Source organism: Absiella sp. AM29-15 (assembly GCF_003434225.1).
Lineage (GTDB): Bacteria > Bacillota_I > Bacilli_A > Erysipelotrichales > Erysipelotrichaceae > Hoskinsella > Hoskinsella hominis.
The window spans coordinates 57672-115342 of sequence record NZ_QVFL01000004.1 but is presented as its reverse complement, the minus strand read 5'-3'; the positions used below and the strand labels follow the sequence as shown (position 1 = coordinate 115342).

The 57671-nt window shown below is 33.0% G+C and carries 53 protein-coding genes (2 of these 53 cut by a window edge); 8 read left to right on the top strand and 45 right to left on the bottom strand.

Going from position 1 to position 57671, the window contains the following annotated elements:
• The 5 genes from DW761_RS05675 to parE all read right to left on the bottom strand — a co-directional run.
• Positions 1-842: the 5' end (the start) of a MutS family DNA mismatch repair protein gene (locus DW761_RS05675; protein ID WP_117516744.1), read on the bottom strand. The gene continues 949 nt to the left of window position 1, outside the view; 842 of the gene's 1791 nt are visible here — the first part of the coding sequence; it begins with the start codon at positions 840-842; its stop codon lies off the left edge, out of view.
• Positions 843-853: 11 nt separating this feature from the next.
• On the bottom strand, positions 854-1591 hold the full coding sequence (locus DW761_RS05670) for an EcsC family protein (RefSeq protein ID WP_233513044.1): 738 nt from the start codon (positions 1589-1591) through the stop codon (positions 854-856).
• Between the two features lie 412 nt (positions 1592-2003).
• Positions 2004-2963: an Abi family protein gene (locus DW761_RS05665; RefSeq protein ID WP_117516740.1), complete on the bottom strand. Its 960-nt coding sequence runs from the start codon at positions 2961-2963 to the stop codon at positions 2004-2006.
• Positions 2964-3186: 223 nt separating this feature from the next.
• On the bottom strand, positions 3187-5688 hold the full coding sequence (gene parC, locus DW761_RS05660; RefSeq protein ID WP_117516738.1) for a DNA topoisomerase IV subunit A: 2502 nt from the start codon (positions 5686-5688) through the stop codon (positions 3187-3189).
• A gap of 3 nt (positions 5689-5691) precedes the next feature.
• The gene (gene parE, locus DW761_RS05655) at positions 5692-7620 is read right to left on the bottom strand and encodes a DNA topoisomerase IV subunit B (protein ID WP_117456029.1); all 1929 of its coding nucleotides are present in this window, start codon (positions 7618-7620) and stop codon (positions 5692-5694) included.
• 193 nt (positions 7621-7813) lie between these two features.
• On the opposite strand from parE, the gene plsY reads away from it, so the two are divergent.
• Positions 7814-8425, top strand: a complete 612-nt coding sequence (plsY, locus tag DW761_RS05650; RefSeq protein WP_117456027.1) for a glycerol-3-phosphate 1-O-acyltransferase PlsY — start codon at positions 7814-7816, stop codon at positions 8423-8425.
• Positions 8426-8572: 147 nt separating this feature from the next.
• On the top strand, positions 8573-10414 hold the full coding sequence (locus tag DW761_RS05645; protein ID WP_117516736.1) for an APC family permease: 1842 nt from the start codon (positions 8573-8575) through the stop codon (positions 10412-10414).
• Positions 10415-10525: 111 nt separating this feature from the next.
• On the opposite strand, the gene DW761_RS05640 is transcribed toward DW761_RS05645, so the two are convergent.
• The 5 genes from DW761_RS05640 to DW761_RS05620 all read right to left on the bottom strand — a co-directional run bounded on the left by DW761_RS05640 (position 10526) and on the right by DW761_RS05620 (position 17563).
• A complete protein-coding gene (locus tag DW761_RS05640; RefSeq protein ID WP_117516734.1) occupies positions 10526-11455 on the bottom strand; it encodes a hypothetical protein in 930 nt (309 codons plus the stop codon).
• Positions 11456-11519: 64 nt separating this feature from the next.
• Positions 11520-12059, bottom strand: a complete 540-nt coding sequence (locus DW761_RS05635; protein ID WP_117516732.1) for a hypothetical protein — start codon at positions 12057-12059, stop codon at positions 11520-11522.
• A gap of 206 nt (positions 12060-12265) precedes the next feature.
• Positions 12266-13819 carry an ABC-F family ATP-binding cassette domain-containing protein gene (locus tag DW761_RS05630; RefSeq protein ID WP_117516730.1) on the bottom strand — a complete coding sequence of 518 codons (1554 nt, stop codon included), beginning with the start codon at positions 13817-13819 and terminating at the stop codon, positions 12266-12268.
• 111 nt (positions 13820-13930) lie between these two features.
• Entirely contained in the window at positions 13931-15568 is a 1638-nt protein-coding gene (locus tag DW761_RS05625; protein ID WP_117516728.1) for an AAA family ATPase, read from the bottom strand.
• Between the two features lie 279 nt (positions 15569-15847).
• Positions 15848-17563, bottom strand: a complete 1716-nt coding sequence (locus DW761_RS05620; protein ID WP_117516725.1) for a peptidase M3 — start codon at positions 17561-17563, stop codon at positions 15848-15850.
• Between the two features lie 235 nt (positions 17564-17798).
• Between DW761_RS05620 and DW761_RS05615 the strand changes: the two genes are divergently transcribed.
• Positions 17799-20177 carry an HAD-IC family P-type ATPase gene (locus DW761_RS05615; RefSeq protein WP_233513035.1) on the top strand — a complete coding sequence of 793 codons (2379 nt, stop codon included), beginning with the start codon at positions 17799-17801 and terminating at the stop codon, positions 20175-20177.
• Between the two features lie 64 nt (positions 20178-20241).
• On the opposite strand, the gene tagD is transcribed toward DW761_RS05615, so the two are convergent.
• From tagD to DW761_RS05585, 6 genes are read right to left on the bottom strand one after another with little or no spacing between them, the layout of a single operon-like run.
• On the bottom strand, positions 20242-20637 hold the full coding sequence (tagD, locus tag DW761_RS05610; protein ID WP_117516721.1) for a glycerol-3-phosphate cytidylyltransferase: 396 nt from the start codon (positions 20635-20637) through the stop codon (positions 20242-20244).
• A complete protein-coding gene (locus DW761_RS05605; RefSeq protein ID WP_117516719.1) occupies positions 20634-22076 on the bottom strand; it encodes an LCP family protein in 1443 nt (480 codons plus the stop codon). The genes tagD and DW761_RS05605 overlap by 4 nt, the downstream gene beginning before the upstream one ends.
• Before the next feature lie 9 nt (positions 22077-22085).
• Positions 22086-22652: a hypothetical protein gene (locus DW761_RS05600; protein ID WP_117516717.1), complete on the bottom strand. Its 567-nt coding sequence runs from the start codon at positions 22650-22652 to the stop codon at positions 22086-22088.
• Positions 22653-22667: 15 nt separating this feature from the next.
• Complete coding sequence (locus tag DW761_RS05595; RefSeq protein ID WP_117516715.1) at positions 22668-23393, bottom strand: CpsD/CapB family tyrosine-protein kinase; 726 nt, start codon at positions 23391-23393, stop codon at positions 22668-22670.
• Between the two features lies 1 nt (position 23394).
• The gene (locus tag DW761_RS05590; protein ID WP_117516713.1) at positions 23395-24186 is read right to left on the bottom strand and encodes a tyrosine-protein phosphatase; all 792 of its coding nucleotides are present in this window, start codon (positions 24184-24186) and stop codon (positions 23395-23397) included.
• Positions 24187-24189: 3 nt separating this feature from the next.
• Positions 24190-24888 carry a YveK family protein gene (locus DW761_RS05585; protein WP_117516711.1) on the bottom strand — a complete coding sequence of 233 codons (699 nt, stop codon included), beginning with the start codon at positions 24886-24888 and terminating at the stop codon, positions 24190-24192.
• 340 nt (positions 24889-25228) lie between these two features.
• Between DW761_RS05585 and DW761_RS05580 the strand changes: the two genes are divergently transcribed.
• Positions 25229-26056: a transposase gene (locus tag DW761_RS05580; RefSeq protein ID WP_233513034.1), complete on the top strand. Its 828-nt coding sequence runs from the start codon at positions 25229-25231 to the stop codon at positions 26054-26056.
• Positions 26057-26145: 89 nt separating this feature from the next.
• Here DW761_RS05580 and glf read toward each other — a convergent pair whose 3' ends face one another.
• From glf to DW761_RS05505, 15 genes are all read right to left on the bottom strand, one after another.
• Complete coding sequence (gene glf / locus DW761_RS05575; RefSeq protein WP_117516709.1) at positions 26146-27258, bottom strand: UDP-galactopyranose mutase; 1113 nt, start codon at positions 27256-27258, stop codon at positions 26146-26148.
• A 15-nt stretch (positions 27259-27273) separates the two neighbouring features.
• Positions 27274-28173, bottom strand: coding sequence for a LicD family protein (locus DW761_RS05570; protein WP_117516707.1), 900 nt, complete (start codon positions 28171-28173; stop codon positions 27274-27276).
• Positions 28166-29641 carry a flippase gene (locus DW761_RS05565; RefSeq protein ID WP_117516705.1) on the bottom strand — a complete coding sequence of 492 codons (1476 nt, stop codon included), beginning with the start codon at positions 29639-29641 and terminating at the stop codon, positions 28166-28168. Before DW761_RS05565 ends, DW761_RS05570 begins: the two co-directional genes overlap by 8 nt.
• Complete coding sequence (locus DW761_RS05560) at positions 29638-31011, bottom strand: O-antigen polymerase (protein WP_117516703.1); 1374 nt, start codon at positions 31009-31011, stop codon at positions 29638-29640. Before DW761_RS05560 ends, DW761_RS05565 begins: the two co-directional genes overlap by 4 nt.
• A 3-nt stretch (positions 31012-31014) precedes the next feature.
• Positions 31015-32070: a sugar transferase gene (locus DW761_RS05555; RefSeq protein WP_117516701.1), complete on the bottom strand. Its 1056-nt coding sequence runs from the start codon at positions 32068-32070 to the stop codon at positions 31015-31017.
• 11 nt (positions 32071-32081) lie between these two features.
• Positions 32082-33158, bottom strand: coding sequence for a glycosyltransferase family 1 protein (locus DW761_RS05550; RefSeq protein WP_117516699.1), 1077 nt, complete (start codon positions 33156-33158; stop codon positions 32082-32084).
• 41 nt (positions 33159-33199) lie between these two features.
• Positions 33200-34189 carry a glycosyltransferase family 2 protein gene (locus DW761_RS05545; protein WP_117516697.1) on the bottom strand — a complete coding sequence of 330 codons (990 nt, stop codon included), beginning with the start codon at positions 34187-34189 and terminating at the stop codon, positions 33200-33202.
• Positions 34182-35234, bottom strand: coding sequence for an acyltransferase family protein (locus tag DW761_RS05540; protein ID WP_117516695.1), 1053 nt, complete (start codon positions 35232-35234; stop codon positions 34182-34184). Before DW761_RS05540 ends, DW761_RS05545 begins: the two co-directional genes overlap by 8 nt.
• Before the next feature lie 2 nt (positions 35235-35236).
• Positions 35237-36010 carry a DUF4422 domain-containing protein gene (locus DW761_RS05535; RefSeq protein ID WP_233513033.1) on the bottom strand — a complete coding sequence of 258 codons (774 nt, stop codon included), beginning with the start codon at positions 36008-36010 and terminating at the stop codon, positions 35237-35239.
• A 117-nt stretch (positions 36011-36127) separates the two neighbouring features.
• Positions 36128-36652 (bottom strand): antiterminator LoaP, encoded by a 525-nt coding sequence (gene loaP / locus DW761_RS05530; protein WP_117516691.1) that lies wholly within the window; start codon positions 36650-36652, stop codon positions 36128-36130.
• Complete coding sequence (locus tag DW761_RS05525) at positions 36652-37956, bottom strand: exopolysaccharide biosynthesis polyprenyl glycosylphosphotransferase (protein WP_233513032.1); 1305 nt, start codon at positions 37954-37956, stop codon at positions 36652-36654. Before DW761_RS05525 ends, loaP begins: the two co-directional genes overlap by 1 nt.
• Before the next feature lie 462 nt (positions 37957-38418).
• The gene (locus DW761_RS05520; protein ID WP_117516687.1) at positions 38419-39870 is read right to left on the bottom strand and encodes a glycoside hydrolase family 1 protein; all 1452 of its coding nucleotides are present in this window, start codon (positions 39868-39870) and stop codon (positions 38419-38421) included.
• Positions 39871-39985: 115 nt separating this feature from the next.
• Positions 39986-41191 carry an ABC transporter permease gene (locus DW761_RS05515; RefSeq protein ID WP_117516685.1) on the bottom strand — a complete coding sequence of 402 codons (1206 nt, stop codon included), beginning with the start codon at positions 41189-41191 and terminating at the stop codon, positions 39986-39988.
• The gene (locus tag DW761_RS05510; RefSeq protein ID WP_233513031.1) at positions 41192-42271 is read right to left on the bottom strand and encodes an ABC transporter permease; all 1080 of its coding nucleotides are present in this window, start codon (positions 42269-42271) and stop codon (positions 41192-41194) included.
• A gap of 65 nt (positions 42272-42336) precedes the next feature.
• Entirely contained in the window at positions 42337-43269 is a 933-nt protein-coding gene (locus DW761_RS05505; protein WP_117454561.1) for an ABC transporter ATP-binding protein, read from the bottom strand.
• A gap of 161 nt (positions 43270-43430) precedes the next feature.
• Here DW761_RS05505 and DW761_RS05500 point away from each other — a divergent pair, with 161 nt between their 5' ends.
• The gene (locus tag DW761_RS05500) at positions 43431-44489 is read left to right on the top strand and encodes a sensor histidine kinase (protein WP_117516681.1); all 1059 of its coding nucleotides are present in this window, start codon (positions 43431-43433) and stop codon (positions 44487-44489) included.
• Positions 44486-45103 carry a response regulator transcription factor gene (locus DW761_RS05495; protein ID WP_117516679.1) on the top strand — a complete coding sequence of 206 codons (618 nt, stop codon included), beginning with the start codon at positions 44486-44488 and terminating at the stop codon, positions 45101-45103. Before DW761_RS05500 ends, DW761_RS05495 begins: the two co-directional genes overlap by 4 nt.
• Positions 45104-45128: 25 nt before the next feature.
• Here the strand turns inward: DW761_RS05495 and DW761_RS05490 are convergent, their stop codons facing one another.
• From DW761_RS05490 to DW761_RS05440, 11 genes are all read right to left on the bottom strand, one after another.
• Complete coding sequence (locus tag DW761_RS05490; RefSeq protein ID WP_117516677.1) at positions 45129-46316, bottom strand: AAA family ATPase; 1188 nt, start codon at positions 46314-46316, stop codon at positions 45129-45131.
• A 352-nt stretch (positions 46317-46668) separates the two neighbouring features.
• On the bottom strand, positions 46669-47007 hold the full coding sequence (gene rbfA / locus DW761_RS05485; RefSeq protein WP_117454565.1) for a 30S ribosome-binding factor RbfA: 339 nt from the start codon (positions 47005-47007) through the stop codon (positions 46669-46671).
• Between the two features lie 14 nt (positions 47008-47021).
• The gene (gene infB, locus DW761_RS05480) at positions 47022-48875 is read right to left on the bottom strand and encodes a translation initiation factor IF-2 (protein ID WP_117454566.1); all 1854 of its coding nucleotides are present in this window, start codon (positions 48873-48875) and stop codon (positions 47022-47024) included.
• 8 nt (positions 48876-48883) lie between these two features.
• Positions 48884-49171: a L7Ae/L30e/S12e/Gadd45 family ribosomal protein gene (locus DW761_RS05475; RefSeq protein WP_117454567.1), complete on the bottom strand. Its 288-nt coding sequence runs from the start codon at positions 49169-49171 to the stop codon at positions 48884-48886.
• Positions 49164-49424, bottom strand: coding sequence for an RNase P modulator RnpM (gene rnpM, locus DW761_RS05470; protein ID WP_117454568.1), 261 nt, complete (start codon positions 49422-49424; stop codon positions 49164-49166). Before rnpM ends, DW761_RS05475 begins: the two co-directional genes overlap by 8 nt.
• A gap of 23 nt (positions 49425-49447) precedes the next feature.
• On the bottom strand, positions 49448-51133 hold the full coding sequence (nusA, locus tag DW761_RS05465) for a transcription termination factor NusA (protein ID WP_117516675.1): 1686 nt from the start codon (positions 51131-51133) through the stop codon (positions 49448-49450).
• Positions 51134-51149: 16 nt separating this feature from the next.
• A complete protein-coding gene (gene rimP / locus DW761_RS05460; protein ID WP_233511508.1) occupies positions 51150-51620 on the bottom strand; it encodes a ribosome maturation factor RimP in 471 nt (156 codons plus the stop codon).
• A 192-nt stretch (positions 51621-51812) separates the two neighbouring features.
• On the bottom strand, positions 51813-52418 hold the full coding sequence (locus tag DW761_RS05455) for a hypothetical protein (RefSeq protein ID WP_117516673.1): 606 nt from the start codon (positions 52416-52418) through the stop codon (positions 51813-51815).
• Between the two features lie 151 nt (positions 52419-52569).
• Positions 52570-52740: a 50S ribosomal protein L32 gene (gene rpmF, locus DW761_RS05450; RefSeq protein WP_117454572.1), complete on the bottom strand. Its 171-nt coding sequence runs from the start codon at positions 52738-52740 to the stop codon at positions 52570-52572.
• A 15-nt stretch (positions 52741-52755) separates the two neighbouring features.
• Positions 52756-53265: a YceD family protein gene (locus DW761_RS05445; protein WP_117454573.1), complete on the bottom strand. Its 510-nt coding sequence runs from the start codon at positions 53263-53265 to the stop codon at positions 52756-52758.
• A gap of 155 nt (positions 53266-53420) precedes the next feature.
• The gene (locus DW761_RS05440) at positions 53421-54350 is read right to left on the bottom strand and encodes an alpha/beta fold hydrolase (RefSeq protein ID WP_117516671.1); all 930 of its coding nucleotides are present in this window, start codon (positions 54348-54350) and stop codon (positions 53421-53423) included.
• 99 nt (positions 54351-54449) lie between these two features.
• Here DW761_RS05440 and DW761_RS05435 point away from each other — a divergent pair, with 99 nt between their 5' ends.
• Complete coding sequence (locus DW761_RS05435; protein WP_117516669.1) at positions 54450-55526, top strand: nucleotidyltransferase family protein; 1077 nt, start codon at positions 54450-54452, stop codon at positions 55524-55526.
• Positions 55523-56095 (top strand): YdcF family protein, encoded by a 573-nt coding sequence (locus tag DW761_RS05430; RefSeq protein ID WP_117516667.1) that lies wholly within the window; start codon positions 55523-55525, stop codon positions 56093-56095. The genes DW761_RS05435 and DW761_RS05430 overlap by 4 nt, the downstream gene beginning before the upstream one ends.
• A gap of 25 nt (positions 56096-56120) precedes the next feature.
• Here DW761_RS05430 and DW761_RS05425 read toward each other — a convergent pair whose 3' ends face one another.
• The 3 genes from DW761_RS05425 to DW761_RS05415 all read right to left on the bottom strand — a co-directional run.
• Positions 56121-56621 (bottom strand): helix-turn-helix domain-containing protein, encoded by a 501-nt coding sequence (locus tag DW761_RS05425; protein ID WP_117516894.1) that lies wholly within the window; start codon positions 56619-56621, stop codon positions 56121-56123.
• 110 nt (positions 56622-56731) lie between these two features.
• Positions 56732-57217 (bottom strand): GNAT family N-acetyltransferase, encoded by a 486-nt coding sequence (locus tag DW761_RS05420; RefSeq protein ID WP_117516665.1) that lies wholly within the window; start codon positions 57215-57217, stop codon positions 56732-56734.
• On the bottom strand, positions 57217-57671 hold the 3' portion of the coding sequence (locus DW761_RS05415; protein WP_117516664.1) for a RelA/SpoT family protein. 1747 nt of this gene lie beyond the right edge of the window; 455 of the gene's 2202 nt are visible here — the last part of the coding sequence; its start codon lies beyond the right edge, outside the window — the gene reads right to left on this strand; it ends in the stop codon at positions 57217-57219. Before DW761_RS05415 ends, DW761_RS05420 begins: the two co-directional genes overlap by 1 nt.

Below are 57671 nucleotides of genomic sequence, written 5' to 3'. Positions count from 1 at the left end.
AACATTCGTTCATAATCAATAATCAAATCATGCATACTTTCTACATAGGACAGTTGCGCACTATTTCCCATAAAAAAGATAAAAGCAAGGCATAAAGTTACGGTAAAGCATCCCATTGCGATTTCAATTTGAAGTTTTCCAATACCACATAAGATAAAGGATAGGATTACCATGACTGGCATAATATAAGATAATAGTTTTAATATCACAGCCTGTGATGCCATAGTTTCTTCCATATAAGTTAAAAAGCTGTCTAGCTTTTTCTTTTTTAATTTCTTGGCATGTTTAGAAAACAAACGTGACAGCATGTTCATTTCTAACGTAAAACTTTGTTTATCAATCAATTCTTTTACCGCATTTTGACGTTTTATAATATTATCTGGCTGTTGCTTTTTCACGGATAATAAGTGAGCAAGTGCTTCTCTTCCATGTAATGTACTTGCGACATTTAAATATTGAAACAGGCTTGCTTTTCCAAACACATCTAAGTCCATTTCCTGCGTCATATCTTCTTTTAAAAAGTCTATCCCTTGATCTTCAAAGTTTTTCCATTCTTCATTTTTACGTTTTACGATACCATCATACACTTCTATCATGGTTTCTTTATCTTCTAATTTGCTTTTTACCTGACGATGTAAATATGCAATATACAGAAAAACCACAACGAGTATAATGGATACCATATAAAAAATCCGATTACTTGATTCTGCCTGATAAATAAAAAATATAACACCAATCACTAATAAAAAGCGAATGGTAGAAAAGCGGGATGCTTTTTCTTTTAATGTTTTCATATCCTGATGTAATGCTTTCATCTGTGCTTCTATATTTGTTTGATTCATTGTCAACACTCCTATCTTCCTTGATGTAATAACCGTTTTTTATAAGACGTTCTTGCGAATGTAAGAATACGATTTTGCGTAGAGGTGCTCATAAAGGCACCAGCAATTCCTGCTATTGGAATCCCCTGTAGAAACTTTGCTTGAAGTTCACTATATGATAAAGCATGAGAAGCATATTCCATCAACTCGCTTATGGAATATTTTAATTTTTGTCCATGTTCCATAGCATCCATCATATTTTTCCATTCTTCACGTTTTTCTTCTTCATCATACATCGCACATATGAGTAATAGCACATATGCCTGTTCCTTTTCTTCATGAATGTCATAGCCATATATTGTTGCGATTTGATAAATACCAGATAATAAAGTCGCAAGATATAATGGAATATCTGGTATTCCTATGCCAAATAATCCCAAAACACTGCTTTTTACTTGTGTAAATGTCGCATGTTGATAACTCGTTTTTCTTGCATTTTGATCAAAACGCTTTAATTTCTGTTTATTTTGTTCACAATCAAAACTACTACGAAAATATTGGGCAAGTTCTTGTTTATCTTTGATATGTGTTGCCTTTTCTATCCATGGTGTACCTTTTTGAAAAATTACAACAAATGATTTTTCAAAAGCTGTTTCTAATGCCTGCATGGCTTTAACTGGAACATATGTTCTTATCTTTTTTTGAATTGGATCACTTAAAGATTGCTTGTGTAATAAACGTTCTTGTTTCTTATTTAATTTTTTTACAATTTTTTTTGTTTTCAGAATGAACTCCTCCGTTTTTCACGTGGTTACATTATAGCACGCAACTGCTATGAAATAAATCGAAAAGATATGGAACTGAAAAATATATTATAGTATATAAAACTAAACTTATATAAATTCATAGCATTATATGATTGACTTTTTCATAGTCATTAGTTACAATATAGATGCGAAGTTGCCAAGAGGCAGCAGGAGGGAAGCTCGGTTTAATTACTAGGCTTCTCATTTTTTATACAAAAATAAAAGCTATATACAAAAGTGTATAAAGCATTACTTTTGTGAATTTTTATCATTTTATGGTTGACTTTCTCACAGTCATCAGCTACAATATAGATGCGAAGTTGCCAAGAGGCAGCAGGAGGGAAACTCGTTCTATTTTGAAGGGGTTTCTCATTTTTTATATTATTTTAATTATTTTTTTTATATAGGAAATTGATAGTGCATTATTTTGGTGTGCATATATATCTACCACAGGTTTTTCAATTTTAGAACAATCATGTACTGTTGATTCATAATAATTTATTTTTAATAATTTTATAAGGGAAATCAATCTTTTCTGTTCTTCAAGACTTGATAGGTTTTTGATAAAAGGAATAATGGGTTCATAATGGTTGATATTGTTTCTTAAAAGCCGTATATAGTTTATCTTATTTGAAAAAGTACTAACAAATTGATTGTTCTTTCTTTGACGATACACATTATTAACGAACGCAACTCTATCTTTTAATTTTAAAAGATTAAAGATTGCTTGTAATTCCCCTAGTGTTAATTGATGTATTACAATCCATATAGGAATTGACGTATGATTTTTCTTATAGTGTTGATATAAATAATTATTCATATTTAATTTCTTTTGACCTAACATGATGATTTTCTCAACAACTTCCCGATTCTTTTGCACGACCAAATCATTTCCTTTAACAATCTTTGTATTTTGATATCGATGATATATATCCAGCATATCTAATTGATTCTTTTGATCACTCAACAGTTCTTGAAATAAAGAATAATCGTTACAATGCACATTTCCAAGTTTAAGCATTTTATTACTCATCGTTGTCGCAAGATAAGCTGTCAACGCTTGTTCGAAACATTTTATGTAAATGTTTAAACGTGTTGAGATGAAATCATCAATTTCAATGAATTTTTTAAAGTATTTAAAGTCAAGATTATTAGGATACACTCGATGCACATCACCTTTTTCCAAGCATAAGTAATCTTTATATGGGTTGATGATGGAAACATACGTGCGTTCTTTGAATATCTTTTCTTTTAGTGTATGTACATTGATATTCTTATCCTCTTTCAACATTTCTATTAAATCTGAAAATGGTACATATTGTTTCTCATAACTCATGTAATCGCCTCTTTCTATTTTTTAATTATGTTTGAATAGTGTAACTATAATCTGTTTGCCCATAGATGTCAACGACTTTTTTACATTGTTTTATAGAGCTATAAAAGTAATGTTTTATGAATTTTCACTTTATGTTAAATTTTTGGTGTATTTTTTGCGTTTTATTTGAATGTTTTAGGTAACATATATGAAAAAAAACTGCCTATTATTTGGCAGTTCTTCATTATTCAAATAAGCTTACTTCTTCAAAATCTTCTGTTTCTTCATCAAATGGATCATCACTTGTCATTTCCACCTGCTGTAGCTTTTTAAGTGGCTTCATTACATAGAAATCACCTGTATGTTTGAATGGTGTAGAGAATGTTGCATCTTTACTCATCAAAGAGATATCTTTCGCAAAGAAACGATGATACGTATCATTGCTGATGATGATTTCATCATTGATATCATAAATGCCGATGTATGCGATTTGATAAGGTTTAGATTTTACTTTCTTACATATCATATTGCCCTTTACAGGACGTCCTGTAATATCGATATCACTTAATTTTAAACGTTTCATCGCAAGTGTATTACTGAACACAACCAGTTGGTTGCCAGTTTCTCTATGTACAATCGCACTCGCAATATCATCATTAACAAGATTCATTGCCTTTACGCCCTTACTTCTTGGAGAAGTGATAGGAATTAAAGAAATCGGATAGCGTGTCACAAAGCCATTTCTACTAGCTAAAAGGATTTCATCTCCATCGTAAGCAACATAAGTGCCAATCACTTCATCGCCTTCTAACAGCTTCATATTACTCATGGTTTTGTTGTTACGGCTGACTTCATAATCAGATACTTTAGTACGTTTGATCAAACCTTTTTTGGTTACAGAAATCATATAGGCATTGGTTTTGAAATTTGAAACGACATAGGCATCTGTGATCTTTTCATCACTGGATATTTTTAAAGTATTATTTAAATGACTTCCAATATCTTTCCATTTGGCTTCTTCTACTTCATAAACCGGTGTATATCCATAGGTCCCCTGGTTTGTAAAGAAAATCACATGATCCAATGTATTAACTTCACCCCAGCCGACCAAACGATCTTCCTCTTTTAAACCTGTCATTGCATTATTGGCAGCACCATAGCTACGCATAGATACACGTTTAAAGTATCCATCTCTTGATACGGTAAACATCACCTGCTCACTATTGATCATGGCGACTTTATCAATAACGATTTCTTCAATTTCTTCTTCAATTTTTGTCAGACGTTCTACTGGAAACGCTTTTTTGACTTCTTTTAATTCAGAAATCATAACTTTTCTTAAAACTTTTGGATCATTCAGAATACTTTGCAGTTGGGCAATTTCTTTCAATAATGATGCATGTTCTTCCTGTAATTGACAGATATCTGTATTACTTAAACGGTATAAGCGCATCGTGACGATAGCTTCTGCCTGTTCCTCTGTAAAGTTGAAAGCTTCTATAATTCTGCGTTTAGAATCTGCTTTATCTTTGGATGAGCGAATGAGTGCGATAATTTCATCCAGAATGCTGATGGCTTTGATCAATCCCTCTAATATATGACAGCGCTGCTGTTTTTTGTCTAAATCATAGCGGCTGCGTTTCAAGATAACTTCATTACGATGTTCAATAAAGGCATCCAGCATTTGCGCCAGACCCATTTGTACTGGGCGCTTGTTGACAATTGCCACAACATTGTAGTTGTAAGATACCTGTAAATCAGTGTTTTTATATAAGTAGTTTAAAATCAGATTGGCATCCATATCTTTTTTGATATCCACAACCACGCGCAATCCTTTACGATCACTTTCATCACGAACATCTAAGATTCCATCGATTTTTTTATTTAAGCGAATATCGTCAATCTTCTTCACCATATTGCTTTTGACGACTTCATATGGTATTTCATGTACAACGATCTGTTGAACAGTCTTTGCTTGTTCAATACTAACTTTACTGCGCACCATGATTTTTCCACGTCCAGTTTTAAATGCTTCACGGATTCCATCAATTCCCTGTACGATTCCACCAGTTGGAAAATCTGGTCCTTTCACAAACTGCATCAAATCATCTAAAGAACAATCTGGATGCTGGATACGATAGATGGTCGCATCAATTGCTTCACATAAGTTATGTGGTGGAATATTGGTCGCATATCCTGCGGCAATACCTGTGATACCATTGACTAACAGATTGGGATAACGTGCTGGTAAAACAGTTGGTTCCCATGCCGTATCGTCAAAGTTAGGTGCCCATTGCACGGTATCTTTCTCAATATCCTTTAACAGATATTCACTGATTTTTCCAAGTCTTGCTTCGGTATAACGCATGGCAGCAGCAGGGTCATCATCGATAGATCCATTGTTTCCCTGCATATCGATTTGTGGAGAACGGATTTTCCATTCCTGGGACATACGTACCATGGCATCATATACGCTGGAATCTCCATGTGGATGATAATTACCAATGACCAAACCGACTGTCTTTGCGGATTTACGATAGCCTTTATCCCACAAGTTGCCATCTTCATACATGGCGTATAGAATTCTTCGCTGTACTGGTTTTAAACCATCTCGTGCATCTGGAAGGGCACGTTCTTGAATGATGTATTTTGAATATCGTCCAAATCGATCCCCCATGATTTCTTCAAGTGGTGAGGTAATCACGTTTGCATGTGTTTCGATTGGTTCTTCAATTTTCTTTTTCATGAATTATCTCACCTCCAGATTATAATCATCTTCTAATGTGAAGGATACATTTTCTTCAATCCAATCACGACGTAAATTGGCTTTATCTCCCATTAACACAGAAACACGTTTTTCTGCGATTACAGCATCATCAATGCTGACCTGAATCAGGGTTCTTGTTTCAGGACACATCGTGGTATCCCATAACTGATCGGCATTCATTTCACCCAAACCTTTGTAACGCTGTAAGTTGTAGCCTTTTGGGAATGTTTTACGCAAGTGGTCTAATTCTTCATCTGTCCAAGCATAAGCGATTTCTTTTCCCTTTTGTAATTTATATAAAGGTGGCAGTGCAATATATACCATGCCTTTTTCAATTAATTCACGCATATAGCGATAAAAGAATGTCAGTAATAAGATCTGAATATGGGCACCATCGGTATCGGCATCGGTCATGATAATGACTTTGTGATAATTGGAATCTTCCGCATGGAAGTTTGCGCCAACACCAGCACCGAGTGCATGGATGATTGTATTTAATTCTTCATTCTTTTCAATATTGGTAATACTTGCTTTTTCGGTATTTAACACCTTACCTCGAAGTGGCAATATCGCCTGATATTTACTATCTCGGCCCTGTTTTGCACTACCGCCGGCAGAATCCCCTTCGACAAGATACAATTCTTTTTTTCTGGCATCTTTTGATTGGGCACTGGCAAGTTTTCCAGATAAGATTTTTTCTGTTTTGCCTTTGCTTTTGCCTTTTCTGGCATCTTCTCTTGCTTTACGAGCTGCCTCACGTGCAGTACTTGCGCGCTGCATCTTTTTGATCAATGTCATTGCCAGTTCTTTATTTTCTTCTAAGAAGAAATTCAATTTTTCTGAAATCAATGCCTCTACGGCTGGTTTTGCTTCCGGAGTACCAAGTTTGCCTTTGGTCTGGCCTTCAAATTGAAGAAGGTGTTCAGGAATTCCAACTGATAAAATAATCGTTAGTCCTTCACGTACATCGCTTCCTTCAAAGTTCTTATCTTTATCTTTTAAGATACCATTTCTTCTTGCGTAATCATTAAATACTTTTGTGAATGCATTCTTTGCGCCCGTTTCATGTGTACCACCATCTTTGGTACGTACGATATTGACAAAGCTAAAAATATTTTCCTGATATTCATCCGTATACTGGAAACAACAATCTACCTTAATATCATTGGATACACCAGAAAACGATACTGGTTTATGGAATGTCTGTTTGTCTTCATGTAAATAATCCATGAATGCCACAAGACCTTCTTCATAATGATAGATTTCTTCCCGCTCTTTATCTTTACGTTCATCTTTTACACATAGTTTTAAACCTTTGATTAAGAAAGCATCTTCTCTTGCACGTTCCGCAATCTGATGAAAGGAAAACTTAGTCGTAGAAAACATAGTCTTATCTGGCATAAAACGCACCTTGCTGCCGGTCTTGTTTGTTTTTCCAATCACTTGCAGCTCGGATACACGTTTACCACCATCATGGAATGTCATCTGATAAATCTTATTATCACGATAAACACTTACTTCTACCCATTCACACAAAGCATTGACAACACTAGCACCAACCCCATGCAGACCACCGGAAGTTTTATATCCACCGGCTTCAGAGAATTTACCTCCTGCATGCAGTACAGTAAAGATAACCTGTAATGCTGGCACACCGCTGGCATGCATATCGACTGGCATTCCACGACCTTCATCTTCTACGCAGATACTTCCGCCTTCTTCAATCGTGATATGGATACAATTACCATGACCATTGAGTGCCTCATCAATAGAGTTATCAACGATCTCCCACACCAGGTGATGAAGTCCCCTTGCATCTGTACTTCCGATATACATACCCGGTCTTTTACGTACAGCATCAAGGCCTTCCAGAATCTGTATACTGCTTCCATCGTAAGCTTTTTCTGCCATACAATCACTCTCCTTACTTTTTATATTTACGTATATGAATCCTACGTATCATTTGACAACCCATAAATTATACCCTAGATTTTGAAAAAAGGAAGATTATTTTTTTAACTTTTTACTGTTTTCCCTCGATTTTCTTCCCTATTCGACAAAATAATGCTAAAATAATGGAGTTGATATATATGAGGTGAAGTGTATGGATGTAAATTGGATTTGGTATCTTGGACTTGGCTATCTACTAGGAAGTATTCCTTTTGCGTTAGTCATCGGAAAAGTCTTTTATAAAACAGATGTTAGAAATTTTGGCAGTGGCAACTTAGGCGGCACCAATGCTGGTCGTGTACTGGGGAAAAAAGCGGGTATTTCTGTCATTCTGTGTGATGTATTTAAAGTTGTACTTGCGGTAGCTATTGTTGCACAGTTTGATCGTGAAGCAAGCATATGGGCAGGACTTGCGGCTGCCATCGGACATTGTTATCCAGTATTTGCTGGCTTTCATGGAGGTAAGGCAGTAGCCACCATGTTTGGTTTTTTATTGAGTACTTCCATTTTTACATTTGGTAATTTATGGTATGTGCTTGTGCCTTTGATTTTCTTTCTGATTGTATTATATCTTGGAAAGATGGTATCTTTGGCAAGTATGGTTGCGGCTATTGTAAGCAGCATCTACATTACGATTATGCAATACAATATCAGTTTTGAAGTAATCCTTGCCAGTTGGCTGTTGACAGTGCTTGTTATCTATCGTCATCGTGGCAATATTGTAAAAATTAAAAATGGTACAGAGAATAAAATCAGCTGGCTGTAATAAAGTGATGTAATGAAAGCATCACTTTTTTTGTATCCGCTTTCTGTAAAGATTGTGTTAAGAGCAATTCCCCATTATTGACTTTACCTACAAAAAGACTAGAATGATATCCAATCGAAAGAGATAAGAAAAGAGAGGAAATTGCTTATGTTTCAGAAGATTAAACGTATTGTTTTAGGCAGATCACTCAAAAGTGATGAACTGGATCATGAAAAATTCAGTGTTTTATGGGGACTGCCGATATTATCCAGTGATGCGATATCAAGTGTATCTTATGCATGTGAGGAAATCTTAATGGTATTGATTCCCGTTCTTGGACTTGCTTCTTATCGTCCACTTATGGGAGTAGCTTTTGCTATTATCTGTTTACTGATGATTTTGGTATTCTCCTATCGTCAGACCATTTCCGCATATCCACAAGGGGGCGGTTCTTATATCGTCGCAAGTGAAAATTTAGGAAAGACTGCCGGACTTGTTGCGGCATCTTCTTTGGCAATTGATTATGTATTGACAGTCGCTGTTAGTATTTGTGCAGGTACAGCTGCCATTACCTCTGCCTTCCCTTCACTTTTACCATATAAGACATTAATTGCTTTCGTGATGGTCAGCTTACTTGCAATTGGTAATTTAAGAGGCATGCGTGAATCCAGTATCTTATTTGGATTACCAACGTATATGTTTATGATTTCTATCCTGATCATGATTATTACAGGTATCATCAAAGTATTGGTTCTAAAAGAAATACCACCTGTTTCTGCCGATTTACATCAGCCAACGCAGGATTTGACACTTGTATTATTTTTGAAAGCATTCTCCAGTGGCTGTACTGCTTTAACAGGTGTGGAAGCTGTCAGTGATGGAATTCCTAATTTTAAAGCACCTGCCCAAAAGAATGCCAAACGCGTATTGACACTATTAGCGTGTATTGTATTTATGATCTTTGTGGGCGTATGTTTTCTTGCGACTATGTATCATGTGGTTCCTAATGAAAATGTAACAGCGATTGCACAGATATCTTCCCATGTCTTTGGAAATGATACCCTAATGTTTTATATTGTACAGGCCACAACAGCCATTATCTTAACAATGGCTGCCAATACTGCTTTTGCAGATCTGCCATTGTTATTTTCTATTCTGGCAAAAGATGGCTATGTGCCTCGTCAGTTTATGGCAAGAGGTTCACGTTTAAGCTTTTCTAACGGTATCATCATGTTATTTTTGTTATCAGCTTCCTTGGTTATGATTTTTCATGCCAATACTCACCACTTAATGCCTTTATATGCAGTCGGTGTCTTTTTATCTTTTACTTTATCACAGGCTGGTATGTTTGTTCGCTGGTTAAAAACCAAAGAAGGAAAATGGAAACACAAAGCTTTTATCAATGGCTTAGGCACAATTATTACTGCTATTACCTGTATGATTATTGCGGCAAGTAAATTCTTTCATGGTGCTTGGATCGTCTTGTTGTGTATTCCTGTTTTCGTTTTCGTTATGAGAAAGATCCACCAGCATTATGAACAGGTAAAACATGATTTAGATATCACAGAAATTAATGATTCGCTGATTCGAAAACAACCTATTCCTACAAGAATCATCTTACCAGTTGATTCCATTAACCGTTCCTTCATTAAAGCTGTCAATTATGCATATACCCTACATTGTGATAATATGGAAATCTATCATGTGGATGTGGATGCATATGCCACACAAAAGCTGCAGCATAAATATGGATGTTTACAACTCGATATTCCTTTATGTTGTGAACAGGCACCTTATCGTAACATCAATGAAACCTTGTTACATCATATTGAGGAAGAAGCAAAGCATTTATTGCCACAACAGACACTCACCATCATTATCCCACAGTTTGTTGTGACCCATGTACAGAAAAATATTCTGCATAATCAAACATCGCTGTTATTGAAACACAAGTTATCTTATATGCGAAATGTATCCATCATCAGTGTTCCCTATGTTCTTCATGAATGAGTATCAACTTGACAGTAAAAAGGCTACCATAGCCTTTTTTTGGATATGTGTAAATATCAGGTTTCACTTTTTGCTTGATGGCATCTCAAAATAAGAAATCTGTATTACTATTTACCCTGCCTGCTCTATCGGATATCCCACGATTTCTAATCCTGCATGCATAAAGGTATCTTCATAGATGACATTCTTTCCAATAGAAAATATGACATGTCCTACACTATTTAAACTTTCGCCTATTTTGATATGCATATCCCCTTCATAAGGTGCATGCAGTTCACAGATATCTTTTTGAATCAAATGAAGTTTCAGGCATAATTGTCTTTGTTTAATTATGATATCCACATGTACTTCATCTTTTTGTATGAATTTCATCTGTTGGATATGTGCACCCAGATAACTAGCAAAACGATATTGTTTATCATTTACATATAAAACCGCAATGATCCCAGTAAATGATATTGGCTTAAGTGGAATATCCGCAATGGATAAAAACAGCCCTGTATTCCTGTCTGTATGATTTGCCTGAAACCATATATATTTAGAAGGAAAGGAAGTTCCCCGATCTTTTTCAATATAACCAATGCCATTGATATCATAAGACTTCTCCCTCATGGTCAATCTGCCACTGATCTGATGATGAAGTGATATGACTGCATGATAACATTGCATAGGCAGATACGCAAACGGACCCATGATTGTTGGCATATATCGACTAGAAGTCAGCGCTGTTTTCTCATCGAATACAAGATCAGCCTGCATACTTTCCATACAAAGATGTAAACTGTCTTCAGTAAGTATTGTATCTTTCAGTTTTAACATGAATGGATTAGATTGTACGTATAATTGTGGTTCTTCATACACCTCATATACAGATGTTTGATGTATTGTATCCATAAACTGAATAAATGCTAATGTTTGTGAGCTTTGATATTGTATCCCGATAATGATGGAAAAGATGATATCCTCTTGCATACCTTTGATATACCATCCTTCAAAATAAGGATGCTTTGATTCCTTGTGTAATCCAAATTCATTTTGCATAAGTATTACCCTCCAGAATAAGTATATGCGTTAGAAAAAAAGATATATCTAACAAGACATATCTTTACGCAATTTGTTCAATTCTGCATTTCTGACAGAGTGGATGATGCTTCACAAACACCTGAATCTGTTTTCTCATATTATAGAAAGAAGATCCATAGAAATATAATGCAGTTTCCATAGGCCCTTCCCAATAACTGTAGAAAGATCCAACATTTTCGATTCTGATATTGATATCTGAGATAACCTGATTGATATCACATTGATCATAGACATTATCTGGTAAATCCACACCATTTAAATAAATTGCCATTCCCTCTAAATCACCAACTGGCAGGTATACCTCATCATTATACAATAAGGATCCTTTTGGTACACCAATTTCTTTTAAAATCTTTTGTATGGTATCTAATGCTGTATAAGAATCCTCAATGGAAACATTGACGTCACAATATTCAATTTCCCCACTTGCTAACTGCATGGTTCCTCCACCAATGCATTCCCCGATACCCTCTTTTTTTAAATACTCATCTAACCTGTTTTCGTATAAGTCCCCTCGATCGTTAGGACGTAGTCGTGCGTTCAGTTGTAACGTTAAGTCCATTGTTTATCGCCTCGTATCTAGTAATATTGTATCATAAGAATGTAAAGAAAGCATTGTAAAATGTGATTATCTTTATTTACCAATGCAAAATATCTCTTTTTGAGGAGAACTTTTACCATCATATGTAAAAATGGCAGATAAAATACCTGCCATTTACTTAAAAATTGATATATTCATATTTATATGAATCGTGTAACTACCATATTTTATAAAACTTTTGTGGTGTAATCTTCCAGATTGATGACTTCATCTACAATATCCATATAGAAATCAGGATCGTGGGATACTAGAATAATCGTTCCATGGTATGCTTTTAATGCACGCTGTAATTCTTCTTTCGCATCCACATCCAGGTGGTTGGTTGGCTCATCTAGAACCAGAACATTACAAGGTTTATTCATGATGAGTGCCAAACGTACTTTTGCCTGTTCCCCACCACTTAATACACACATGCCTGATTCGATATGATCCGTTGTCAATCCACATTTTGCCAGAGCAGCTCGTACTTCTCCATTGGTAAGTCCTGGAAAGTGATCCCAGAAATGTTGAAGCGCTGTTTTGGTATTGCCGTGTTCTTCTTGTTCAAAGAATCCAATTTCCACAAATGGATCGACTTCAACATGACCGGATAATGATGGAATCATACCAAGCAGTGTTTTTAATAATGTTGTCTTACCCAGACCATTAACCCCTTTGATTGCAATCTTTTTATTACGTTGTAATTCCATATGAAAAGGTGTTGTTAAGGGATCATCATATCCAATAACCAGATCCTTTACTTCAAAGATCACACGGCCCGGCGTTCTTGCTTCCATAAATTCAAATACTGGTTTGATTTTGGTTTTAGGTTTACTGATGAGATCCATTTTATCCAGTTTTTTCTGCCTGGAATGAGCCATGTTTCGCGTTGCTACACGAGCCTTATTGCGGGCAATGAAATCTTCTAAATCTTCAATTTCTTTTTGCTGTTTGTTATAGGCTGCTTCCTGCTGACGCTTTTTCATTGCATATTGTTCCTCAAAATAATGATAGTCCCCCGCATAACGTGTTAAGATACAGTTTTCCACATGATAAATCACGTTGGTAACAGCGTTTAAGAATGGAATATCATGGGATACTAGAATAAATGCATTTTGATATTCACTTAAAAATGTTGTCAGCCAACGGATATGTTCTTCATCCAAATAGTTAGTAGGCTCATCCAAAATCAAAATCATTGGATTTTCCAACAACAGCTTACTTAACAATACTTTAGAACGCTGTCCTCCAGATAATTGTGTCACATCTTTATCTAAACCAATATCTAACAGACCTAATCCTTTTGCGACTTCATTGATTTTTGCATCAATCATATAGAAACCATTGTGATCTAAGATATCCTGAATCTCTCCAACTTCTTTCATCAGATGATCCATTTCTTCCTCACTACAATTGCCCATCTTTTCATACATATCCATCATTTCTTTTTCTAAATCAAACAAGTGATGGAAAGCATCCTGTAATACTTCTTTAATGCTCTTGCCTTTTTCAAGAGAAGTATGCTGATCAAGATATCCAGTTGTAATACGATTACACCATTCTACCTTGCCTTCTTCAGGTGCTAATTTCCCTGTGATGATATTTAAAAAAGTAGACTTTCCCTCACCATTGGCACCAATCAATCCAACATGTTCTCCATTTAATAAACGAAAAGATACATTCTCTAATATTTGTCTTCCACCAAAGCTGTGTGATACGTTTTGTACATTTAAAATACTCATAAAAATCCCTCCAAGATTTGCATAGACAAGTATATCATACCCAATCTTTCAGCACAATTTGAAATGTGCAATTCCACAAAAAAAGACGCTTATTTCTAAACGTCTGAAACATTATGCTTTTGTTATGATGCATTGCTTCTTGAAAAATGATATGCCATAGCCAACACTTTTTTTATATTTTTGATACTTTGGATTTAAAAGATAGCGTTTATCCTTCATTTGTTTTGCGGCTTTTTGACTATCGCTCATCAATTCATCTAATGTAGCTGAATGTTTACATTCAATGATGATTACCGTTCCATCAAGTCTTCTAGGTAATATTTCAATATCAAATCTTCCATCCCCTGCCTCTTTATTCGAGGAAACATCTAGATCTTGAAACAATCCTAAAAGAAATCCATGGTAAAAGCTTTCATAATTATCATAATAACTAATACTTCTATCTAAGATATCATTTAACATAGATTGCGATTTTTCAACTTCCTCATCATCTAAAAGTTGGATGAATTCATTTACATATTGATGTTTAATTTCATTGAAATAATCCATAAAACTTTGATCATAAATTTTATAAACTTCTTTATTTGGAATCACCAATTCATAAACTTCATTAGTTTTTATTTCTTTATATATTTTTAAATATCCTGTCATCAATAGGAAACTATATATATTATTAATATTATTCATATCACGATACGTAAGTTCTGGTTTTATTTCTTTTACCAGTGTTTTTCCTTGCATCAATAATTCAAATTCATCATGCAAAGTTTGATTTCCATCCTTGATATAATTGATGACAATATCATTTCCACTTGTATTTGCCCAAAAAGAAATTGGCTTTAAACTTTCTTTTTGAAGTTTTCGATCAACATACATTAGGGAACTCCAAGGATTGAAAATATCAGTATCTCCAAACAAATAGCCATCATACCAATCCTTTACTTCTTGAATATATCGTTCAAAATTATAAAACTTTAATAAAGCTTCTATATCTTGATAAGTAAATCCAAAATAACAACTTGATTTAATATCTAAAATGGAATATGTTTTAAAATTATTCAATCCCGTGAAGATACTTTCTTTAGAGATTCTCAAACATCCTGTTAGTATCCCTTTTTCTAAAGCATCATTTGTCTTTAAGGCTGATGAGAAAACCGTTTTCAAAAAGTTTACCATTTCATCATAATATCCATTTTTATAGGCAGCGTGTAAAGGAACATCATATTCATCTATCAGAATAATAACTTTTTGATAATAATGTTGTTGTAGGCATTGTGATATACGATATAAAGATTCCTTCAAATCAATCATTTGACCTTTTCTATATTTAAGATTTCTTAAAATATCCTTATCTGCATCATCTATTTGTGTACTATCAAATAACTCTTTATTTTTTTTGACTATATCAGAAACTAATGATGCGTAACTATCCATTTGTGCTTCAAAGCTTGATTCGATCATATCTTTTAAAGATATGAAAATAACAGGATATTGATTTTGATGTTTCATGATTTCCTGTTCTTTATAAATTTCTAAATTATCAAATAGATAAGCATTATCTTTCTCTTTGTTAGAGAAAAAATAATACAACATACTCATGTTAAGTGTTTTACCAAAACGCCTTGGTCTTGTATATGATACTAGTTTTTCACTTAATACATCTTTTATCCACATTGTTTTGTCAACATAGTAATATCCTTTATCGATAAGTTCTTTAAAATTTTCTATACCAATCGGTAATTTTTTCATTCCTTACACACCACCTTTCAACGTTTGTATTGTAACATAATATCTACTTCATTCCTATCCTATCGATATTCTAAATTTCACTATCACTAGTTTTCAAAGCTTTACGGATAGATTGTATATATTGATGCTTTTTGTTATACTGAACATAGAAAAAGAGGTCCTGTACATGAACAAAATCATCAAACCCATACAACCTGTGAAGTTACATCCTCCAGTAAAACAAAAGCCACAACAAGATAAGCCAAAAGAAAATCCATCCAAATAAGCGGATGGATGTTTTTATAAAAATTGTTTTGTGAATTGATCCGCGATATTCATAATTAAATCGCTATCAAATGGATTACTTAATCCGGAAGCTTTTAATGGCTCCAAATATTGAGTGTTTAGCGTATATTGTGTAATATTACGATAAGCCTGTAATGCATCTTCTCGATCATGCATACTCATCATCCATATTTCAAGTGCTGAAGCAGCACTGGTGGCATAACTGATACAGTAGAACGGTGTTTCAAAATGATGATGAATGTCTACCCATTCATATTCAACTGGATATCCCATATATTTTTTATATAGTTCTGCGTGCAGTTGATTCATCTCTTCTAAACTCATATCTGGTTTTTTAAAGACTTCCTGCTGGAATTCATCCTCACATGCCCCCTGTAAAATACTGCTCAACATATTCATTAAATTTGATATTTCCATTAACTCTGCTTTTTCTCCATAGATGTCTTCATAATAAGCATACATCAATGTTTCTAAACCTTGTGAATGAACTTCCGCAAGATCCAGATTATTAGAATCATTCCAGATGGTATCCCCCATTAAAAAGAAATTATAATAATGTCCAAATTCATGAAACATGGTACCTGGATCTTTGTAATCAGAGGTATTGATAAACATAAACGGTTCATTTCCGATAATGGTTGTATATCCTGCATGCAACATATTTTTTTGATCATCATACACATATAAGCCATGCTGTTTCATATATGCAAATGCATCTTGCATAGCTTTTGGAAATTCAGATTGAAGTGCTTTTTCAAGATAAGGCATGCCCCCTGCAACATCTACCTGTCCATCATGTATTGCATGTATTTTATCACTATATTCACTATTCAGTTTCTGATATAACGGTGCAATATATTTTAATACTTTTTCTTCAAATTTTGCGGCATCTTCTTTACTGTAATCACGTTTTAATACCTCGTATGCATAATCACTATAATTTTCATATCCGAGTTTTTTCGCTATTTCTACTCTTGTTTTCACAAGTTCTTGATAAATACCTCCCAGTTCCTTATTACGTTTTTCATAGATTTCATAATAGGCTGGAATATCCGCAAAAGAGCTTAAATCAAGATCATCTATCGTAACTGTTTTACCATCTTTTATCGTTGTATAATCATTTGCTGCAGAACGCTTATTGTATTGATTGATAAGTTTGGTTTCTTTTTCTGATAATGCTTCAATTTCAGGTGAATTTAATTTGCGATTTACCTCGTAGCGATCAATAAACGCCTGTCCCATCTTTTTCACAAAAGCATCTTTATATTCTGATTCCATAATAATTTTGGTCATCTCATTCATACGATTATCCAATTTTACAAACTCATTGTCTAATAACTGATTTTCTTCTTCATAATATGTATCGGTTAAATCTAGATGATTATGAATACTGGCAATTACCTGCATTTGGTCATAGTTTTGTAAAGCTTTTAGGATTTGATCATATTGTGATAACACGCTGTCTTGTTGTTCTGATTGTTTTGCCTTATCTATTGTATCCTTGATTTTCGCATAGATTCCATCTATATCTGGACGTTCATATTTCATATCCTTAAAATCAATGTCATCATGTTGTGGTATTATTTCTTCTTTTGCCTGGGGTATTTCATACATCACATCTGATGATTTTGATGGATTGTTAGATGTACATCCACTTAATATTATTGTGATACTCAATAATCCAGCAAATAGTTTTTTCATATTTTTCATAAATGCAGCTCCTTTATTTATTAGCTTATTATAGCAAGTTTTATCCATAAAATACAATTATATCTCTCATTATCTAAATAGAAAGTATACCATAAATTTATTACTTTATTCTTATTTATCATATTTCTATGCGATACCTTCCATAAACTGTTTTGATATCTCACATATTTTAGATATCTTAAGAAAAAATAACAAAAGCGTAAGGTATTTCAAGGATATAATTGGTATAATATATATGAAGCAGACATGGGGTGACAACATGAATTTACAAACAGATACAGAAATAGACAGCAGCTATGGTTTAAGCGAGGAACAAGTCGCAGCCAGAGTGGAGCGGGGTCAAGTCAATAAACAAATTGATCGTATTTCAAAAAGCTATAAAGAAATTATTCATGATAATATATTTACACTATTCAACTTGATTAATGTGGTTTTAGCAGGCTTTATCATTTTCATCGGATCATGGCGAAACCTGTTGTTTATGGGAGTAATCTTATCCAATATCGTCATTGGTATTTTACAGGAAATCCGTGCCAAACGTGTACTAGATAAATTATCTTTGATTACACAATCCAGTGTGAAAGTAAGACGAAGTGGTGAATGGAAAGAAATACATATTGATGATGTGGTATTAGATGACATCATTTCCCTTTCTACCAGCAATCAGATCATTGCAGATGCAATTGTGATTGATGGCCGTTTAGAAGTCAATGAATCCCTTGTGACAGGTGAAAGTGACATCATCATCAAACAGCCTGGTGATGAACTATATTCTGGAAGTTTTGTAGTGAGTGGCAATGCTACATGTCAGGTATTACATGTTGGTGAAGATAATTATGCTTCTACCATCATGAAAGATGCCAAGGTATTTAAAAAACATAAATCTCAATTAAGAGATTCTATCAATTATATTATTAAAATCATTGGTTTTGTGATCATCCCAATGGGAATCGCATTGTTTGTGAAACAATACTTTATCAGCGGGTATCCTTTTGATAAAGCCATCATTGCCATGGTCGCTGCCCTTGTGGGTATGATACCGGAAGGACTGGTCTTATTGACAAGTGTTGCCCTTGCGGTTGGTACCATTAATTTAGCTCGTAAACAGACATTAGTTCAAGAGCTTTATTGTATAGAAACCCTAGCAAGAGTGGATACTCTTTGTTTAGATAAGACAGGTACTATTACAGAAGGAAATATGCAGGTGGAAGATATCCTGGTTTTGGAAGAAGGCTTAGATATCAAAGCATTACTGGCGAACTTTCAAGAAGCGATTCATGATGAAAATGCCACAGCCATGGCAATCAGAAACTTTGTAGGAAAGCCTGCACACATGGAAAAGCCTGTCCGTATCCTGCCTTTCTCCTCTGCACGTAAATGCAGTGCGGTGACCTTTGAAAGTGGTACATATGTTTTAGGTGCATATGAATTTGTATGTGATAAAAAAGATCCTGCGATTGTCGCAGAAATTGAGAAACAAGCCAATATGGGTAATCGTGTACTGGTTTTTATGCAAAATGATACTCCTATTAAATTTGATGATATAGAAAAAGATGGTCATATCCTTGCGCTGGTATTGTTAAGTGATCCGATTCGTAAAGAAGCCCCACAGACTTTAGATTATTTCTTATCACAGGGTGTAGATATCAAAGTCATTAGTGGTGATGATCCTAGAACCGTACATGCTATCGCAAAGAAAGCTAATCTAAAAAATCATGAACGTTATATCGATGTTAGTACCTTAAAAGATGAAGAAATTGATGCTGCAGTGAAACACTATACGATCTTTGGACGTGTATCTCCAAAACAGAAAAAATTGATGATTGCGGCATTAAAGAAACAAGGACATATTACCGCCATGATTGGTGATGGTGTCAATGATGTTATGGCTTTAAAAGAAGCCGATTGTAGTATCTCTGTTGCACAAGGCAGTGAAGCCGCAAAGAATATTGCCAATCTTGTCTTACTAGATAACAACTTTGCCCATATGCCTCATATCGTAGATGAAGGAAGACGTGTCATTAACAATATTCAACGTGCTGCCTCTTTATTCCTTGTAAAAACGACCTTTTCTACTATGTTGGCATTCTTAACATTATTCTTGATTCGCCGCTATCCCTTTGAACCAATTCAGTTAACGCTGATTTCATCACTAACGATTGGTATCCCATCTTTCTTCTTAGCTCTTGAACCAAACCATGCCAGAGTACAAGGCAATTTCTTATTAAATGTATTCTCTAAAGCCTTCCCTGGTGCCTTGTGTGTGGTATTAAGTGTTGTATTCGTACACTTCTTAGGTAATGTTCTACCAATCAATGAAGCACAAATGACAACGATGACTGTACTATTAACAGGTACTAGCTCCTTGATTGTCTTATATCGTGTATGTATACCATTCACAAGACTTCGTTTCATTGTCTTTGTGATCATGACAGCCCTATTCATTGCGGCTGTGGTCTTATTACCTAATTTGTTCGTATTGGTACGCTTAAGCTTCTATCAGGCTGTATGTACCCTTGGTGCTATGTTTATGATTCCAATTGTCATGGACTTCTTCTTTAGGTTTGGCAATAAGTTAAAGTTAAAGGAGCGTTTAGAACAGGTAGGAAAATAGAAATAGATGATAAAAATAATGCCCAACTCGGTTTAGTGAGTTGGGCATTTAATATATTCGCAATTCATTTCTTATTCAAATCTTTTTTTATTTGTGTTGTACTTATTTCTGGAGTTCGAGGTAAATATATTACATCCACACCTTCATTTTTTAAAAAGTCAAATTTTCCTTTCCAATCATCCCCCATTACAAAAGTATTGATATAATATTTATGTACATCGGTTTTTTTCTGATCCCAATTTGTCTCTGGAACTACTAAGTCTACATACCGTATTGCTTCAAGCATTTCTTTCCTTTGTTCATATGAAAAATAGCATTTTTTATTTTTTTCGTTCCAATTAAATTCATCTGTAGATAATACTACTATTAAATAATCTCCCAACGCTTTTGCACGTTTTAATAAATTCAAATGACCATAATGTAACAGGTCAAATGTTCCATAAGTTATAACTCTCTTCATTTTTCCTCCGTATTTATTATAAATTCTTTTGCTTCATCAATAGTACTTTGATTAGGTTTCATTACATATAGAGGTGTACTTCCATAAGAATAAGTTGGCACCATATCCCCTGTACCATCTACTAAAGTACTTTGAACATCCCATTTGGACATATCATTGATCTGCATTTGAATCAATGCTGTTATCTCATCTGTTTTCATATTTGTTTGAAACATACCTTGTACTGCATTTAATATTGATTCATAATTTTTAATAATATTAGTTGTTGTCAACTTTTTCACCATCGCACGAATAACTTCTTGCTGGTTTTCTCCACGATGACGATCTCCTGCTTCATAGCTATATCTTTCTCTTGCAAATGCTAAGGCACATTTTCCACCTACATGCTGTTTTCCTTCTGTAAAGTGACAACTTGAATCTGTATAAGCAGTCAAATCTTTATCAGAATAAATATCCACTCCTCCTAAAGCATCTACCATTGTTTTAACAGTATCAAAATTGATTCTAATATTGTAGTTGATATCTACTCCTAAGATATTTTCAATCGTTGCTTGACTTACTTCTACACCATACAGACCTGCATGTGTTAGCTTATCCATAGCTCCTGTTTCACAAACACCATCATGACATTGTAAAGGTACATAATAATCACGTGGTATAAAGACTAATCCAATCTTTTTCTTTACTGGATTCACTGCCATTAACATATTCACATCACTTCGACTTGTCGTTGTGATAGGTCCAGTTGTGTCAATGCCTGAAATATAAACAATAAAACTTTCTTTTGTTACTGAAGCTGATTTTAGATTTTCAATCGTTTTTTGTTTATCTAATGTATAAATCACCTTTGTATCAGATTCAAACTTTTTATCAATCAGATTGAAGCTATCACGAAATCCTTCATTCATGATAATGGCATCTGTTTTATCATCTAATAGATCTTGAAGCATTTCTTCACCATTTGCATATTCTGTTTTTGATACTTGGTTAGTGAATTGTTCATTCAAACGATTTAACATAAAATCAGTATTTTCACGATCAATAATTTTCATGATACCAAATCGTTTTCCATCTAAATCTTCAATCTTTTGGAATGCACTATCTTTCTTCACCAAGACAGAAACGGTCGTTGTTTGAATATTTCCATTCGATATCTTATTGATTGTTTCCTGAGCTTTATTGATCACTTTCACATTTACAAAAATCATTAACATACTTAAAACTATAGCTAATACTTTACTTCCTATTTTCACTGCTTTATTGGTTTTACTAGACAATTGCATAAATATTACTAAGCCTAATAAAACTGCTAATATCAATATAATGATTGCTAGGTATTTTAAAGGCAATAATTTATAAACACTATATGTTAAAACAAGACTTACAATTAACTGTATGATCCAGAAAATATGCTTTCCTATCTTCTTTATATTTTCCATGTAAGCCTCCTATTTCTTATCATCCTTGATCCAAGAATCTCTTACTTCTTTTACGATCTTGTAGTATGTAGATCGTTTCATTCCTAGTTGTGCTCGATAAGCATCATGACTAAGTTCTTTTCTCATAATCCTTTTGATGTTTTCTTCAAAATCATCTGGTACTTTTATTCTTGGTCTTCCAAAACGACCTTCTCCTTTGTATTTCTTTTCCAATGCCTTATTAATTCCCGCACGCTGAAGTTTTCTTGCTCTATTCTTTCTACTTACTTCAATAAAATCCATTAATTGAAGCATGACGTCCACATCTAAATCTTCATCCTCTAGTGTTAGTAAATGTGCATGAATATCCTTTAATGTTTGTAGCTTATCTTTTAGGCTAACTTCTTCTGATGACATACAACCAATGGAAGGAATTAGCAACTTATCGTTATCTTTAAGCTTCTTAATAAGGTCATTCCATTTGATATCATCATTTTCTGTATCATCGATATAGATTTGATTTTTCTTCAAATTTAATGAATTTAAAATATGTTCTTTATCATTTTTATTTGGTAGATATGCATAAAAATATTCCATTTCTATACACCTTCCTTAAGACTCGCTATTATAGTAATAACCATAATAGTGTTTTGCTTCTGCTTCTACTTTTGTAAGTACAGTTCCTAAGATATTGGCACCATTTCTTTGCAGCTGTGTGATAGCTGCTTTCGCATCATTCTTGTTTGTTTCTTTTGCTGATACTACATAGATTGTTCCATCTGTTACACAACTAACTGGAATGGCATCTGCTACTGCATCCACTGGTGGACAATCAATCACGATGAAATCAAATCTTGTTCTCAGTTTTTCTATTAAATGCTTAAACTTTTCACTAGAAAGTAATTCAAGTGGATTAGGTACTTTCATTCCACTAGTCAATAGATAAAGCTTTCCATCACTTGTGTTATCCTTGAATTTCTGGAAATATGTATCATCATTCACATCAAAGCTATCAAAGTTCTTCATTAGATTACTTAAACCTACTTTATTTGAAACATTAAAAATCTTATGTTGTACTGGTTTTCTTAAATCACAGTCCATTAATAAGACATTGTGATATTTTGCGATACTCACTGTCGCAAGATTACTCGCTACGGAGCTTTTTCCTTCTGCTGGATTCGTACTTGTTAAGTTAACTACTTGAATATCTCCTTCAAATTGTGAGTATTCAATATTAGTTCTCAACTGACGATATACTTCTGAAAAATCAAACTGCGATTGTTTGACTGTTTTCTTCTTTTTCTTATCATGTCGCTTTGGCGCAAGTTTTCTTTCCATCCTATCTTCCTTTCTTTCTTAATCTATCGAAGATAGATCTTTTCTTTATGACTTTCATTTCTTCTAAGGCTTCATTTTGAATAATATGTTTGGGATTAACTTGTAATAAAAGGATTGCATTTTCTTTTCCATAGTCTTTCTCAATTAAGGAATAAACATCTGATAGCTTTGCGATACGATGTCCTTCACTTCTATGTGTATCACTCGCAATCACATGAACCATTCCTTCTTTTAACAATTTCTCTGCATTCTTCTTACATGTGTCCCCATGGGTTCCTAAAAGACTTGTTCGATTAACTTGGATATAACAGCCTAATTCTATCCAGGACTGCACTCTGTCTAAATCAATACCCTTAGGAAAATAACGTTCTACATGTGCAATAATAGGACGATATCCTCGTACTTTTAATTCATACAAATAATCTTCTGCATAATCGTTATGATCCATGTTTCTTCTAACATCAAATTCCACTAATAGATATTTAGAATCTGCTAATGTATTAAATGCTTTGCTATCGATCATATCTAAATACTCATGGTTCAGAAAAACTTCTGCGCCACTGTATATTTCAATATCGTACGATTCTGCTAATTCTTTTAGATTTTCTATTCGATCTTTGATGATATCTATATTAGATATATCATGAAGTCCTGGCACAAAATGTGGTGTAGATATGATCTTTGTAATACCATCTTTTTTTGCTTGTTGTAATGCAATGATGGCATCTTCTTTAGATGGCATCCCATCATCGATCTCCCATGCAATGTGATTATGTATATCAATAAACTCCATACCTTAATCCTCAAACCAAGGAATTTCTCCTAATACTGGTACACCTAAGAAGCTTTCTGCTTCCGCTTTGTTTTTCAAGCGCTTATCAAATAAATATTGTAAGAATACGTATCCACATGAAAGCAATAGACCAGCCATAGCACCAACAGCTGTATTCATCTTTTTGCTAGGTGATACAGGTACATCATTTACTTTTGGCTGATCAGATATCGTCATATTTTTGATATCCAGTTTTTCCTGCATTTCCTTGAAGAAGATATCTACTGTTTTACTTACAATTGCCTGTGATTTTTTAGGATCATCTGTTGTTGCTTTTACATCTATAATTTCTGTTCCATTCACATTGGTTATAGATAAAGATTTTTTTACTTCATTCACATTTTCAATATTCAATTCATCTGCAACTTTAGATAAGATTGTTTCCCCCTGCATTAAGGAAACATAGTTATTGACCATCTTTGAATTTGAGTTTACCGCATTATAATCAGCATATCCTTGCTCTGTAACTTTTGGTATCAAATAAATTCTTGCGGAACTTGCATATTTCTTTGTCATAAAGAAATTGGTCACAAGGAATGCAATAACTGCACCTAATACAGTACAGATCACAATCATCTTGATATTCTTTTTTAAAAGCTTCATTAAAGCACTGATATCAATTTCAACTTCATCATTTGTTTGCTTTTCATTAATATCTTTCATATTAACCTCCATTCCGCCGCTCTCGCTTACGGCACAAATAGTAATGAAAGTAACGTGCGAGTTACGCTACTTAGTGCTATATTGGATTTGAGAAAATCATCACCTACAAAGCACGGCGAGGTGAGTCGTAGATTATTTCATGCTCAATTCCAAAACAGTATATTAACCAGTGTAAGCATCATCTTTCAAACATAAATAAGTGGTATTTTGAGTCCGCACACTAATCATTGTTTTTAACTTTTGTTAAAATTGTGTGATGATGCAGACAATGTTGATTTCCTCCTATCTTTTGAAAGGAGGTTTATCATGAAAGTTGTTTATCCTATTTGCTGTGGTGTCGATGTCCATAAAACTTTTCTCGTTGCTACAATCATCACCGCTGATGGTATCTAGCCACATTATCAAAAAAAACGTTTTTCCACTTTCAATGGTCAAATCCGTACCTTTAAACATTCCCATTGATTTAGATCATATCACTTCTTTACTTCAGAAATCTTTAATGAAGAAGGCTGATTCTGTGCTTGAACCCATTGATGGCTATGTTATGCAACAGGAACAGAAAGAACATATCCTTACTGTCAAGGAACACGTGCAATATATTGATTCCTGCATTCATAAACTTGATGCTATAATTGACAATTTTGTTGAATCCTTTGAATCACAGATTTCATTACTCTGCTCACTTCCATGTGTTAATCATGCCTCTACTATTACCATCATTTCAGAGATTGGCACTGATATGTCCCCAGTCAATAACGTCAAGTGTATATGCTGTTGTGCTGCTTTAACTCCTGGAAACAACAAATCTGCTGGTAAGAAGAGATCTGTTCGTATCACACGTGCTGGTGTCTACCTCAAACCTGCATTATTCCATGTAACTCACACTGCCGTGAAAGATTTAGAACAGCCTTACTACAAAATCAAATATGAGCGTATCATGAAACGATGTGAAAAGAAATTTGCTATCAATGCTATTGCTAGGATGATTCTTACTGCCATTAACTTCATGTATAAAAATGATGAAGTTTTCAATCCCAGTGATCTGTATAAATTTGATATGTCGATTGATCTTAAAGATAAGCAAGAAGATCGTACAATCAAACAAGCTACTAAACCTCTTCTTTCTAAAGGTATTACGCAGTTAACTTCATATCCTTTTCTTTATTAATTTTTAACTGCCATCTTCACACCTCTTTTTAGTGCGGCCTTTTTTCTTGTTTTTATTTGTTTCTGTCACACCAGTCTCTTTGGATAATCTTAATCAAGCACTTTTTTACAAACTAATAGTGCAGATTCAATTATAGAATCCATATCATAATACTTATACTCTCCTAATCTGCCTCCAAAAAAAACATTTTTTTCATTTTCTGCAAGCATCTTATATAGTTTGTATAAATCGCTATTCTTTTTATCATTTACGGGATAATATGGTTCATCACCTAATTTCCATTCAGAGCTGTATTCTTTACTGATTATTGTTTTAGGCAAATCATTTCCAGCTTCATCTTTACCAAATTCAAACCATTTATGTTCAATGATTCTTGTCCATGGTGTTTCTCTATCTGTGTAATTCACTGCTGCATTTCCTTGATAATTAGGTATATCTAAAACTTCGTTTTCAAATCGTACAGATCTATATTCTAAAGCTCCTAACTTATAATCAAAATAAGCATCAATTGGTCCTGTATATACAACTTTTTCAGCAAGCTTATCTAATTCTTCTTTATGTTCTAGATAGTCAATACCAAGTCTTATTTCTATACCATCTAACATATTTTCAACCATTTTTGTATATCCTCCAATAGGAATACCCTGGTATAATGCATCGAAATAGTTATTGTCAAAAGTAAGTCTAACTGGTAATCTTTTAATGATGAATGCAGGGAGTTCTTTACAATCACGTCCCCATTGTTTTTCTGTATACCCTTTTACAAGTTTTTCATATATATCTCTACCAATCAAAGAAATAGCTTGCTCCTCTAAATTTTGTGGCTCACCAGTTATTTCTTTTTTCTGTTCTTCGATTTTAGCCTTTGCTTCTTCTGGTGTAACTACACCCCACATTTTATTAAATGTGTACATATTAAAAGGCATAGAATACAATTCACCTTTATAATTTGCAACAGGTGAATTCGTAAATCTATTGAATGTTGCAAACTGGTTTACATATTTCCATACTTCTTTATTGTTTGTATGAAATATATGAGCACCATATTTATGAAAATTTATACCTTCAATTTTCTCAGTATAAATATTTCCAGCTATATTATTTCTTTTATCAATTACTAAAACTTTTTTTCCTCTTTTTTTTGCTTCATGCGCAAAAACAGCTCCGTATAATCCAGAGCCTATAATTAAAAAATCGTACATTTTAATCCTCCTTTGTTATCTTCTTTTCGTATAAAATTCATATGGTTTATTCACATCAAAATATACATCACCATGTACAGAAGGCTCTTTTACAGGTTTCATATAATCGCCAAATGTTTTAGTCAATATTTTATGATAGTCTCTAGGTATAGCTATATCAATAAATTCAAATTGGTGCATTTCTGTTTCTTTAAACCATTCTTTATCCCATTGAAACCTTTCGTTCTCAGAAAACATTGATATTTGTCCCCACTCTTTACAATCCTCATCATTGAATAGTCTCACTAATTTTTCAAATTTTATGTAATTTTTCATATATGGCGAAAACCTATCAATTATTTTCCAAGCCAAAATATTCAAATGAAAATTTCCTTTAATTCTAACAACTCTATTACTTTGTACGATACTACGTTTTCTTAATTTATTAATTTTCTCAAAAAATATTTTTTTCTTTTCTTTTTCATTAGGGATATTATCTAAAGGAAAAATATCTATAAAAATACCTTGGTTAAAATCAAATAAATCTTTTTCACAAAATAAAATTGCAGTAGTCTTACTATTCCTTAATTGAGCATGCCCTCTCACACACCCTTTATCTGTATAGGCAGTTTGAAAAAAATACGGAAACTGAAATTCTTTTTTTGCAACTACACAAAGCCTTTCATAATCTTCTCTTGGCATCGCTATATCTATATCATCATCCCATGGGATGATTCCATTATGTCTAATTGCTCCTATAAGAGTACCTCCTATAGCCCAATATTTTAAATTATATTTATTTAAAATTTTTTGTAATTTGTATAATAAATCTAATTCAATAGTCCATATTTGTTTCATTTCTTTGGAGATTATATAATCATTTCTCACTTCTTCTTCAAGAAAATCTTTTGGTAAATCTAATTCATTTTCAAACATTTTTATCACTCCTTCTTTTCTTTTTAACACTGAAAAATATTCCTTTCATTTGATGATTAATCTCTAATATAAATCTATCTTTTAATATTAGTAAGACAATATAATATACAATTGCGCCTATTAAAATTTGGAACAATGTAATATAAATCATCCCCTTTTTCATTATATTTATAGCAGATAAAATAAGAAGCATACTAATTCCTGCAAAAATCCTTTTCCAAGATATTTCGACAAGCAAAGTAAAGGTGAAAAAGCCTTCACAAAATTTGATATATAACGCTGTTATAATCAATTCAGCAATAACTGAACCTATTGCTGCTCCATAAGCACCAAATCTCGGTATTAAAAAAAGATTAATAATTAAATTTATAAAAGATCCTAATATTAGAAATTTTGCACTTGTCGCTCTTTTTCCTACAGGCGTATAATATAAATTCCCAATGCAATTACTAATACCAATTATAACTATAATTGGACTGAAAATTTTCAAAAGATTAATTACAGGATCATATCCTTTACCAAAAAACCATTGCACAAAACCATTTGATATACCTATTAAACCAAAACAAATCCCAAAACCTATTAATAAAATAAAATCTAAAGATTTTTTAATTTTATCTTTTATTTCATAAATTTGATTATTTGAATATAGATATGATGTCCTAGCACTCATTACCGTATTTAATGATGTAAATGTTATTGCTTTAGCAAGATTTATAATTTTTGTTGCTTGCTCATAATATCCATTTTGGCTGTTACCAGTTGTTAAAATTCCTATTAAAGTTTTATCTAAAACAGTATAAATAGATGTCGCAATAGTTGGTATAAAATAGATAAAACTTTCTTTAAAATGATGTTTCAAAGATATTGATTTTTTATTAATTCTACAAATAAAATTAGGTAATTTTACCCACATAGATATGTTCCCTATTAAGGTTCCACAAGACATTAGCAAAATATATAATAATAAATCGCTTTTATTTTTCACTAGAATAAACATCAAAATTACTGTTGATATTTTTACGATCGAATTTTTTACTACAATATATTTAAATTCTTCTAAACCACTAAAAAACCAAGATATATCAAAAATTACTGCGACCAAATTAAAACTTAATGCTATAAAATAATTTCTATATTCTTTATAAAAAATGATTACTAAGAGCCATCCAATTAAACATATCAATGTAGCGATAATGACCATCAATTCTATCTCATAAAAAAGCTTACTCCTTTTTATGGAATCATCTCTATTCATAGCGATTTCGCGTGTGCCATAAGAAAGAACTCCAAGTGTTGCAAACATTGAAAAATAGGTTTGAATAGATAAAGTATAACTATATATTCCTATTCCCTCTGCTCCTAAGACCCTTGATATATATGGAGCTGTAATAAGAGGTATTAAAATAACTAATATTTGATAAAATGTACTATAAAGAAAATTTTTTTTTAAACTTGGTGTTTTCATTTTCCTATCCTTATCCTTTTTAATTTCAAAATATACTTATTTATCCTAAATTCTCGATCTATACATATTGATTTTAGTAACCATGCTATGATAATCATTTTTATAAACGATATATCAAAAATAGTTCCATAAAATCTATTAGAAAAAACTAGCATAATTAAATCATTATATAGATAAGAAAAAATAAATAATCTAAAGTTTATTAACGACATTTTCTGTCTTTTATCTTGAATTAATAACTTGTAATTATTAATGTAATATAGAGCAATAACCATAATTAATGGCATTATTCCTATATATCCAAAGTCATAATAAAAGGGATAAAATGTCGTATATACATTACCTGTTTCTATCCCATTTCGACTAAAGTTAAAAACATTGATATTATCTATTATATTTTTCTCTTGTCCACTAATCTTATAAAAAAAACTATATAACCCTTTGAAAGATTGTTGGCCCCAAATATTAGCGTTATTAATATGATTCGATGAAGATAATACACTATCTAAATTATATAATGGTGCTCCTAAATATGTAAAAACATACTCACTGAAGCTAAAATCTGCATCTCTTCCCATTAAATCTAATATTGAAATAAAGACAAAAAGCGAAATTATAATAATACATATTAATTTTATGAAAAAATATAAATTTGCTTTACTATGCCTTTTATTCTTGATTTTCATAATATAAATAAGAATGAGTATCATTGTTAATATTCTAAATAAAGGTGTCCGACTTCCATTTAGCAAAATTAATATAATTAAAAGTATAAATGATAAAAGATGTAGCTTGTTTAAAGATTTGTTAATTACAAAATTATTAACCATTATATAAATCAAAAGATAGGCACCAGCTAAACAAATCGGATTAAAAATTCTATAAATCAAAGGGATAGGCACATTTAAATCATTATATATTTGTGTCCAAAATTTTGTCATTGTATCATATAAAGAAATCATATCTGTTATAGTAGAAACTTTACCAGCATAATTTGCATTATATGCAATAGACAAGTCCATAAGATATTTTATGAAAAACAAAATACAAATAATTTGCATAATAATTAATATTTTCACATAGAAATCATCAACGTAAATAACATTACTCTTAAATTTATTTTCTTTCTTTTTATATTGTATTTGGCATAATAAATGTACTATTGTAAAAGTGAACAATGCGATAGATATAACGAGAACTGTTTCAGGATGAAAAGTTATCCAATACTTTTTTGCACAAAATGCACATAATAATTCACAAATAAAAAAAGTAAAACAAAATAATGGTGCAGGGTGTAAATAATCATAATTAGATATTTTGAAATTAATCATTATAAACAAGAAAGTAATTCCTATTAATAGATATAGCATATATTAATTCCCTAAATTTTCCTCAGCTTTTATAATTGCTTTTTGTGTATAATATCCATCACACAATTTATTTGATATATTTTTAACGTTAGCAACCATCTTGTAATAATCTTCATCCGTCATAGTTGATAAAATATCTTGTAATTCATATAAAGAATTAACACATATTCCTAATTTGTTTGTTTCTACGAAACGTGCTTCTGCTGCTTTTGACCATATAATTACAGGAATACCTGAAGCTAGATAAAGTGATAATTTATGGGGGTTATTAAATTGTAGATATTTTCCTGCATCACCAGAACATGAATTAATTGAATCACCATCCCATACAAGTCCAAAATTACCCTTTAATTTTTGTGGCAGTGTTGTTGGGGGGTATACTCCTAAATAATTCAGATTTTTTGATTGTAATTTATCTGTATAATTAGGCCCATATAAATTTATTTTAAGAAAATCTAACTTATCTAAGTCTTTTAAAAATTTGCACTTTTCTTTATCTAAATTCCCCGCTATAATAACAGACTTATCATATTTTTCTATTTCATTTATTTTATCACAATCTTTAATATAATCAAATATTTCTAAATTTATAATCTTTTCATGTTGTATTCCTTTAGAAATCAAAAAATCTGTCATACTTTGATTATGTGAAATTAATTGATCGGTGATATCACACATAAATTGAAATTCTTTTTTATAATATGAATTAAATCTAAATCCTCTTAATTCCTCAATATCATGGATAAATGAGATATATTTAATTTTTTTATTTTTTTTTAATTTTTTTAAAGTATAGCTTCTTGTTATTTGTGGAAAATGGAAAGGATGTTGAAGTATAATAATTGAATTTATTTCTATTGATTTATATACTGCGTTCCAATCTTTATAAAACTGTATTTGTCTTTTAATCTTATTAATAACTCCACTTGAAGAATTCAATTTCTTTATTTTTAGAATTTTATACCCATATGTCTTTGCGATGTTTGCTATATCTTCAGTTGCCTTACTCCCTGCATGATATAAATCATCTGTTACCTCTAAAACTAAATATTTTTTCATTTAATCACTCCTTATTTTAATAATTCCATTAATTTTTTTGTTTCTGTATTTATGTCATAACCGCTTTGTTTAAAAGATTTGAATATCACTTCTTCCTCCAATCTTTTATTTTTAAGTTTCATTATCATTTTTGCCCAATCTTTAGATGTTTTATTTAAAGAATAAAAATATAAGTTTTTAGTAACTATTGCTGCACTAGATATTGCCTCTTCTGAAGCAATAATAGGTAATCCGTTTGCTTGAGCCTCTAATAATGACAATGGTAGTCCCTCGAAAATTGACGGAAAAAGAAAAAAATCAAATGTACTTAGCCATTCTGAAATATTATATTGAATACCTGTGAATATAATATCTTCTTCAAGATTTAATTCTCTTACTTTTTTCTTCAAATTTTTTTCATCTTCACCTTCTCCAACAATAATTAATTTAGCATCTATACTTTCTTTTTTTAATTCGTGAAAAATATCAATAAGAAATGTTTGATTCTTTTGAAAGTGAAGTCTCCCTATATTACCTAATACAAACTTATTATCCAAATTATATTTTTGTCTATTCACTTTTCTATAATTCTCATCAAATAGAAAATCTTTAACATTAATTGCATTATGAATAATTATACAATCACCATAAATTCTACTATCATAAAACCATTTAGCTGCTTCTTCGGAACAAGCCCAAAAATCAGTCGCATAATTTTTTATACACGCTTTATTTTTTTGATGTAATATTCCTCTTAGATTGCTATCCATGTTTTTTGAATTATGACTATGTATAATTCTTTTTCTTATACCATATTTTTTTGCCATTTTTAAATAATCGATATTTGCTAAACTGCACACATTTACCCAAATTGAGTAATAATCTTTTGAATAACACTTAAAAAAAGTATTTAATTCCTTTTTATATTTAATTAAATTTTTACTTCTTGAACATATATGAAATATTTTTGAACCATTGTCTTTAAAAAATTTTTCATATGCTATATCATTATATGAATTAGCTAAAAAATCAAATATAAATTCATCACCTTGAAGTTTTTTATAATAGTTCAAAATAAAACTTTCAATTCCTCCAGGGTTTTCCGTCATACCAAATATCAATATTTTTTTTTCATTTTTTTCCTCCTTATTTACTTCCTGTTGATATATGCTTTAATATAATACATTAATCCAGCAAAATTATAGAGTCTAATTTTTATAAAAAGCATTGGTAACATATTGACTTTAAATAAATCTGAGAATTTAATTTTTTTTATTGCATATACAAATGGTGAAATCTTCGATATCTCTTTTAATTGCTTAATTTTAAGTTTATAATTTGAAATATTATTTCTATCGAATATCTCTCTTACTTGAATAATATTAAAATGTATTAAGACATAATTTATATATGCTTCTCTAATCTTTATATTTTCATTTTCTATAATTTTCCAAGTTTCTTTCATTGAATATATGTAATCATTAGTCTTATTTCCATCAAAAACTCTCATAACTGAATCGTTATTAAAATTATATTTATATATAATCATCTTGTTCAAGCATATTGATTCACATTTTAAAAGGTATTTAATTGAAAAATCACTATCTTCAGATAATCTCATTGTATTATTGAACTTTATATTATTCTCAACTATAATTTTTCTTTTAAATAATTTTGCCCATACTTGCAAATATTTTGTTGGTTGTTTCAGCATCATAGAAATATTTTCTTCCATTTTATTTGTAAATAATTTATCATCATTAATTACATATCTTTTTTTCATACCATTTAAATGACCATAAAAATATATATCAGCTTTATTTTCAAGGCAATCATGTACCAATATATTTATAACTCCATCTAATAATTCATCATCTGAATCGATGAAAAAAATCCATTCTCCTTTAGATTCTTCAATACCTAAATTTCTTGCAAAAGATACTCCTTTTTGTGAATGCAATAGCTTAACATTTTGATTTATCAACAACGCTGATAAATCTGATTTATCTCCATTTTCTACAACTAAAATCTCAAACAATTCATTTTTATTGGTATTTTTTCTAATGCTTTTTATAGTATTTATAATTGTGTTTTCAGAATTATATGCAGGAATAATAAAAGAAATCAAAGGTTTATTCATTTATATCACTACTCCTTATTTTATAATAATATGTATCAATATATTTTATAGGATGCAAGAGTACATTTAAAACTTTTAATTTTCCGCTTAATTGATAAATGCAATATGTCAATATTAATGGTAATATTGTAGCAATACAAACAACAGGAATCACATTTTTGATTTCCATGAATATTACAATGTTTTTTATAATTGTAACAAAATATGTATGAAATAAATATATTACTAATGATCCTTTACCTAATTTTGATAAAATATTTTTTTTATTTAAAATTTGATAATTAGAAAAGCACTTATATAAAATAATAATGATTGAATATGCATACAAAATATCAAGTACATTGTTAAAACTTTTAAAATCTATGCTAAAAATATAAGATATTGAAAGAATAATAAATATTGTTATTGCTACTATTATATTTATATTTTTTTTAAATTTATTCGATTTAATAAAATAAATACCAAAATAAAAAAAACTCATGTAATTTAATAAATTTTTTAAACATATTCTAGCATTTATGTTAGAATAAAAGATTCCTATAATAATACTTAATCCTATTGTAAATAAAAAAATATATTTATCATCTATGTTCATCATTAAAACAAACATAAACAATATATAATAAACAATTAAAACCCATAAATACCACATTAAAGTATCAGGATAAAAAATATTTATGATCAAATTACTAATAGTCATTTGATTACTAACAAAAATATTAAAAACATATTTTAAAGTACAAAGACTTATTTGAAAAATAAAATAAATAATAAATAAATTTAATACTTGTTTCAAAATTTTCCTATAATTGATACTGTCTTGTCTTCTATTAAAATTTGATAAATAAAATGCAGTACCACTTAGTGATAAAAAAAGTGGCATGTGCCATTTATAAATCCAAATTTGTATAGTTTTTAAAATTATAATGTTTTCATCAAAAAAATCAATTTCTACAAATCCCAATAAAGCGTGTCCTAATACTACAAATATAATTGCTAATCCTTTTAATGAATCTAACCATTCTATTCTTTTTGCGTTATCCATAATTAAAAGCTTCCTTTATATTTTTTATGAGTAATTTTAGCTAAAATAAATGCCCATCCCTTTTTTATCCAATTTATTTTTTCCATGTGAATTACGGGTAGCTCTTTAAAATCTATTTTATTTTTTGTTAACCATACATCTAGTAATAACTCGCTAATCCTTCCATAGACTCTAGCCTCAAAAGTTGTATAATTACTTACATTTAATTTTTTTTCAATTTCAAATAAAATATCAAATAGCCATTCACAATACTCATCTAATAAATTTTTCTTTATAATCATCATATTAAACATATGTGCAGATTTTCTTTTCATTACAATATCATAAGCTAATAAGTAATCAGGATACAAATTTTCAATAACCCTCCTCGCACATACTAAATCTTCCTCATGTAATGTGTGAGCATAATGTGAGTAGATTGTTTCAATATAATAATTTCTTTTATTAGGAACAATTACATCTGCTTGTTTAAGTAAAGGTTCTATATCAGATCTTTTGGCTATTTTATCAAACTTATTTTTAGATTTAATTTTTGATTTGAAATGTCGCCTATAATGTACTAGTCCTATATAATCTGCTTTCAAATTTTGCCACGCCCAGTATAAGCCAGTTAGCTCACAAAAATTAGCATTTTTATTTGATATATTATTACCAACACTATCTGGCTGATATCCAATACTTTCTTTTCCTTCTGCTCCTACATGAACTGGTAAATATATATCGTCTATTGGCATTTGATACTTTTTATGTGTTGCTACAATAATTTTAATATTCACTTTACTCCTCCAATCCAAACAAAAGGACACACTCCTCCCTTCCCCCACATAAAGTGTTGAACGGTTTAAGTATGTCCCTGTATATTCCATAATGTGCCCCTGGCAACTTTTACTTCTTTATTCAGTTCGTTTTATGATTTCTAATGGTATCGTTACATTGATTTTCTTATGTAACATCTCTACCTCTAATACTGCTTTTCTCTTATGTCTGTCTATCTTACTGATATGACTTTCATAACCTTTCAATGGTCCTTCTGTTATGATCACATGGTCATTTTCGATAAATCCTACTGATTTCTTCAATGTATGTTTCTCATCCAACAGACCTTTTAAATATTGCTTTTCTTCTTCATATAATGCTGGTATCTCATCTTTATAATTTAGTTCTTTTACAATGCCTGTTTTCCGTTGTTTTAAATCCCATAACTTGACCAAGAAGTCTTGATGTTTATCTTCACTTTCCACAAAGATGTAACTTGGAAATAAAGGCTTTTCTATGATATGGTCTACACTGTTCTTTCGTCTGACTAGCTCAATCTTAGGATAAAAGGCATACCAGTTTTCTTCGTGATTCAAGAAGTCACATAGCTGTTGTTCCTTACCACCCATCACAAACAATACATACCAGTTCTTTTCTTCCATTACAGTGCACCTTCACCTTTGAATACCATCTTCACTGTTTTGATTAAGATTGTCATATCCAACCAAATTGTCCAGTTCCTATAATAGTAATCATCCATCTTCAAGCGATCATCAAAGCTGACATCACTTCTTCCATGACTCTGCCACATACCTGTGACTCCTGGTGTACAGCCGATCACACTGTTGTAGTACATTCCCATATCTTTGATTTCTCTTGGCAGATATGGTCTTGGTCCTACCATGCTCATTTCCCCTTTGATCACATTAATAAATTGAGGAAATTCATCTAAGCTTTTTTCTCTCAAAACTTTTCCTGCTGCGGTGATTCTTGGATCATCTCTCAGCTTTTTGTTTGTTTCATACTCTTCTCTGATTGCTGGATTTTCTTCCATCAATTGTTCTAGGACTTGTTCCGCATTCGGTACCATCGTTCTAAACTTATAGATCTTAAATGGTTTACCGTCTTTTCCGATACGCTCCTGTGTAAAGAAGATTGGATCATAATCTCCATTTGCATGATTCTTCTTTTTTACATAGAAATATAAAGGAAGTAATAAGATCATTCCAGCAATGCCTCCAGCTATATCAATGATTCGCTTCATGATAGCTGCACCTTTACTTGTTTTCCCTTTAGCAGTGGATACGACTAATAATCCATCAAAGTCTTGTACCTTTGTATCAAATGTCACCATACCTGATGTTCTTGGAAGGTATTTAATCTTTTCTACTTTGTTGTAAAGAATACTCATGAAATGATCCATCTGTTCTTTGGTAGCGTCTGATATCGCAATGATCGCTGTATCAATATCCTGTTGTTCGATAATATCTACTAAATCTCTTACAGGATAGATATTTTTTTTCACAAGAACTTCCTGATGCATATTTGGAAATAATTCTTTATCATTTACATCTATGAAACCGACAACTTCCATAAGAGAGAAACGATTTGTTTTCACAACATGATCTAGCTGTTCAGCTTCTCTGCCAGTACCAATGATCAGTACACGTTCTTTTGCGTAATCTCTTAATACGATTCTTATCGAACGTGAGATAAAGATATCAAATACGAACATACAGAATGTAATCAATAAGTTGAATACAAGTAAATAGACACTTTTCTTACCAATCGGTATCAATAATAGACTTGCCATATAGAAACAAAGATGGCTTTTAATCAGTAATTCCACTTCTTCCCAAACAAGTAACGTAGATACACGATAATGACCAAACATTGCTTGAATCATTAAGTAAAGAACAACGAAACGCAAGGTATAATCCATGGAATCACGGACAATCAGCATCATAAAAAGAATGAAGAGTAACTCTGACAAAAAGCTAACGATCCCTATATTCTTTTTTGTTCTCATCACTTCTGAAAATAAATTGAACGATAATGTTCTGTTTTCATTCCCCTCCTTTTTGTCTTAAAAGTTACAAAAATCTACAAACGTATAATTATTGAGATACATGAATTTTTATGATTTTATGTCTATAAATATGGGGAATTAGATAGAAAAATGCACAAAAAAAGCCGATTTTCATCAGAAAACCGACTATATATTATCCTATACATTATGAAACATATAATTATAGAGATACATCATATGACTCCCATGTAACGTTTATAATAATACTACATTTGTAGTCTTTTATCAACCAAAATATTACATTATTCTATTCATTTTTAGACCGATAAGATATTCTTATGATGTAAGCGGTTTAAAATAGTACAAAAAGAAAAGGTCTGTAATTAGACCTTTTACGTGTTATAAATCTTTCCCGTTGGTTTTTATGACATTTTGATACCAATAGAAACTGTCTTTCTTATATCTGTTCAGTTTTGCGGTTGTATCATCTTCTTCACGATCAACATAGACAAAGCCATAACGTTTTTGATATCCGTTTAACCAGCTCAACAAATCTGTAAATGACCATGTGCAATATGCCCATACATCACAACCATCATCAATTGCTTTCTTTAATTCTTTTAAATGTGCTTCTAAGAATGCAATACGATATGGATCATGGATGACATTACCTTCTTCTAATTTATCAAAAGCACCTAATCCATTCTCACTGATGACGATTGGTAAATCATAACGTGATGTGATATCTCGACAACACATACGAATACCCATTGGATCAATTGTCCAGTCCCAATCTGTTTTCTCCAGATATGGGTTAGATGGTTTCTTGTATAATCCAGGAATGCCTTCTTCTTTGGCAGTTCCCTTTTTTCCTGTCGTGTTGACTTCGGTACTCATACCAACACCGTCGATTGGGTTATATTCTATAGCTGCTGTTTGATAATAGTTTACTCCCATAAAATCAATCAGGGCTGCGGCCTGTTTCATGATTTTTTGATCCTCAGCTTCCATTTGGATATGGATACCATTACTTTCTATATAACGAATGGCTGCTTTTGGATAACGGCCATATGCATATACATCCATCCAGAAATAGTTCTGTAAATCATCATAATCTGCTTTTGCCATTGCGTTGATTGGTTTACAATCCCATGCATAGCCTGGTGTATACGCAAAGCTTGCGCCTACATGTGCATCTGGGTAGCGTTTCTTTAATTCCAATACACTGTATGCATGTGCCATATTCGCATGGTGGTTTACCTGATAAAACATCTTCTGATCCATGACTTTTCCAGGAGGATGCATACCTGTTAACCAGCCTAAGGATGTAAATACGTTTTGTTCATTCATGGTGATCCAGTAGTGTACACGATCTCCAAAGTGTTCAAACAGGGTTGTCGCATAGCGAACGTAATCTTTTACGATCTGACGATTTTCCCATCCCCCATATTGATCCTGTAATGCCTGTGGCATATCCCAATGATATACAGTAACCATTGGTTCAATACCATATTGGATACATTCATCAATGATGGCATCATAAAATGCCAAGCCTTTTTCATTCACTTCTCCATTTCCATCAGGTATGATTCTTGTCCATGCGATGGAGAAACGATAGGTCTTTAAACCTGCTTCTGCCATTAAGGCGATATCTTCTTTAAAACGATGATAATGATCTACCGCAAGATCACCGGTGGTAGCCTTAAAGGTTTTGCCTGGAATTCTTACAAATTGATCCCAATTACTGACACCTTTTCCATCTTCACTTGCGGCCCCTTCTATCTGATAAGCAGCACTTGCACTGCCCCATAAGAAGGTTTCAGGAAAACCATTACTTTCTTTAAAATACATGATGTAACTCCTCCTTTGTCCTCTTAACGAAATGATAGCATTTTCATTTGGTGCTTTTCAAGTAGGTTATGCGTTTTTCTATAAATTATACAAAAAAGAAGCAGTTACCTGCCTCTTATGCCTGTTCTCCTGCACTGATAAATGCTTCCTGGGTTTTACGATTTCGCATGATCAATAATGCAATCATAAAGCATGCGATTAAGAATAATACTTCTATTCCCATATAGGATAATATATCATAAAACTGTTGTCCATTAAAATCGTTTAAGTTTGCCAAGGTATCATTTATTTTTACATACCAGTAGGTTGGGATAAAATGTGAAATCGTCAATATGGACTCACTAATCAACGATTGTGGCACAAACGCCCCACCTAAGAATGCACTGCCTAAAGATACGATATTGGTAAGTCCATTTAATGCCTGTCCAACATGTGCTTTATTTGACAACAAACAGCTGAACAAGAAACCAACACTGACACATAGCATACCATAGATATACAGATTCAATCCATAAAAGAATCCTTGTAAAGTCCACATATCACTGTTTGGCAGAAACATGATCACAACCATAAAGACTGCCCATAGTGCACTGCCAAATAAGATGTTCGCAACGAATAATGAGAAGTTTCGCTTGTTGCTGCTGATGGGTGATACCAGATCTCTTTTTTGAAGATTTGATTTAAAGATTGTTGTCATAATCAGACCAACACTCAACATGGTTAAAGCCATAAAGATATAAGATGCATAATTAAAGAAACCGCTGCGAAGTGTTTGAGATATATTCAATTCTTCATTAGAACGCATAGAGATATCTAACTTGGTATCCATACTTTGTCTGGCTTTTTCATTTAATTGTGATACTTTTAAAGTAGGATCACTTTCATGATAGATGTGCATGGTGGATAGATAGGATTCTATTTTCATTTCCAGCATGCTTGCATTTACTTCATCTGGTCTGGATGTACAAGCGATATTGGTATCTTTACCAGCTAATAAATTATCTTCAAAACCTTCTGGTACTTCTACGATAAAAGACACAAAGCCATAAAACAAAGCATCTTCATGATCTTTTTTGGTGTCACCTACATCTTTGATTTCAGCGATATCATTCATATAGCTCTTTAAAGCATTGCTGGCTTCACTTTGATCATGATCTATCCATACGATATCCGGCTCAACTTCCTGAAACATTGTTGTTTGTTTACTATCTCCCAGAAAACTTGCATAGATGAAAAATACAGTAATAAAGATAGAAAAATAAATCATCAAAGGCTTTCTACAAGATTTTACCAGTTTCCAATATAATTTTAAATGACTCATTTATCTCGCCTCCAGACTTTGATAACTCTTTTTGCGTATCAAGAAGAAACTTATGCTGTAACATACAATGATCAAAACGATAAGGGAAATAATATTTGTATAGAAGCGCTCATCAATTCCATAGTAATAGATACTATATAAACCATCAGTAATCATTGCGACTGGATTGATATAATTCACAAATGGAATATATAACTGTACTAGATATTTGATTTGTACCATCATCATACCCGAAAGAAAACTGCCCAGCATCGTAATGGAAGTCAACAATCCATCTTTAAATCCAAGTGTCTGAGTAGTTGCACATCCAATCAAAGTTCCTAAGGCATTGCCACTTAAACATCCTGCCAAAAGGATTGCTAATATCGCAAATACATGTTCTCCAAATGCGATATCCAAAACACCTGCCATATAAGAATACACGATTAGGATAAATACCATTTCAAACACCATACATAACAGAAAATCTGTAAATAGATATTGTATCTTATGAATCGGTGTCATTGCCAAACGGGCTGCCCTGCTGGATTGATTGGCTTGTATATCATAGATGGCATACATAGACCATTGTCCACCAAATAAGCAGACCATCGCTAGTACTGTATAGAAAAATACAGAACTTAAATCGTGATCTTCAATATCATTTTGTGTCAGATAATTTTGTGTCTGATGAAATAAATCCATGATTTCATCAACACTTTTTCCCTGCATCATCAAATCTTTTACAACCTCTGCTTTTTGTTCGTATTCGGTAAAGAAAGATTTAATGATCGTTGTATTGATATTATTTTTATTGACTTCGATTTTTATACTTTCTCCATCAGAAATCACACCATCCACTTTTTTATCATCCAGCAATTGTTTCGCTTCATTTTCTGATACGATCTGCAAATCAAACATTGGTTTATCGTTCATCTGTACAGAAGACAACGTATTTTTTAATGTTTCATCCTTTTGATAATACACAGAATCCACAACTGCCAAAGAAATGGTTTTAAATTCATCAGGATCATACGCACCCCTTAATACACTGGCGAATAAGGTCGTTAGGATCAAAGGAAATGCCAATGTCCAAAACATCAGTGATTTATTTTTTATCATGCAAAGAAATCGATATTTCATAAGAGATAACATTTCCATCACCTCTAATCACGTAGCTGTTTTCCGGTTATTTCAAGGAAAACATCATTCAGGGTTGGTAATTGGGAATAGACTTTTCCAAAGCTGATTTCATGTCCGGATAGATAATCTAGCAGATTCATCAGATTATGCTTGCCTTCCATAAACTTCACCTGTAAATTATGTGCGTTGTATTGTACAGCAAATACGTTTGCGATTTCTTTGATTTCAGATAACTGTTGTTCATTTAATTCAATTTGTTCAATATCGATGCGTTCTTTTAATGTAATACTTGCTTTTAGCTGCTCATTACTGCCTTCTGCGATGACTCTTCCTTTATCCATAATGATGATACGACTACAAATTTCTTCTACTTCTTCCATATAGTGTGATGTATAGATAATGGTCGCTCCTGCATCATTTAATTTACGGATACCTTCCAGAATAGAATTACGACTTTGTGGGTCTACGGCGACAGTTGGTTCATCCATAAAAATTAATTTCGGCTGATGTGCAATGCCACATGCTATATTTAATCGTCTAAGCAACCCTCCACTTAACTTGCCAGGGCGAAATTTACGGAAATCCTGTAAAGACACAAAATCAATGGCTTCCTCTACTAATTGTTTACGTCGTGCTTTATCTTTTACATACAACCCACAAAAATAATCAATATTCTCATATACTGTTAATTCATAAAATACCGCGACTTCCTGGGGAACGATGCCAATCATCCGCTTGCTTTCTATTGCATCTGGATGCATGGGTTTATCAAATAACTGGATTTCCCCTTTATCATATTTTAATAAAGACAACATACAGTTGATAGCTGTTGTTTTCCCGCTGCCATTTGGCCCTAACAGTCCTATGATTTCCCCTTCTTCTACTTCCATATGGAAATGATCTAATGCAATCACATCTTTATATCGTTTGACAAGATTGTTTATTTTAATAATCATGTTGATCTCCTCACTTTCTGATTCCAGTATACAGGATAATCTGGATATATCATAGTGAAGGAAAGCATGAGTTGAGATGACAAATGTCACAAAATCTTCATGCAGATTGTCTGTATTATGAAAACATGATAAACTAATAGCAAGTGATAGGAGGTGGGCCCATGAATGAAATTATTAATTTAATCATCTTGTTTTTTTATGGTTTCATCTTTATGTATATGGATAACCTGCAATTATATTCTATACTGCCTCTGCTTTGTGCCATCATCTTATGTAGTATTGGTTTGTTGTATCCTAAATATAAAAAATTATTGCTTTTATATTTGATCATGAGTTTTATCTTTCCAGACTTTATATATTTTGTGCCCTGTACTTTCTATTTATGGATCATAGATCGTAAGCTACATCCAGATGAAATTTTATTTCTCATTCCTTATCTTATATCCTATTCAAAAATACATCATATTTTCCTCTTAGCATGTGCCTTATGTTTATCTTATATTTTAAAGGTCCGCTATATTGAAAATGAAGAACTGAAGAAAAGCTATTTGAAACAGCGTGATGCAACAAAGGAATTGGCAAATTTGATTGAAGAAAAGAATAAAAATTTATTATTAGCACAGGAACAAGATATTCATATCGCTATATTAAATGAACGAAATCGTATTGCCAGAGAGATCCATGATCATGTTGGGCATTTGTTAAGCAGTTCCCTCTTACAGATTGGCGCATTACAGGCAATCAATCAACAAGACAATATGAAAGCTCCTTTACAAGATTTAAGAAGCACAATATCACAGGGCATGGATAATGTCAGAAACAGTGTACATGATTTACATGATGATGCATTGGATTTACATATCGTTCTACAAAAGCTTTGTGAAGAGTACACCTTTTGTAAGATACAGTTAGAATATGATATCGTACATCCATTTGGCAATACCATGTATTATCATATCTTAGCCATTATCAAAGAAGCCTTACACAACATTACAAGACACAGCAATGCCAATATGGTATCCTTAACATTAAGGGAACAGCCCGCTTTTTATCAGTTGATCATTCACGATAATGGCACAGATATTCATATCAAAAAAGAAGGAATCGGCCTTCAAAACATGAAAGATCGCGTAGATCAGATGCATGGCTTTTTCAATATTTTAACAGATGATGGATTTCAAATATATATCACGATACCAAAGGAGGATAAAACAGTATGAATGTATTAATTGTAGATGATGATAAGCTGGTGTGCAGCTCATTAAAAACGATATTAGAGGCAAAAGGTGTCACAATTGTTGATACTGGAAATAATGGACAGGAAGCTATCGCTTTATATGATGAGTTTTTACCAGATGTATTATTGATGGATATTCGTATGGAAGGGATGAATGGTGTAGAAGCCAGTGAAGCAATTCTAAAACAGCATCCTGAAGCAAAAATATTATTTCTGACAACTTTCAGTGATGATGAATATATTGTGAAAGCCTTAAGCCTGGGTGTCAAAGGCTATATACTGAAACAAAATTTTGATAGTATTATTCCTGCGCTTGACGCAGTATTCTCTGGTCAAAATGTATTTAATACAGAAATCATTAGTAAACTTCCTTCCCTGCTGGCGAAGAAAAGCGATGCGTCTTCTACTTATGATTTAAGCGAACGAGAACTAACCATTATTGAACTTGTCGCAAAAGGACTTAATAATAAAGAGCTGGCAGATACGTTGTTTCTTAGTGAAGGAACGATTCGCAATTATCTGAGTACATTATTAAATAAATTAGATTTGCGTGATCGTACACAATTAGCAATTTTCTACTATCAGCATTTACAGTAAAAAGGAAGCCATGGCTTCCTTTATCTTATATAATTATATTCTTCAAATCCTGTCTTACTTCTTCATTAGGAATAACAACTTTATAGATACCACGATCCATCATTTCTTTAATTGTAAGATAGCCATAATGAATCATGAATGCCCAAAGCGTAGAATCTTTCCTATCTTCATCATATGACATATTTAAATCTGTATAAACAACCGTTTCTCCATTTTTGATTAATTCATGATATTTCAAGGAAAATATTGCACTATGTTTATATAATGTCATTTCTATCCCATCATTCATTTTTTCTTTTCTATAAACATCCATTCTTTTTTCACCAGCATAATGGGAAATAGAATATGGAGAATAGATTTTGATTTTCCCTATTTGATAGCCACCATAAAACTTTGTTACTTCTTTTGTAAGATCCGATTTAAAATATTCTAAAAACATTTTGGTTTCTTCTTCAGTAAAGCCAAAATAAGGAGCGTATTTTTCATGAATCACACTATATACAGAAATATTATTTAATCCACTAAAAATATTTACTCTTCTAGCCTGTATAACACCAGTTAATATCGCTTTCTTTAAATATTCGTTTCCTTTTAAAGATGTTTCCAAAATCATTGCTAAACAACTACCAATTTCATCATAATACCCATGATAACAAGCTTCCTTGAATGGCGTATCATATGCATCAATTAGTAAAATAGCTTTTTTACCATAATATTCATATAAAAATTGACATAGTAACTGTAAACAATCATTGATATCCGTTAGTTCTGTATTATTTTGATTTTTTAGGCCTTTCCACACCATTTTATATTCTTCTTTAGAATTTTCTGATAAATGAGGATAGATAAAATCAAAACGTTTATATTCATCAATCAAAGTTTTTTTTAATGCTTTTACTGCATCTTTCTTCTCACCTTTAACATTTTTAAAGCTTACAAAAATCACAGGATATTGATTTATCTCATTTGCACATGCTGTTTGCATAATATTCATATCTTCAAATAAAGACTTAGTGTTTTTCGTGATATCTAAAAAACTAGCAAGCATCGAAATATTTAAGGTCTTGCCAAAACCATTTGGTCTTGTGATCATTGTTACTTTCGCATCACTTTCCAAAAATTCTTTAATGAATAATGTTTTATCAATGAAAAAGTGATTTTCTTCTATTAATGTTTGAAAATTACCTTCACCAAAACCAACTGTTTTTCTCATAAACTTACCACCTCTTTACGCATTATATCACAATTCATATACAGTTTTATATTGCTATTATTTTATTTTCTATTTATGTTAGTGAACTACTCCCTGCTTTATAGCTGGGAGCTTCTGGCTTATCCATTATTTGTACAAGCTAGAATTTTTTTGTATCTGTATCTGAATCGTTTTTACATAAGATACACATGACTGGTACGTTCACTGTACCTTCAAAGTCATATTTAGACGGTAATCAGATATTTTCATTTCCAAAATATAATCCTTTAACATCTCATCTCTTTCATGTGTAATAATCTTATTTGCTAATGCAATTATAAAAAAACGCATAGCTATTGCCATGCATTTTTCATTACTTGTTCATCTCATACAAAATCTTCTCGATTTTATTTCCTCTTTCCAAAGAATCATCAATCTTGAATTGCAGTTCTGGGACTTTTCGCAAAGTCATACGTTTCGCAAGATTCGTACGAATAAATCCTTTACTACGCTCCAATGCTTTCATACCAGCTTCTTCTCTTGCTTTTTGTCCAAGGAAAGAAACATATATTTTTGCGATAGATAAATCATTTGTGACGGTAACATCTGTAATGGTAATAAAACCGATTTTTGGATCTTTTAATTCAAATTGAATAATTTCACTGACTTCCTTTTGGATAATGCCAGCTACTTTTTCTGCTTTTAATGTCATATTATCACCTAATGTTATTCTGGATCAACCTGCTGGTCTTCATACGCTTCAATGATATCTCCAACTTTGATATCGTTGAAGTTTTCAATTGTCAAACCACATTCAAATCCACTGTTTACTTCTTTTGCGTCATTCTGGAAACGTTTTAAAGAACCAAGTTTACCAGTGTAAATAACAACACCTTCACGTATTAAACGTACACCACATTCTTTCTTTAAGCTTCCATCAGTAACCATACATCCTGCGATGGTACCGACTTTAGAAACTTTATAGATTTGACGTACTTCTGCCTGTCCGATAACGACTTCTTCATATACAGGAGCAAGCATACCTTTCATGGCACTTTCCATTTCTTCCAATGCTTTATATATAATGTTATGCAGACGAATTTCTACGCCTTCTTCTTCAGCTTTCTTACGAATATTCGCACTTGGACGTACATTAAATCCATAGATTACTGCATTAGATGCACTCGCCAGCATAATATCAGATTCTGTGATAGCTCCGGCAGTTGAACGAATAACGTTTACCTTAACACCCTGTACATCAATTTTTTCCATACTTGCACGTACGGCTTCTGCACTACCCTGTACATCCGCTTTGATAATGATGTTTACTTCCTGGATATCACCTTGTTCGATCTGACGGCTTAAGTCTTCCAAAGACATTGCACTGGAAGAATTACGTTCCTGATCAATACGTTTTGTTAATCTTGTTTCCGCAATCTGACGGGCTTTCTTTTCAGAGTCAAATGCTTTGAAAATATCACCTGCGATAGGTACATCATTTAAACCAATGATTTCAACTGGTGTTGATGGAAGTGCTGTTTTAATTTCACGTCCACGATCATCTGTCATCTTACGTACACGACCAAATGCTGTACCAACAACGATGGCATCACCTGTGTGTAATGTACCACTTTGTACAAGCAATGTTGTTACCGGACCTCTACCTTTATCAAGTTTCGCTTCAATTACAGTACCTGTTGCTAATTTGTTTGGATTTGCACGGAAGTTATATACTTCAGATACAACCAATACAGTTTCCAATAAATCACTTACACCTGTACCAAACTTCGCACTGATATCCGCATAAATTGTATCTCCGCCCCATTCTTCAGGCATCAATCCAAGTTCACTCATTTCAGATACAATACGTTCTCTGTTTGCTGCTGGTTTATCAATTTTGTTGACAGCAACGATAACAGGAACACCTGCTGCTTTGGCATGGTCAACTGCTTCTTTTGTCTGAGGCATTACACCATCATCAGCCGCAACAACAATAATAACAAGGTCAGTAACCTGTGCACCACGTGCACGCATTGCTGTAAATGCTTCATGTCCCGGTGTATCTAAGAATGTAACTTTTTTACCTTTGACATTTACCTGATAAGCACCAATATGCTGTGTAATACCACCAAATTCACCTTCTGTAACATGTGTTTTACGAATGGTATCCAATAATGTTGTTTTACCATGGTCAACATGTCCCATAATTGTTACAACTGGTGGACGTTCTACCAATAAAGATTCATCTTCTTCAACGTTATTGATCATTTCTTCAAAATCACTTTCTTCAATAACGATTTCTTTATGGCATTCTACATTCCATTCCATACATACAAGTTCGATGGTTTCATCATCTAATGTAGAGTTAATGGTAACCATGGTTCCCATCATAAACAATAATTTAATAATCTCGCTGGCGTTGCGATTCAATTTTTCCGCAAGTTCTCCAACACTCAGAGGTCCACTATAAGTGATTTCCTTTACTTCAATACGTTCTTTCTTTGGAGCAAAGTTATTGTTCTTTCCTCTGTTATTGTTGTTCTTTCTGTTTCCGTTTCCTTTTTTCTGTTGTCTTGCCATAGTATCACCTAGCCTTTCAAGCAAGTATGAAGCTGCTGCGCTAAGCCTTTATCCAAAATAGCGACTGCTTTACGATTTCCCATCAATTCCGCAAATTCAACTGCATCCATGAAGGAATATGGAACACCATAGTATTCACATTTATTCAACAGCTTATTCTTTGTATTTTCCCCGATATCCTCTGCCAGAACGATCAACTTGATTTCATTTTTAGGAAACTTCTTAAAAATGATTTCCCCAGTCGCTGTTTTTCTGGCACGCTGCGCGATTCCTAAGTATCCGCTGGCATTACTCATGAGAGAACATGCCTTTCAATGTTTCATAGATTTCATCAGGAATTTCACATTCCAGTGATCTAGCCAAAGATTTCTTTTTTTTCGCTATTTCTACTGCTTCTACGCTTCTTTTCAAATATGCGCCACGTCCGTTTTTCTTTCCGGTTTCATCTATTTCAACGACACCTTCAGGTGTACGAACGATACGTATCAATTCTTTTTTCGGGAGACTTTCAAGGGTTGCTACACATTTACGCATAGGAATCTTTTTCATAAGTATGCTCCTTTCTCTATGAATTACTTATCGTAGTATTCATCGTATTCATCAAAATCGATATCATCATGAATCCAGTCGTTTTCTTCTTCTTCCATCTGTTCACGTTCGATTTCCGCAAGTTCTTCTTCAGAATAAATTGGTTTCATTCCATAATCTTTCTTGTTTAAATCGAAAGTAGCCTTACGACGTGGTTCTTCTTTTTCTTCATATTTCTTATATTTTGGTTTTGCTGCAGCTGCTGGTTCTTGTTTTGTCTTTGCATCTGCAAGTTCTTCAAATTTAGATTTGTATTCTTGTTTTTCTTTTACATTTAAACCTTCTAAACGCTGTTTTTCTTTTGCAATACGTGCCGCCTTTTCTAATTCTGTTTCTTCTTTTTCTTCTTCTGGTTCTACATATTCATCCATGATTTCTGCAGTATCTTCATCCATCACGATATCAGCTTTTTCTGGTTCCACTGTAGCTTCTACAGTATCATCGATTTCTTCTTCGATTTCATCTGCTGCAACATCAAACTGTACACCTGCTTCATCGATATCCACAGCATCCTGTTCTTTGCTTTCTTCAAACATTTCCTGTTGTGCAGCTGCTTTTTCTTCCGCCTGACGAGCCAAGAATTCTTCTCTTTGTTTGATTGCGATATTCTTCCAGTCAATACCCATTGCATCTACATCACTCTGTGCTTTGATATCAATCTTGCTGCCAGTTAATTTTACTGCAAGGCGGGCATTCTTACCACGTTTACCAATGGCAAGTGATAATTGATTATCTGGAACAACAACCAATAATCCACCTTTCTTTTCTTCACTTGGAATAACAGCTAATACTTCAGCTGGAGATAATGCATTTTTAATTAATTCACTAACATCTTCGCTCCATTCAAAGATATCAATTTTTTCACCATGCAGCTCATCAATGATGACCTGTACACGCTGTCCTCTAGGCCCAATACAAGCGCCGATTGGATCAATGTTTTCATTGTGTGAATACACTGCCATCTTTGTACGTTCTCCGGCTTCACGTGCAATTGCCTTGATTTCAATAATACCCTGATAGATCTCAGGAACTTCTTTTTCAAACAAACGTTTTACTAAAGTCGCATCGGCACGAGAAACTAATACCTGTGCTCCTTTTGTTTCCTTATTTACTTCTATAATGACGACACGGATCATCTGTCCTTCTTTATAGCGCTCATTTGGAATTTGTTGGTTCTTTGGCATCAATGCCAATGTTTTTCCAATATTTACAACACAGAATTTTTCTTCGACAGATTCGATAGTACCAAATACCATTTCATCAACTTTATCACAATATTCTTCATAAACAACTAATTTTTCAGCTTCACGGATTTTTTGTTTCATAACGTTCTTCGCTAAAATAACAGCTGCTCTACCTAAATTGGCGATACTTACTTCTGTTTCTACTAAATCACCAAGTTCAAATGCCTGATTGACTTTTTTAGCATCTTCTAAAGAGATTTCTAATTCATCATCTTCCACTGTTTCTACAACTGCTCTTTGCTGATAAACCTTGATATCTCCTGATTTTTCGTTAACATCAACACGTACCAATGCATCAGGAATTTCTATGTGTTTACGGTATGCTTTTGACAATGCTTCCTGTAATGCTTCAATAACGATTTCTTTTGATAATTTGCGATCACTTTCAATTGCCTGCATGGCAGCCATAAAATCTTTTAACTTCATTTTTTTGCTTTCCTTTCTAAATTTTTACAGATAAACGAATCAATGAAATGTTATCCAGTTCGATTGATACTTTTCGTTTCACAGCTTTATCCATATATTCAATCAGCACTTCGTTTTCTTCCATAGATTTCAGATAACCTTTTACCTCATCCATGCCAGCCTTTGGATTTCTCAGTTTTACATAAACGTACTCTCCAATCGCTGCTTTGATTTGTGCTTCATCCTTTAATTCACGTTCTGCGCCAGGTGAACATACCTCCAGGAAGTATTCAGCGGATATCAGATCAGCTTCATCCAGACATTCAGAAATCTTTTCAGACATGTCTGCACAAGTATCAATATCCATGCTGCCATCATTTCGCATAATTGCGATCTGTAAGATACGCATGTTTCCTTCGTTATGCCACAGCACTTCATATAGTTGGATTTCTTCTTTTTCAAGAATCGGCGCTACAAGCTCTTTGATCTTTTGAATCTGGTCCATCATGTTACCTCCTTTACAAACATAATGAAGGAGTGGGCATGACCCACTCCGTTTGAAGTATCTGTAGATAATATACCACGGTTATGAAAAAACTTCAAGATTTTTTCATAAATTGCCGATATTTTTAGACTATATTTCCTTTTCTAATCCTGATTATATCAAATCATGCATGAATCTAGGACTTTATCACTATTTCTATGACACAAACGGCTGTAATCCTGTATGAGGTTGATCAAGCACTTCATCAAAAACAATCTGGTCAAAATCAAGTACCAGAGTTTCTTTTTGATGGTCTTGATAAGCTATTTCTATTTTCATATGTTTCATTCTTTCCTCTATCGTTGGTTCATTATTCATAACATCCATACAGATATCATATTGAAATACTGTATAATCTTCTATATTTTCCATAGCAGGATAGGAAACATTTTGAAAAATCTCATTGCTTTGTGACAAGGTTGTCATGCCGATTTTGGTATCATTCATATAGGGCAAAACAGATGCATCAGGTGAAAAATATATATCGCCAAATCTTTTTACTTTTGTAGAAGATGGTGCAATAATGATTTGATATACATAAACATCATATCCTGATGTTTTACGATGATGCTTAGCTGCCTTTAACAGCTTTGCCTGAAATGCATCACCTTGTGTTTCTGCTAATGCTTCCGCATAGAAATACTGTTTCATTGATGTAGATAGTTTTTCTGTATCCGCATGGATCCTTGTGTAAGTTTCTTCCTTTTTTTGACAACTGCTCATCAAACATAACATACAAATCAAAATTATCATTTTCTTCATAAGTCTTTTCCCCTTTTATATCTTTATTATATGAAGAAGATAACACATAAACAAGCATGGAAATGTATGACTTTTGTATCACCCTAACACAAAAATCATACACTGCATATCAAAAAAGAGTAGAAAAAAACCAGATTGCTCTGGTCCCTTACTATTTTTCAACGATTGTTTTTCCGTTGTACTCACCACATGAACACATTTTGTGTGGTTGTTTGTATTCACCGCACACTGGACATTTCACCAATGTAGGTGCAGCTAATTTATAGTGAGTTCTACGTTTTGCTTTTCTTGTTTTTGAATTTCTTCTCTGTTGTACAGCCATGTTAGCACCTCCTACTTAATCTTCCAATTTGAATTCTTTCAACTTTGCTAAACGAGGATCGATTTCATCCTTTTTGGACAATTCATAGTCTTCCTCTTTGACAACTTCCCAACCGTCACCTTTAGGATACTGTTTTAATCCCTTTTTGACAACCTTTAAAGGAACCTCCATCAGTATCAATTGAAAGATCACCGGTAATAACTCTACGACATCACCTTTAACTTCGTGTACATCTTCATCATTTGTTTTATCAAAAGAGAACACTTCTAAAGATTTTGTATGGAAATCATATTCTACATCCTCTAAGGTTATAGAACACGGTACTATCATCACTCCACTGATATCCAGATCTGCAAATACCCGATCACTTTCTGTATCGTAATGAATATTTCCTGATACCGTAACATCTTGTAATCCCCTGATCTGATGCATTTTCGCAAATACTGTCGGATCAAATGAAATCGTATCATCTAGTTCAATGGTACCATTTGGTGCCTGTAACAGTTCAGCTTTGCTCCATTTCAAAAGAATCACCTCGTTGTCTGACCTACCCTATTATAAGGAAAATCTTGCATAAAGTCAACTAATTTCGCATATACATAGGCTAGCTTATATATTAAATCACAAAAATAAGGTAAATGAAAGACTTTTTTTCATTTTTTTCAAGAATTTCTTATCATTTACTGTTTGCGTACCAGTTCATAGAATGCCAAAACATCTTCATAGACTTCTTCTTTGATATCTTCATTCAATATCTCATGACGTTTTCCTTCAAATAATCGTGCACTCACATTTGTATAGCCACGCTCTTTCATAAAACCGGCAGCTTGTTTAAATTTCGTTTCATTTCCAATACATGGGTCCTCACTACCTGCGATAAAGCGGATTGGTAAATCTTTATGTTTCATTGCCCAGCCATTTGCATCATATACATCCATCATGATCGTAAACAGATTTTCAAAGCCGTTCAATGTAAAGATAAATCTACATAATGGATCTTCATCATATGCCTTTACCACGTTTTGATCACTACACAGCCATACGTTTTCACTGTCACCTTCTGAAAAAGCTTTATTATTAGAACCAAAGGCCATCTTTTGAATCAGTGGGCTGCGATAGTGCTCGCCTTTTATCTTTTCCATCGCTTTCACAAGCAGTTTGCCAGCCTTCGCTGCCTTATTTTCACTTGGAGAGCCACAAACCACAAGTGCGTCAATATCATCATCGTATCGTTTACAATAACAGCGTACCAGTAAAGAACCCATGCTGTGTCCAAACAGGAAGAATGGAGCATCTGGATATTGTGTTTTTAAAAGCTTGGTGAGCTGATGAATATCTTCAATTAAATAATCCCCTGTTTTATCATGAAAATAACCCAAATCATCTTTGGAAGCTATACTTTTTCCATGACCACGATGATCATGCATCACACATACATAGCCATGTTGTGCTAAAAACTGCATGAATGACAGGTAGCGTTCTTTATGCTCCGCCATCCCATGTACCATCTGAATCACACCAACAATCGGTGTATCCGGCACTACTTTTACAGCTGAGATGATTAGTTGATCCTGTTCGCTTGGAAATGTAAATTCTTGTATCTTTGCCATAGAGAATCCTCCTTTTGTTTCATTGTATCATAATTGTAAAAGTTATGATATAATTTCGGGTAGTGTGGTACCCTATTTTAGACGAACAGGAGAAATTGTATGAAAGTTACAGGTATTGTTAGTGAATATAATCCTTTCCATTATGGACATCAATATCATATCCATAAGACAAGAGAACTTACTCAATGTGATGTGCTCATCAATGTAATGAGTGGACATTTTGTGCAAAGAGGAGAAGCATCCCTTGCTTATAAGTGGGATCGTGCACGCAAAGGGATTGAAGAAGGTTGTGATATCGTTATCGAACTTCCTTATATCTATGCGACGCAGAGCGCGGATGGCTTTGCCTATGGTGCGATTCGTTCTTTACAACTGGCAGGTGTTGATCATATCGTGTTTGGCAGTGAAAGCAATGATCTGGATGCATTAAAACAGATGGCAGAAATTACCCCAGCATATGATCCCAGTAAATCTTTTGCGCAAAGCACACAGATGCAAAGCAATGATATATTAGGTGTTGCCTATATAAAAGCATTAAAGGATACAGACATCACACCATTATGTATCAAGCGTACAAACGGATATCATGATCTTGAAGTCAAAGGCAATATCGCAAGTGCTACAGGAATCAGACAGCGGTTTCTTCAAAAAGAAGATGTACGCTTTTTAACCCCGTTATCAGAAGCATTACACGCATGCTTTGCGATGGAGCATTATTACCCTTATTTACAAATGTTGTTATTCACACAGGCAAAACAGCAGTTAGAAAGCATTTTCTTAATGGAAGAAGGTCTGGAAAACCGTATGATTACATGTGCAAAACAATGTACAACGATGAAATCTTTCGTGGATGCCTGTATCTCAAAACGATATACCCGAAGCAGAATACAGCGAACAATTCTTCAGATATTAACCCAGACAACAAAGCAAGAAGTAAAGCAGCTGCCGGATTTACAACATATTCGTATATTGGCAATGAATGAAACCGGCCGTGCCTATGTAAAACAATTGAAGAAAACAGAAGTCATAATTGCCAGTCGTTTTAATCAGATTCCAAAAGCATATCGAGAAATGGATTTAAGGGCAGCATCTGCGTATGCTATTCCTTTATCTAGTGAAGAACGTTTAAGCTTCATAAAAAAAGAACTACAGTCTTTTATACAGGTGGGCTTATGATGTGGTTATATATCTTCATTGTATTGCTTGTTTTACAGTTACCTATCTTATACTTCTTTCCAACACCGCCAAAAATGAAAAAGGGTGTGGTCTATGATGTATGCATCGTATTAGGCTGTCCAACCAAAGATGATGGCAGTATTTCCCGTATGCAGAAAAGCCGTATGGATAAAGCAATTGCCTTATATCAGGAAGGAAATGTAAAGCGCTTATTGATCAGTGGTGCTGGTGTACGCAATCATTTTGTGGAAGCAGATGTGATGGCAGATTATGCACGCAGCTGTGGAGTACATGCATCTGATATTCTAAAAGAAAAGAATGCACGTAATACATATGATAATCTTCGATATGCGAAGATGTTGTGTAAGGAGCATGGCTATCAGCACATCGTGGTCGTATCCAGTTGTTTCCATATACGAAGAAGCAGTTTCTTTGTGCGCAAGTTCTTTGATGAATTTGCGATGTGTCCAACGGATGGGAAAGAAAAAATAAAGCATTATATTTCAGAGTATTTCCGTATGTGGAATACCTTGTATTTTGAAATCAAATTAAAGATAAAAAACAGGTGACACATTGATACGTGTTACCTGTTTTTTATAGTATTCCCTGTTTCCATAAATATAAGCCAATGACACCACCAATTCCTGCGCCAATCACACGAACACAAAGCTTTGTTCGATCAATGGATGCCAGCTTGTTTTTTAGTTGTGTGATGTTTATAGCCAGCGGTTTATGGTGGGGATATTTTATCAAATAGAAGCCAGCGATGGATATCATGGCGCCACCTATCAAGCCTCGTATAAAGCCTCCATCTAATACAAACTGGATGGCTGCGCCAATGAAAGAGCCACAAGCAATGATATCTGCTTCACGCAATGTTTTGTGTGTATGAAGATCCATTTCCTCTTTCAGCAAAGTATCAATAGAAACATCAAAAAGCCTTGAGATGGCAATGATGTTATTGATATCCGGCATGCCATTATTTCCTTCCCATTTTGCGATTGCCTGTCTGGATACATGTAATACTTGTGCCAGTTCTTCTTGAGAATAGCCTTTTTGAGAACGTAATGTTTTTAACTTTTCTGCAAATGTCATTTTTATCACCGCCATTATTTTAGCATATCCCCTCATTTTTTGTCAGCAACCATACGTGGCATTTGCGCTACCCTTTGTGGACATAAGAAAAGATGCAGATAATTCTGCATCTAAAATGGGTAATGATAAAGTGCGGTTGTAAATTCAGAAACAAATTGTCCTGTTTTCAATAATTTGAAGCCATTTCGTTCATACATCGCACGAAGCTTCGTTTTCTTTTCACGTACGTCAATACGTACTTCTGGATAGCCTTCTTTTCTTCCCTTTTCCTTGAAAAAGGTAATCAGTGCATCCGCATATCCTTTACCAGAATGATGGGGATGTACAACGATTTTATGAAGATAAAGGGCAGCCCCTTTTGGCTCATTCGGCCAATATAATTCATCGATATCAACGATAAAGCATCCGCCAACAATTGAATTGTTTTCTTCTGCTACATAATAATCGTCAATCGTATATAATTGTGAAAAGCATTCCCAGCTTACCTGTTCTAAACGCCACTGATGCATGTCATGGGCATCGTTATATAATACACGATCATGATACATGGCTTCTATTGCGGGAATATCTTTTGTTGTCGCTTTACGAATCTGCATTACTGAATCACTCTTTCTACGGTGCGTACACTATTGATTTTTCTTAAATTTGCCATCAGTGTATGAAGATGTTCGGCGTTTTCTACAACGACCGTCATCTTTGTGGTAGCACTGATCTGGTCTTCATCTACAGTAGAATCTACATGTTGTAGACCTGCTTTGCATTGTGATACCACTGTCACAATATCACTTAACAGATAATTACGGTCGCTGGAATGAATGATCAGCTTAACTTCATAAGTTTTCTGTTCAAGATTTTCATCCCATTCCACGGCAATCAAACGTTTCTTTTCATTGATGACGTTTGGACAGTCGCTGCGATGTACCTTGACACCAGCACCTTTGGTGATATATCCAACAATATCATCTCCTGGTACAGGTGAACAGCAATTTGCCAGTGTGATTTTCATCGAATCAATGCCAGCCACTCGAATACCAGTACTGCTGACTTTAC

What these genes read in the sequence shown, in the direction of transcription:
- DW761_RS05500 (WP_117516681.1), top strand. Translation starts at nt 43,431, where the DNA reads ATGAATGAAATTATTAATTTAATCATCTTGTTTTTTTATGGTTTCATC.
- DW761_RS05605 (WP_117516719.1), bottom strand. Translation starts at nt 22,076, where the DNA reads ATGGAAAATATAAAGAAGATAGGAAAGCATATTTTCTGGATCATACAG.
- DW761_RS05630 (WP_117516730.1), bottom strand. Translation starts at nt 13,819, where the DNA reads ATGAGTATTTTAAATGTACAAAACGTATCACACAGCTTTGGTGGAAGA.
- DW761_RS05430 (WP_117516667.1), top strand. Translation starts at nt 55,523, where the DNA reads ATGATGTGGTTATATATCTTCATTGTATTGCTTGTTTTACAGTTACCT.
- rpmF (WP_117454572.1), bottom strand. Translation starts at nt 52,740, where the DNA reads ATGGCTGTACAACAGAGAAGAAATTCAAAAACAAGAAAAGCAAAACGT.
- DW761_RS05455 (WP_117516673.1), bottom strand. Translation starts at nt 52,418, where the DNA reads ATGAAGAAAATGATAATTTTGATTTGTATGTTATGTTTGATGAGCAGT.
- rnpM (WP_117454568.1), bottom strand. Translation starts at nt 49,424, where the DNA reads ATGAAAAAGATTCCTATGCGTAAATGTGTAGCAACCCTTGAAAGTCTC.
- DW761_RS05620 (WP_117516725.1), bottom strand. Translation starts at nt 17,563, where the DNA reads ATGAAAAATATGAAAAAACTATTTGCTGGATTATTGAGTATCACAATA.
- DW761_RS05595 (WP_117516715.1), bottom strand. Translation starts at nt 23,393, where the DNA reads ATGGAAAGAAAACTTGCGCCAAAGCGACATGATAAGAAAAAGAAGAAA.
- DW761_RS05515 (WP_117516685.1), bottom strand. Translation starts at nt 41,191, where the DNA reads ATGAGTCATTTAAAATTATATTGGAAACTGGTAAAATCTTGTAGAAAG.
- tagD (WP_117516721.1), bottom strand. Translation starts at nt 20,637, where the DNA reads ATGAAGAGAGTTATAACTTATGGAACATTTGACCTGTTACATTATGGT.
- DW761_RS05585 (WP_117516711.1), bottom strand. Translation starts at nt 24,888, where the DNA reads ATGAAAGATATTAATGAAAAGCAAACAAATGATGAAGTTGAAATTGAT.
- DW761_RS05435 (WP_117516669.1), top strand. Translation starts at nt 54,450, where the DNA reads ATGAAAGTTACAGGTATTGTTAGTGAATATAATCCTTTCCATTATGGA.
- DW761_RS05580 (WP_233513034.1), top strand. Translation starts at nt 25,229, where the DNA reads ATGTCCATAAAACTTTTCTCGTTGCTACAATCATCACCGCTGATGGTA.
- DW761_RS05625 (WP_117516728.1), bottom strand. Translation starts at nt 15,568, where the DNA reads ATGAAAAAATTACCGATTGGTATAGAAAATTTTAAAGAACTTATCGAT.
- loaP (WP_117516691.1), bottom strand. Translation starts at nt 36,652, where the DNA reads ATGGAAGAAAAGAACTGGTATGTATTGTTTGTGATGGGTGGTAAGGAA.
- rimP (WP_233511508.1), bottom strand. Translation starts at nt 51,620, where the DNA reads ATGATGGACCAGATTCAAAAGATCAAAGAGCTTGTAGCGCCGATTCTT.
- DW761_RS05665 (WP_117516740.1), bottom strand. Translation starts at nt 2,963, where the DNA reads ATGAGTTATGAGAAACAATATGTACCATTTTCAGATTTAATAGAAATG.
- DW761_RS05475 (WP_117454567.1), bottom strand. Translation starts at nt 49,171, where the DNA reads ATGAGTAATGCCAGCGGATACTTAGGAATCGCGCAGCGTGCCAGAAAA.
- DW761_RS05520 (WP_117516687.1), bottom strand. Translation starts at nt 39,870, where the DNA reads ATGTATTTTAAAGAAAGTAATGGTTTTCCTGAAACCTTCTTATGGGGC.
- DW761_RS05505 (WP_117454561.1), bottom strand. Translation starts at nt 43,269, where the DNA reads ATGATTATTAAAATAAACAATCTTGTCAAACGATATAAAGATGTGATT.
- DW761_RS05635 (WP_117516732.1), bottom strand. Translation starts at nt 12,059, where the DNA reads ATGGACTTAACGTTACAACTGAACGCACGACTACGTCCTAACGATCGA.
- DW761_RS05570 (WP_117516707.1), bottom strand. Translation starts at nt 28,173, where the DNA reads ATGTTTGAAAATGAATTAGATTTACCAAAAGATTTTCTTGAAGAAGAA.
- parC (WP_117516738.1), bottom strand. Translation starts at nt 5,688, where the DNA reads ATGAAAAAGAAAATTGAAGAACCAATCGAAACACATGCAAACGTGATT.
- DW761_RS05440 (WP_117516671.1), bottom strand. Translation starts at nt 54,350, where the DNA reads ATGGCAAAGATACAAGAATTTACATTTCCAAGCGAACAGGATCAACTA.
- DW761_RS05525 (WP_233513032.1), bottom strand. Translation starts at nt 37,956, where the DNA reads ATGATGCTGATTGTCCGTGATTCCATGGATTATACCTTGCGTTTCGTT.
- DW761_RS05590 (WP_117516713.1), bottom strand. Translation starts at nt 24,186, where the DNA reads ATGGAGTTTATTGATATACATAATCACATTGCATGGGAGATCGATGAT.
- DW761_RS05645 (WP_117516736.1), top strand. Translation starts at nt 8,573, where the DNA reads ATGTTTCAGAAGATTAAACGTATTGTTTTAGGCAGATCACTCAAAAGT.
- DW761_RS05600 (WP_117516717.1), bottom strand. Translation starts at nt 22,652, where the DNA reads ATGGAATATTTTTATGCATATCTACCAAATAAAAATGATAAAGAACAT.
- DW761_RS05640 (WP_117516734.1), bottom strand. Translation starts at nt 11,455, where the DNA reads ATGCAAAATGAATTTGGATTACACAAGGAATCAAAGCATCCTTATTTT.
- parE (WP_117456029.1), bottom strand. Translation starts at nt 7,620, where the DNA reads ATGGCAGAAAAAGCTTACGATGGAAGCAGTATACAGATTCTGGAAGGC.
- DW761_RS05615 (WP_233513035.1), top strand. Translation starts at nt 17,799, where the DNA reads ATGAAGCAGACATGGGGTGACAACATGAATTTACAAACAGATACAGAA.
- rbfA (WP_117454565.1), bottom strand. Translation starts at nt 47,007, where the DNA reads ATGACATTAAAAGCAGAAAAAGTAGCTGGCATTATCCAAAAGGAAGTC.
- DW761_RS05545 (WP_117516697.1), bottom strand. Translation starts at nt 34,189, where the DNA reads ATGAATAAACCTTTGATTTCTTTTATTATTCCTGCATATAATTCTGAA.
- plsY (WP_117456027.1), top strand. Translation starts at nt 7,814, where the DNA reads ATGGATGTAAATTGGATTTGGTATCTTGGACTTGGCTATCTACTAGGA.
- DW761_RS05490 (WP_117516677.1), bottom strand. Translation starts at nt 46,316, where the DNA reads ATGAGAAAAACAGTTGGTTTTGGTGAAGGTAATTTTCAAACATTAATA.
- glf (WP_117516709.1), bottom strand. Translation starts at nt 27,258, where the DNA reads ATGTACGATTTTTTAATTATAGGCTCTGGATTATACGGAGCTGTTTTT.
- DW761_RS05565 (WP_117516705.1), bottom strand. Translation starts at nt 29,641, where the DNA reads ATGAAAACACCAAGTTTAAAAAAAAATTTTCTTTATAGTACATTTTAT.
- infB (WP_117454566.1), bottom strand. Translation starts at nt 48,875, where the DNA reads ATGGCAAGACAACAGAAAAAAGGAAACGGAAACAGAAAGAACAACAAT.
- DW761_RS05555 (WP_117516701.1), bottom strand. Translation starts at nt 32,070, where the DNA reads ATGAAAAAATATTTAGTTTTAGAGGTAACAGATGATTTATATCATGCA.
- DW761_RS05550 (WP_117516699.1), bottom strand. Translation starts at nt 33,158, where the DNA reads ATGACGGAAAACCCTGGAGGAATTGAAAGTTTTATTTTGAACTATTAT.
- DW761_RS05540 (WP_117516695.1), bottom strand. Translation starts at nt 35,234, where the DNA reads ATGGATAACGCAAAAAGAATAGAATGGTTAGATTCATTAAAAGGATTA.
- nusA (WP_117516675.1), bottom strand. Translation starts at nt 51,133, where the DNA reads ATGAAGTTAAAAGATTTTATGGCTGCCATGCAGGCAATTGAAAGTGAT.
- DW761_RS05495 (WP_117516679.1), top strand. Translation starts at nt 44,486, where the DNA reads ATGAATGTATTAATTGTAGATGATGATAAGCTGGTGTGCAGCTCATTA.
- DW761_RS05420 (WP_117516665.1), bottom strand. Translation starts at nt 57,217, where the DNA reads ATGCAGATTCGTAAAGCGACAACAAAAGATATTCCCGCAATAGAAGCC.
- DW761_RS05560 (WP_117516703.1), bottom strand. Translation starts at nt 31,011, where the DNA reads ATGCTATATCTATTAATAGGAATTACTTTCTTGTTTATAATGATTAAT.
- DW761_RS05510 (WP_233513031.1), bottom strand. Translation starts at nt 42,271, where the DNA reads ATGTTTTGGACATTGGCATTTCCTTTGATCCTAACGACCTTATTCGCC.
- DW761_RS05425 (WP_117516894.1), bottom strand. Translation starts at nt 56,621, where the DNA reads ATGACATTTGCAGAAAAGTTAAAAACATTACGTTCTCAAAAAGGCTAT.